This is a genomic window from Brevibacillus centrosporus (assembly GCF_003710815.1).
Taxonomy (GTDB): Bacteria; Bacillota; Bacilli; order Brevibacillales; family Brevibacillaceae; genus Brevibacillus; species Brevibacillus centrosporus.
Map to the genome: position 1 here is coordinate 230,687 of NZ_RHHP01000003.1, position 50,097 is coordinate 280,783.

The window sequence follows — 50,097 nt, forward strand, 5'->3', positions numbered from 1 at the left end:
TCCTGTATCAGCTTCCAGATTAGCTCGGTATGGTGGTACACCTCTGCTTCCAGACCGAACTCAGGGTACTCGTTTTTAAACGAATTGTAGGTGTGCGGGCAGATCGTCACGATCTTCTTCACATCGTGAGCCTGGAATGTCGCGATGTTCTCCTGACAGAGCTGCTGGAACAAAAATTCGTTGCCCATACGTCTTGCCGTATCTCCAGAGTTGCGCTCTTCGTTGCCCAGGATTGCAAATTTGACGCCTGCTACATTCATGATTTTAGCGAAGGCTTGCGCGATCTTCTGGCTTCGGTTGTCAAAGGAGCCCATCGAACCGACAAAGAAGAGATATTCGAACTCATCTGTTTCCTTCACAGTCGGGATATAGAGATCCTCCCGCCCTTCCCGCCATTTGATCCTTTCCTTGCGATTGATTCCCCACGGGTTGCTTTGACGCTCGATGTTTTGGAAATAGCGGGTCGCCTCGTGTGGCATACTTCCTTCGGTCAGTACGAGAAAACGGCGCATATCAATGATTTTCTCCACATGCTCATTCGCTACCGGACACTGATCCTCGCAGTTGCGGCAAGTGGTGCACGCCCACAGCTCTTCCTCTGTGATCACCTCGCCGATCAGCTGCTTCGCTGTATGCTCCGCTGTGACGGCAACCTCATCCATCCCCGGACCAGCAAGGACAGCTGCTGCGTTCGGCTGAAAAACAAATCGGGGCATCCATGCGGTGCGAGAGGTGATTGCCGCTCCCTTTTCAGTAAGGTGGTCGCGCATTTTGACGATCAAATCCATGGGAGACAGCGTCTTTCCTGTTCCTGATGCCGGACACATATTGGTGCAGCGCCCACACTCCACGCAGGCGTACAGATCGATCAGCTGATTTTGCCGGAAATCCTCGATCTTCCCCGCCCCGTACTGCTCCAGCGTTTCATCCTCAAAATCGATGGTGGTTAGTTGCCCGACCGGCTTGGTATCTCGCAGCATCACATTGACTGGAGCGAACAGCAAGTGCGCGTGCTTGGACTGCGGTACATACACCAAAAACGAGAGCAGAGTCAGCAGATGAATCCACCAGAAGAGGTAAAACAACCCTCCCACAGCTCCTTCACTCAATCCGGCAAACAAATACGCGATCACAGAGGAAAACGGAGCAAACCAGCTCGCTTCCTCCCCCACCCAGCGCTGCTCGGCAGCAAGACTCAGCAGAATCGAGGACATGAGCACTGTCAGAAAAATGATCACCAGCCCCGACTTCAGCCCTCGTTTCAGTCGGTTCAGCTTTTCCACATACCGGCGATAAAAAGCGTAGATGACGGCAAGCAAAACGAGAACCGTGGTAACCTCCTGCAGCAGGCTGAAATATTTGTGGGCACCGCCAATCGGATAGGCAAAGCCTTTGACGAACCCTTTGATGATTAACTCGAGTGCTCCCAGCTGCAAAATGATAAAGCCATAAAACATGATGACGTGCATGATTCCGCTTTTCTTGTCTTTTAACAGCTTCTTTTGCCCAAATACGTTCACGAGAACTTCCTGTAATCGCTGCCTCGTATCCTCTTTCAGATTCGACTTACGGCCCAGCCTGATGAAGACGACACGGCTGTAAACCACTTGAGCAAACATGTACAAGGCAAGTCCCGTTACCACGATAAAAGCGAGTGCGTTCAGCAGATCCAACATCGGCATTCTTCCTTTCCTTGGTTGCTAGCTTTTCCTACTCAAAATGGAATTGCAACACCCATGCCAATATTTGCACATGGTTTGCATATCCGCCAGCTTCAAAGCAGAAGCAATCGCGGCAATCGCTCCATCTGCATCCGATACCATGCCGATCCGGCTAGGACGTGCTCCGATTCCGCCCAATCTTCCGATGATCCCGAAGGTTGGTGCGCTGCCGCCCGTCGATTTTCCGTTTTTACCCGGGATGACGATCTTCACGAAATCGGTACTGCCTTCTTCTCCTGTAACGGTTTGGACGCTAACCGTCACCTCTTGATAAGGGGCAAAAATCTCCTTGATCGTCTCCCCGCTGACATGCGCACTATCCAGCGCCTCAAAGACGGTGATTGTTTGTTTCCAAGACATGCACGTTACCTCCTTGTTGTCGCTCTCGTTGTTCTTACGCAAAGATGTAGGAAAGAATCTGTTTGTTGACGGCACCTTCGACGGAAGCCATCAGCTCGCGGTTTCGCATGGTCGCACCTAAAATCAGATTTTCCTTTGGTACGTGGATGATCGCAAGCTTTTGACCCTTCTCCACCTCGGCGGAGACAATCGGTTTGGCCGTCTCGGCATCCAGCGTCATGATGAGATCCGGGAATGTACCCAGACGCTCTCCGTTCACTTCGAGCGTCATGTATTCGTTCCAGAATGTCATTTCATGTCCGTTGATCACCACTCGTCCCACATCAAAGCCGCCAGCGGTATTCAAGTCGAATTCATCTACCACCCCTGCTGTGACGACACGTCCGCCGAGCTTTTTGCAAACCGCATAGATGGCGGCTTCACCTTTTGCCCCGAGCAGCGCTTCCCCTACCTCAATCGCTTGCTGGATCGCTCCAGGCGCACCGTTGGCCCGAGCGTATGCGGCTGTCACCGGATTGCGGGCAACGACAACCAGTCCACCTGCTTCTACGGAAATCTTGCGAACCAGACCTGCTGCCTGCTGCAAGCGTCCACTCACGCATACCTCGTGATAGCGCTCATCCTTGCCACCTACAGCGGCTTGATGGGAAATGAAGCCTTCCAGCTCGTGCAGATTCATCGCACCCATAAGGCCAGTTGGATGAGCACGCCCATTGCACGGGGAGTCGATCACAGGAAGTCCGGTCACCGCTGCCTGGAACCAGCCGTTTACCGTCGTTCCTGCACCGTTTTCATTGGTGATGATCCCTTTGATCGGCTGACCGATTGTCTTTTCCAACAGCTGCAGGGCACGAACGTAATGCATTGGTTTTGTGTATTGATCTGTGGCGGCAGGTGCCCCCACCAATGCAACCGTCGCGAGCAGATCTTCATCGTTCATTTCCTCTGCTGTGAACAGCTGTGGTGCTCCTACTTCCAATGCGAGACGTCCTGATTCCAGTCCATCCTCCAGCCAGCCGCCTCCGCCTCCGCCCAGTACGCATCCGCCGTATACAGCTGCTTCCATCATGGAAGTCGTTAAGGTCACTTTCGCCATGTTGTTTCTCCTCCATCTCCTGATGCTTTTTATTTTTTGGCAAATTTCACAACAGAACTAAAGAAGCTGTAGATCGCATCCCCGGCGATAAATCCAGCCGCGAGAATGCTGAGCGTGCTTTCTGCTTCCTTGCCTTTCAGCTTCAAAACGATCATACGAATCAAAATACCGCCCAGTACCGCCCAGCCTGCGTTTGGATTGAGGATCAAAAGACCAGTTGCAAACATAACCCCAACTTGACGACTGGACCCGCCAACCAGCTGCAGGATCGCGCCAGGAATCGCCCACATCAAGAGCTGCTTCGCTACCTCTGGAGATGTACCCGCTTCAATCGTGCTGGCGTACACTTTATCTACCGGCGGGATGAGCCCTTGGGAGAAAAAGCTGTTGTACGAGAATGCTACAGTGATCAGCGCCACACCAAATGCGATCAGACCCGCGATGTACTGCTGCTTGCGGCCTTCCAGCTCAGCATGAGCATCTGCACCGTTTCCACGCAGGATGTAACCGGTTTTCAGGTCGTAGCCCATGTCTGCAAAAGCAGGACCTGTGGCAGCACTAAAGCCAACCAAAAGAGCCAACGCCACTGGCGGGAATCCGATCATCATCCCGATGATCAGCGTGATCAAAGCAATCGCAAACGCTGGGAACCAACCGGAGTGCATCGCGGCGATCAAAGCGACAACCAGGTAAGCGATAAACCCGAGTCCCAATGTCCGAGAGGTTTGCTTGTCCCCTACGGTATAGGCCGCTTCTTCAACACCAGCGGAAGTTGTAATCGGTTTCTTTTTCCGGAAAATTATAAACGCCACTTGGAACAAGGCAACGATACCAGCCCCGATCATGAAGCCATGTGGGACGTACATCGTGTTTACATCGACATTGAAAAGCGGTACAGAGCACTGACGGAGCAAAAGCCCTATCCCAAACATCGCGAGCGCCCAGATGTTTCCGATAAACGCTACCCCGAATGCAGACATCGAAATGCCGAAATAAGAACCAAGCAAAGAGCTTGTACAGCAAAGCAGTATCTACAAACATCGCAAGACCTGCCCCGATCAGCATCGCATGATCAGCTCGGGCTTGCCCATCGCAAACGGAATCCCGATTGGTATCAGCAAGCTGTTTGCCGCACCGAATGTCGCAGACGAGATCGACGTTTGCACCAGGTTTTGCCGGTGGATCGATCTGTATTTTGAAAAGATCTCCATCGGAATCCTAGCGATCAGCATCGCAGCCAGCGCACCAATGATCGAGGTACTCGGCGTTACCCCCAGCGATGTAATCAACTGCATCCCAATAATTGCCCCAAATACGGACAAACCAACGTTCAATAGCAGTGAAAACGGCTCAAAAACAGAGGGATGTTTTTCTCTAGGTGCTTTATCCTTGGCCATGTTCCTACCCCCTTGTAAAATTTTCTGTATGATTGCACATATCCCGATAAGCGCTCTTCCTTACTACTGTTTCTTCCTTTTGCATATGGGTTACGTTCACGCAAAAGGTCTTGAAAATCGGTGTTGCTGCGAGGGAACTGGTGAAACGATTAACTTGAGATTTTCTCTCCTTTCCAAAGGATTGTTGCTCATTTATTCTGTTTTTTTTTACTTTAACAAAAATAGGCCGCTTTCCCCTATGGGAAGCGACCCAAAAGATGACCCCCATTTTTGGGCATCACCACAAAACACTGATTGTACGAATGCTTTTACTTCCTCTGATTGGCATGAATATCCTTCGTCTTCCATACCCGCATGGCAACATCTAGGCGAAAGCGCACCTCCGGATCGTTCAGGTCATTCTGGATGATCTCGTTTACCCGATCCAGTCGATACAGGACGGAATTGCGATGGATGAACAGCTCCTCTGCTACCCGCTTTGTATTTCCGCCCAAACGCAGAAACGCATGCAGCGTAGCCAGAAGCTCCGTGCCATACTCTTTGTCATACGCCACAATCGGCTCGATCAGCATCGAAGTGAGAGCGGTCAGCACAGGATGTCCGGCAGCACCCAGAAGCAAATCCTCCACTAGCACCTCGTGAAAGTGAACGATCTTCTGCTTGGGCTGCGTGTGAAAGCTGATCTCCATGGCTTTATGCGCTTCCTGCCGGCTCATCGGAACATCGGACAACAGCTCACGAATCCCACCGATCCCGATAGTCAGCTGTGTACTTGGAGATATCTCCTCTGCCGGGGTCATCAGCTCACGCAGCAGCTGTTCGGCTTCCGCCCGCTGCTTCTCCGCCGAGTCGTGAACGGTCGCACACAAAATGATCAGGGAATCACTGATGACGACTGCTTTTCGCGTGTACACGCCAGGCTTGTTCACTCGCTGAACCAGCAGGTTGTTCAAACGGGTCAAGGGCTCATCTCTGCTCTGTTTGTCTACTGCTGAACGGTTTTGCAGCACCATACAATAGACAAATTTGCCGAGCGGAATACCAAGCTGCTGGGCACGATAACGCAGCAGATCCTCCTGATGAGAGGAGCCCGAAAACAGCTCCACCAAAAACGACTCCTGCTCCCGCTCTCGCTGCATCTGCTGCGACTGGCGAATCGTAAACTCGATGGCAAGTACGGTAACGGCGTGATCGAGGCACATCTCTTCGAAGTGCTCTTGTTCCCCAAGCTACGGGAAATGGCCAAATATCCCATGATCCTGCTGCCCACCTGCACCGGCCGCTTTTCTACATAATCTACTCCGCCGAACTGTGTCGTACTGCTCTCTACTTCCCCTGCCTCGTTTATGACTGCTGCCTCACATCCCAGCAAATGCCCGATCAGAACTACCAGCTCTGTTGTTCGGCGATTCAACACCAGGTTTGAATAGCCAGTCGTCAAAATCAGTTCATTTGGCCGTAGAAAGCCCGTCAACGTAGGTGTTTCCATACTGTCGATATAATAAATTTCCTTGGAAATGCCGCTCTCGCCAGCCATGATCTTCGCCTCTTTAAACAAAGGCAGCTGAAAGAGACGTTCTACGGTAAAGGGCTTGTTGTTTTCCATGCAATCACCTCGTCGCGCTCCATCATCTCCGTATGCTACCACATTTGTCCACCGAATAGAAAAAAGACCTGCACGCAGGCCTCTCTCTTTTCTTTCTTCCATATATAGACGTTTCGGGCACACTGAACTTAATAGGCGATTGCGTGACCGATCAGGACAAACACCGCACCCGTGATAACCCACATCAGCATCAGCGGCCACATGAATCGAAACCATTGCTGATAGGTGATTCCAGAAACTGCCAAGCTGCCCATTAAGGCTGAGGAAGTCGGCAAAATCATGTTGGTAAAGCCATCTCCCATCTGGAAGGCGAGCACGGAGGTTTGACGTGTCACACCGAGCAGGTCCGCGAGCGGCACCATGATTGGCATCGTCGTTGCAGCAAGTCCCGTACCCGATGTAATAAACACGTTCATCACGGTCTGGAAGAAATACATCCCCAGGACTTGAATCGAGCCATGCAAATGACCAACGGCATCAGACAAGCCAAACACAACCGTATCGATGACATTCCCTTGCTCCAGCACAATCAGAATCGAACGCGCAATCCCGATGATGAATGCCCCGTACGTAATCGCGCTTGCCCCTTTTACGAACTCACTGGCAATGCGGCTTGGGCCAAACTTCGCGCAAAAGCCTGAAACAATCCCCATCGTGAGGAACAGAGCCGAAAGCTCCTCCATCCACCAATCCTTTTTCGATACACCCCAAATCAACAAGGCAAAGCTGGCGATGATCGTGATCACGGTTAAGATGTGCTTCGCCTCCAGCGCCGGGAGGGAATGCAGATCGAGCTTTTGCTCTGTCGTCGATTCCTCGAGATTGCGAACGATGCTGGCCTGCGGTGTCTTTTTCACTTTACGTGCATAGCGAATGATGTACCAGCTCGTGATGGCCAAAAGTGTGATTAGCAAAATCGCCCTCAGCCACATCCCTGAAAACATCGGAACTTCTGCAATCACCTGTGCCAATCCTACGTTGAAAGGATTCAGCAGTCCCGCCGTAAAGCCAACGGATGCGCCTAGTGAAACCATCGCCGTTCCCGTCAAGGCGTCATAACCGAGGGAACGGGCAATCGCGATTCCCAATGGAACGAACACCATGACCTCGGAGGACATGCCCATCGTAAATCCGCCGACGGAGAACAACCCCAAAAATACCGGAATGATCAATATTCCACGCTTGGAAAACGTCTTGGCGACCCGGCTGGTCACCGCTTCGATGGTGCCCGTTGCCGTGATGACCTGAAAAGCTCCACCAATAATGAAGATAAAGAAGACAATATCACTGGAATCAATGAGTCCTTTTACAATCGCTTTGGGTACCTCGAGCAGACTGACTGGGTCCCCCTCCACTGCATGATAGGAGTTGGGCACAACCAGCGTTTTTCCCGAGGTCGGATCCTTGGCACGCTCGAACTCCCCGGACGGCACCATGTACGTGAGTGCCGCAGCGAGCAGAGTGAGGATGACCAGAAGAACGAAAGTATGGGGCATTTTGATATATTTTCGCCAGGATGACGTCGGCTGGCTGGAATTGGACATAGCTGGCTGTGGCGAATGTGCGCTCATCCTTATGCCTCCTCTGCTTGTTTATTCTTTTTCCAATTCTCGAACTCTTCACGAACGCTTCGCAATAGAGCTGGGTCCGTGCAAAGATCATACGTGGTCATAGCTAAGGCTTTGGCCGCTTGGTTCATTCCCACCAAACCTGCCTCCGATGCAGTCGCTACGGTAAACTCCGGTGTGTGCGTACCCGCCTCCGTAATTTTGATGTAAGGATGGATGGTCGCCGTCACTTGACCGACATTTCCGATATCCGACGAGCCGATCCCGCCTTTTTTCGGAGGATCACTTACTTCGATGCCCATTGCCTCCAAATTTTCCGCGAATAAACCCGCGAGCGCATGATTGTTGTTGCGTTCGGCGTAGACAAGACCTTCCTTGATTTCAGCTCTCGCCCCTACCGCTTCCGCTGAGTGATGAACCGTCTTGTACACCTTTTCGGTCAGCTCGCGAAGCTCCCGCACATTGGCCGCCCGGAGGATGAATTTCGCTTCGCAGTACTCCGGCACTACATTTGGAGCATCTCCGCCTTTTGTAATAATGCCATGAATTCGCACATCATCCTTGCAAAACTGCCTTAGGGAATTAATGGCAACGAAGGTATGAATCAGCGCGTCCAATGCACTGATGCCTTTTTCCGGGGCTGAAGATGCATGCGCCTGTTTGCCGTAAAAGCTGAAGGTCGCATCTACACAGGCCAAGGCTCCGCGCAGAACCATCGTCTTTTTATGCGGGTGGCACATCATGGCTGCATCGACTTCATCAAATAGTCCCTGCTCACACATGATGATTTTGCCTCCGCCGTCTTCCTCGGCAGGCGTCCCCATCACGATAATGCGGCCAGGCAGCTCGGGAAAAGCCTGCTTCAATGCCAATGCCGCTCCGACCGCCGACGTCCCGATCAGATTGTGGCCGCAGGCATGCCCGATTTCCGGAAGCGCATCATACTCTGCCAGCAGCGCAATCGTCGGTCCTCCTGGTTTTCCTTCCCATGTCGCGCGGAAAGCGGTTTCAAGTCCGGCTACGCCTCTTTCTACTTCAAAACCTGCTGCAACCAATGGCTCTGTCAGCCACTGAGATGCTTTATGCTCAAAAAAACTGAGCTCAGGGTTTGCGTGAATCGTCAAGGCGATCTCACGCAGCTGGGAATCCAGCTCATCGACGGCTTGTACAATCCATTGCTTGTCCTCCAAAATCTGTCCCATCCTGACCTTGCCCTCCAATCTCCCTCGTAGACATTTCGAAAAATTAAATCACCTTCAGTACGCCCTCATTGTACGACCCTGCTTTCTATAAGTAAAATCTAAAAAATTTAACCCCTAACTATAAAAATCTTTATAACTACTCGAAAAAAGGACAAAAAAAAGAGACCATCATCACTTGAAAAGGATAACGACCTCTTGTGCTTTTGCTGGTTCCATTTCTCTGCTTTCGTTTTGGTCTTGCGCTGTCTCATATCGGCCAAGGCGAAAATGCTCCGATTCAGCTCCGGGTTGCGCTTGCCTTCGCGCGCCAGCTTTTCCCTCGCTTTTTTGGCACTGCTTTTTGCCATATCATTCACTCCTTTGTATGATTATGATAATCCTGTTCCAGACAGGATGCAACGAAATTAGGGGAATCACCAGTATCACTTGTCCATTCCTTTTTTCCGCATGCGAATAAGCTGTAGAGAAACGGCAGGTGATTAAGGATGAAAAAAATAACGGTAACCAGAACCGAAAATCAAGTCTATTCCACTCGTGTTCTTCGCTCGGAATTTGATAACAAGTGGCGCGTCTTCATCACTGGCAGCGGCTATGTGATGTATATCGCGACGGCGAACCGCGCCAAGGTTGTCGTCTTGCTTGCCAACGGATCCAGCAAGCTTTTGACCTTTCCCAAAGGCGGGAGAGTGCTGGTCGGCGGCGGTGGTACGAGCCACTATAGTAAACCACATGTCGCAACAGATCTGTAGTTGATTCATGGTAAACCTGCTTTTGTTTTCCCCTCCCTCTGGAGCTCTCCAGGGGGATTTTTTATGAAAAGAAAAAGCACGGATGAAACCGGGCCTTGTCGTATACTCACCGCAGTTCATACTGCTTTAAAAATGCCACAAATCGATGGACGACAGTAAACTTCATGGTGGCCTCTCGATACAGCATCCACGTACGCCGTGTGATCGGCTGTCCGTCCAGCATCGTCAAATCTACGGTGTAAAGCTCTTCATTCGGCCGTATAAAAACACGCGGGATAATCGTATAGCCCAATCCGAATTTCGCCATTTCCTTGCAAGTCTCATAGCTATCCACCTGCATGGTAATGGACGGGGGCTCTGTATAACGCTCATGCCACCATTGATCGATCGCGTGCTTAAGCGAAAAGGACATTTGGTCCCCCAGCTTTACTGCCAGCTTTGGTGCCCGATAGTTAATCCGAGGCAGGGAAGGCAGCTCGTCCAGATTCAGCTCTTCCGTTGATACGAGGCAAATATTTTCTTCCTGAATCAAATGCTTCTGATCCAGCCATTGAAAATCCCCGCGGATGATGCCTACCTGAATCTCCTCTTGGAGCAGCATGTCATAGATTTCAGAGCTGAAGCCCGTGTCGACATGAATTTGGACCTTGGGATATAGCTCCAGAAACTTTTTGATGATCAAAGGAAGCTCGTACTGTCCAAAGTAGATGGACGCTCCAATCCGTAGCGTTCCCTGTACCTCCTGCTGCATATTCACGATATGATCTCGCGTATCCCGCAGCTCAGCCAGCATTTTCGCTGCGTACGCCGCCAAGTATTCGCCTTCTGGTGTGAAACGAATCCCTTTGCCGTGCTTCACGATCAACGAGACACCAAACCGTTTTTCCAGCTGCTGCAGTCGATAGGTCAGGGCAGGCTGCGTCATGTACATGCGCTCCGCTGCTCTGGTCAAGCTTTTCTCTCTGCTCAAGGCTTGCAGCAAGAGCCAGTCCTTTTCATCCATGCGATCCCCTGCCTCGCTATCTTCTCTTTATCCGCGCTTCATTTTTGCCAGTCGAATGAATTGCTCGTCTCTTTGCTTCCATTTTTCCTCGACGGACGTATCCGCATACGAGTAGATGCCTGAGCCTGTTTTCGTCCCCAGCTTCCCTTTTTCCACCAGCTCATCGATGAGCTCAGGAGCCTTCTGGGATGCATTCAGCTCAGGCGCCAAATTGTCAATTACGCGCTTCCATGTATCGAGTCCACCGAAATCAGCCGTCTCGATCGGACCAACAAACGCCCAGCGGAATCCGATCCCGTCCTTCATCACCGTATCGATCTCACGCGCGTCCGCGACTCCTTCTTTCAATAGAGAAAAGGCTTCGCGCATCAGAGCTGTCTGCAGGCGGTTGGCGATAAAGCCGGGAACATCCTTTTTCAGCAGCACCGGAGACTTCCCGATTTCCACCATGAGCTCCGTGGTCCGTGATACAACCGCATCCGACGTTTTTTCATGCCGGACGATTTCCACGAGGGGAACGAGCTGTGCCGGATTGAAAAAATGCGTGATGATGATCCGCTGCGGCGTTTTTGCCTTTTCGATCAGTCGCGCAATCGAGAAAGTGGAGGTGTTGGATGCAATGATAGCATCTTCTTTTGCAAATTGCTCCAATTTCTCGAACAAATCCCACTTCATTTCAATGACTTCCGGAATCGCTTCCGTGATGACGTCAGCTTTTGCGACGGCTGCCTGCAAATCCGTGGTAAGTACGATCCGCTCCAGTGCGTCCTGCTTGGCTTGCTCTGAAATGACCTGCTCTTTGACCAGCAAGCTCAGGCTGTTTTCCACACTCCGCTTGGCTTTGAGCAAAAATGATTCCTGTAAGTCGTATAGGAAGACGGTGTAACCAGCCAGCGCATATTCCTGTGCGATACCATGACCCATTACACCTGATCCAATGACTGCTACTTGTTTTGCCATATGAAATTCCTCCTGAGATGTAGATGGTAAACGCTTTCTTTTCGACGCATACGAAAGAACTGTCCCGTTCCCTTATGCTTTAGACACTGTCCTTTCACACTACCCCTTTATAGATACAAAAGCGTTACAAAAGCTCATCTCTTCCTGCTGGAATCTGCAGTCGCAACTGCCCTGTTTACACCCGTTCAACGGCGCCTTTTTGCCTTTTTTGGTCCTTTCCGAAACGCGCGGCGCTTATATGGACTTGCTCGTAAATTCTGCTTTTGAGAAGAGATTGGCAGCTCTCCCTGCTTTCCCTGTTGGGCATGCGCCTTCACACACGGCCTGACTTCTACCTGAAATGCCCACAGCATAGCTTTACACGAATATACCATAACTTGTTTTTTGACTTCGTACCGCTTGTTCTTCTACCTATTTTTGCTAGAAAAATCCGCAATACTCTCATGGTGGAAGAAAACATGAAGAAAAAAATGCTGCTGAAGCTTCTTGCTTCAAAAGAGGAGACAGAATAATAAGGGAGGGGCACAGGAATGAAAGGTGGAAATATCTCGATCACCAAATCACGCTCGAGCCCAATAGCTCTATCGTCGTCCAGATCGATGTGACTAACGCGCATGACTTGTATGACCTTGCGTTGAGCAGTAATTCGGGCGGCGGCGGAATGTCCATCAAACAGAGCAGCTCCATGCCATAGAGGCTGTCCTCCGGTAATTCACGGATGCTGATGGCAACTCGTGTGGCTGCCTAGGTAAAAAAAGACTTCTTCCCCCGATGCAAGGCTGGGGGAGGAAGTCTTTTTGCTTTTCCTTTTCGACTCACTGATCTTTACAAAAACCGGCGATGCACCTTTTTGCCATCGTACGTAAACAAGACCTGCCGATCCTCGATGACCGTCTCCAAATGCACATTTTTCCCCCAGAGGGTATAGACGTGCGGCAATGTCTTCTCGACGTACTTCACATCCAGCTCCAGACCCTCAAAGTGATGCTTCAAAAACAGCTCGCCTGCGCGCAAATAGTCGCCATCGTGCACCATCACGTAAGGGAACCCACCGTTGACCCGCGTGCCTGCCAGACCGTCTCGCACCTGCTCCCATTGTTTATCCGTTACGATCCAGTCATTCCCCTGCTTGCCGAACATGTACAAATCCAGATCGCTCACCAAATCCTTGGTCATGAAGTTGCTGATGAAGCTGATATCCGACTCCAGCTCGCGCACTTCAAAAATCTTGGAGCGTCCTTCACCTGGCTTGCGGCCAAACCGCTCCTGCTCTTCCTTCGTCGGCTTATCCCAGCGTCTTTCGATATCCTCGAAAATTTTGAGCCCCAGATGGTACGGATTAATGCTCGTTGTCGAAGGCTGAATAACCGAGGAGTGCAGCTTCGCAAAATCGATCGTTTCTGCCTCCGTCAGCTCCATCTCCCGCAAAATGCGCATGTGCCAGAAGGTAGCCCAGCCTTCGTTCATGATCTTCGTCTCCATCTGCGGCCAGAAGTACAGCATTTCATCGCGTACAATGGTCAAGACATCGCGCTGCCAATCCTCCAGAACACTGCTGTACTCCATGATGAACAGCAGCAAATCCTTTTCCGGAGACGGTGGGAATTTGCGGAGAGGCTTTACCGGTTCGGTCTCCGTCTTCTCTTGACGGTCCAGACCCCACAGGTCGTCGTATGAAGAACGGCGGTCTGTCTTTCCTTTCTTTGCAGATTTTGCAGGCTCCTCCGGCTCGCGTTTCCAGCGCAGCTTGGGTCGCATCAGGCTCGGATCGATATGCTCCTGAATCGCCAGGCTCGCATCGAGCAGATCCTCCACGGCTTCCTTGCCGTATTCGATTTCGTACTGACGGATGCGCTCCGAGCTGGCAGCCATGCTCTCCACCATGTCTCGGTTCGTGTTGGAGAAGCGCATGTTGTTCTTGAAAAAATCGCAGTGTGCCAAGACGTGCGCTACGATCAGCTTGTTCTGGATCAGCGAGTTGCCATCCAGCAAGAAGGCGTAGCACGGATTGGAGTTGATCACCAGTTCATAGATTTTGCTCAAATTGAGATCGTACGACAGCTTCATGCGATAAAAGGATTTTCCGAAGCTCCAGTGCGAGAACCGCGTCGGCATTCCGTAGGCTCCAAACGTATAAATAATATCCGCCGGGCAGATTTCGTAGCGCATCGGATAAAAGTCGAGACCAAACCCCTTGGCAATTTCAGTAATTTCATCAATCGACCGCTCTAGCTCTTTGCGTTCTTCGTTGGTCACAGTCTTTCCCCTCCCATTTGCCAAAGCCTATTTTATATATATGGAGAAGGATGACAAAAGAAGCCAGCATTCGGAGAAAAGAGAGGCTGACTTGCACATTTTTCTTAGAAAACTTGGTGGCGGAGCCTTAGTTGCACTTATACTGGCTAAGAATCCTATAAATTCTTACTGTATAAAGGAAAAAGGCATCTCCCTCAAAAAGGAGACGCCTCTTGATTTGCTTTACGCTGGGACGCCGCGCATTACTTCTGGAACCAATCGCGTACACCTGCATAAATAAGAGCACCCGAAAAGACCAGCATTGCGATCAGGCCAATCCCATCTACCAACGGATTCAGTCCGTTCAGGAAGGTACCATCGAGTGGAGTTTTCAACAAAGCGTAGCCACCAACAAGACCGCCAGCAAGAGAGAGCCATTTGTTCATCTTATCTATTCACCTCCCGAAACAGCGGCGGTTTACGTTGCCACTGCGTACTACACTTTATGTCGGGAGTTGACAAGCGGTCTGTACGGTAGTCCAAGACACTGTTCATCAAATTGCAATTGGGCAATGTGCGCCCCTATACTGTAAAATAGTCACGATGACGATGATAGGACGTGAGGAGTGAAACACGCATGAAACTGTTTCTGCTGCTAGGCAGTATCAGCGGATTTTTGTCTGTTGCCTTTGGTGCCTTTGGAGCCCATGCCCTTAAAGAAAAACTGGACGAGTACTCCCTCGGCATTTTCCATACCGGGGTCACCTACCAAACGACACACGCTCTGGCACTGGTGCTGGTCGCGTTATTGCTCAAATGGTATCCGGGTGCCGCAGGACTTTCTTGGGCAGGCTGGTGCTTCTTCGTAGGAACGATCGTCTTTTCCGGCAGTCTTTACGCCTTGGCGCTGTCGGGTGTCAAAGTCCTGGGAGCGATCACCCCGATTGGCGGCGTACTGTTTCTCATTGGCTGGGCATTGCTCGCCATCCACGCCTGGAAGGTCGTATCCTAAGCGAATCGAACCGACTTCTTTGCAAAAACGTCCGCGGCTGCGTCTAGCAGCAGTTCGGGCGTTTTTTGCTTCCCGCACCTCGCTTGGGCGTAAATCATATGCTGTAGGGTTACTACACCCAAAGGAGAGGAACCGATGGCAAAGTCCTCGTTCAACCAATCCCCTTATTACTACGGCGTCCCAGATGTCTACATGCAAATGGGCTACTATCCCTTTCCTACACCACCCATTTCGGATCAGACACCTAAGCAAATTCATGTTCCCTACCCCATGTCGATAGCCGCTCACTGTAAATATTTTCTTGGCCAAACGGAAAAAATAACCGCTGGTGGAGAAATTCAAGGATTTGGTGCCCTGTCCAATCCCTTCCGTTCTGGCGTGATTCTCTTTGTTCATAGCTGGCAGCTGACCAATTACTCCGAGCACCCCGCCGAAGTCCAAATCTGGTTCGGGAAAACCGAGTCCATCACGGGGGCCAAAACCTCCACGGCCGTTAGTGCGAGCTATGCCCAACTCAGCGCCTGTCCACCCCCTCAAGGAAAAATACTGTTCGCTACAGGAGACAACGTTTTGCCACGCGGGGGAGCAGCCGTCACGACCCGGATGGTACCGCCTATGAGCACCATCGAAGCCAAGCTAAACGGGCAGTGGATGCTTGGGCCCGGGATGACAATGATGGCCGTACTTCCTGCAGAAGAGAAAAGCTCCATCATTCTCTTTTCCACGAGCTGGTGGGAGCAGTCTGTTTATTGAAGGGGAGCGGCGAGCCGGTTCATCACAGCCCTTGCGGTGGAAAAAACTTCTATCGATGCCTTCTCAAGTAGGAGCGACCGCTATTTATCGGAAGACTATTCATGCTGAATCAGGTAGATGGCTCACGTCGTTTATACTTTCTGATTCAGCAAAAAAGCGGAGTGCCTGCGCACCCCGCTACCGTTTTCGTAAAAGTTATATACATGTTGAAACACCAAGTCCTCTATGCTACAATGGGAATTGGTCTTTTGATGTAGTTTTAATATATCGATTATTTTTACCCAATATTATCTTATCACATCACCGGGGTAGTTGTCAAACCCCTCAGACCAAAAATGGGCAAGAAAAGGAGCGGTATCATGAACGAAGCTGACCAAGACAGACAAAAGGAACAACAGCGGGTCGTGCAGGTCATTTCCGAGATCAATCGACAGATCGACAGCCTGCAGGAGCATGTCACCGAAGTCAGTGCTGACATCGTTGGAATCCGCAAGCATTTTTGGGACGATGTCACTGTCAACTTCGAGGATGCCAGTGAAGCAGCCGAAACCTATGCCAGCATCAAGCAGCAAGCAGAGGTGCTTTCTGAGAGAGAACGTGTCCATCGCCACGCGATACAGCAACTGCGGACTCTTCGGAGGCTGGTTCAATCTCCGTATTTCGGCCGAATTGACTTTCGGGAGGAAACCGATTCTGCGTCAGAGCCCGTTTATTTGGGAATTGCTTCCTTACTCGATAAGAACGAGGAGCAGTTTCTGGTCTATGACTGGCGCGCTCCGATCTCAAGTCTCTACTACGATTACGCTCCTGGACCTGCCACATACGAGACCCCGAGCGGCACGGTCACGGGTGAAATTACTTGCAAGCGTCAGTACGTCATCCGCGATGGAAAGCTGCTCCATCTGTTTGATACGGGTGTGACCATCGGGGATGAGCTGCTGCAGGAAGTGCTGGGCAAGCAGGCTGACTCGCAAATGAAGAGCATCGTGGCGACGATCCAGCGCGATCAAAACCGCATCATTCGCAACGACAAGAGCCGTCTCGTCATCGTTTCCGGAGCAGCCGGAAGCGGCAAAACGTCGGCCGCCCTGCAGCGCATCGCCTACTTGCTGTACCGTTACCGGAAAACCCTGCGTGCCGAGCAAATCGTATTGTTCTCCCCCAATTCGTTGTTCAACAGCTACGTCTCCACCGTGCTGCCTGAGCTGGGGGAAGAAAACATGCAGCAGACGACCTTTCAAGAATACGCGGAGCATCGTCTCGGCTCGATCTTTCAGCTGGAGCACCCACTCACCCAGATGGAATACGTGTTGACGGCCATGGAAGAGCCCGGCTACCCTGAAAGGATCGCTGGCATCCGGATGAAAACATCTCCGCGATTCATGCAGGTGATCGATGACTACGCGACCGCTCTCAAAGAAAGCGGAATTTTGTTCCGCCCGCTTAAATTTCGCGACCGGACCCTCATCAGCGCCAATCGTATCAGCGATCACTTTTATTCCCTGGATCCCTCGATTTCGATTCCCAATCGGATGACCCTGGTCGCCAGATGGCTGCTCGGCGAACTGAAGAAGCACGAGCGTGTAGAACGCAGCAAGCCGTGGGTGGAAGATGAGCTGGAGCTTTTGGACAAAGACGCTTTTGCCGCTGTCTATCAGGAGCTGCGCCGGAAAAACCAGTTCCGGGAAGATACGTTCAACGACTTCGATCGCGAGCAGGAGCTCTTAGCGGCGAAAATCGTAAAAAAACAGTTTCAACCGCTGCGCACGTGGGTGCGTGAGCTGCAGTTTATTGATTCGACAGCAACGTATCGTCAGCTCTTCACTGATTCTCCCCTGACCATGTCTATTTTTGGTGCAGACGAGCGGCCCTCCCAATGGTCCGAAATCTGTGCCCAAACCTTAGCGCGACTGGATCAAAACGAGCTGACCTATGAGGACACACCGCCGTTTTTGTATTTGCAGGAAAAGCTGGAGGGCTTTCAGACCAACAACATCGTCCGCCATGTGTTCATCGACGAAGCCCAGGATTACTCGCCATTCCAATTTGCTCTGCTGCAACGACTGTTCCCGCGCGCCAAAATGACGGTTCTGGGAGACTGGAATCAGGCGATCTACGCCCATGCCTACGAAAGCTCAAGCTTTGAGGCAGTCGCCTCGCTGTATGAGCCGGAGCAGACGGAAACGTTTGTCTTGACCAAAAGCTACCGTTCCACAGAGCCGATCGTCACCTTTACCCGCCAGCTAGTGAAGGACGGGGATCGCATCGAGCCATTCCAGCGCGCCGGGCGAAAGCCAAGCGTGACGGTCGTCCAGGATCGTGAAGCACTCGCAGAGCAAATCGTCGGCCGAATTGCGGAGCTCAAAGCTGAAGGACATCAAGCCATCGCGGTCATCACAAAGACAGCGCAAGAGGCTCAGGAGGCTTATGAAACTCTTCGCGACAAGCTGGATATCCGCATGATCGGTACTCGCGCGATTTCCTATGAGACCGAGGTCTTGATCATCCCGTCGTACTTGGCAAAAGGAGTGGAATTTGACGCGGTTCTCATCTATGATGCTTCAGCAGAGCGTTACAGCCGCGAGAGTGAACGAAAGCTGTTTTATACAGCCTGCACACGTGCTATGCATGAGCTGCATCTGTACAGCATCGGCAAAGTGAGTCCTTTTCTCGATTCTGTCTCTGCCGATAGCTACGACTTTCTCTCCTCATGATCCATGGAAAAAGAGACCAGGAAAAGCGCATCTCACATGCGTTCAACCCGGTCTCTTTTCTGTTTTTTCAGCCCTACACATACTGTGACTGCGAGCAGGATGAGATTGAATTCGTAGCCGTTCTGCCCGCCACTCCCCAGAAAACCATGCTTCCACTTCACCGTCGCGATTGCACCCGCCATGATGACCGCCAGCCCCCAGGCCGCAACTCGTATTCCTACTCCTAGGATCAGTGCCAGACCCCCGATGACCTCGATAGCCATCACCGGATACGCTAGCCAAGTCGGCAATCCGAGGTCGCCGAACGAAGACATGACCACAGCCATTCCTTTCTGCAGCTTGGAGACGCCATGCACCAGAAAAATGATGCCTGTCACGATTCGCAGCGCTACAAACGCCTTTTCTTCCGCCATCCTGTCCCCCTCCTCCCCACTACCATATGCCAGGAGAAGGACAAACATTTCAAATGGCTGCGCGTGCGAAACCGTTGCCTCTACACGCCAATGACGAAGTGAGACGCCCGATCACGCAGCGTTTTCAAGACGCTCATGGCGACAATATACCCGGTTTTCGGATTGCGCGCGGACGGTGTATTTTGAATTTGCAGCTTGATTTGCCCGAACTTTCCTCTGGCTTCAATCTCATGCGTGTTGTGTGTGATATGCGGGTCGACGAACACCTTTACTTTCGTTTGGTCAAATCCGATTCCAGCCAGACTCAGAGCAGCGGACACGTTTACACTCTCGGGAAACAGCCTTGCCGAATCTCTCGCCACTCCTTCAAAAGCGCAGTACGGCTCTGTCAAGTCAGCCAAGGAAACCTGCTGCTCAATCATCGTGCCATACCAGGCTTTCGGAGGCTTGCGTGTAACGAGTGTGACTTCCTCCATCGGCCCCAGGCTACCTGCAGCGATCCGATCCAACCCTCCGATGGCTGCAGACGGGACAATGATCTTGCGTCCGAGTTCCGCCGCTTTTTGCATGAGGCGTGTATGCAGCTCTTCGTCCGCAAAGGCACCTACGCTGACGATAATCAGATCGGCTCCATGCTCCAGAACCTTTTCACCATACAGCTTTACCGCTTGATGCCCCGCGCTCTCCACGACAAGAGCAAAATCGTTTTCAAAAAAGTCCGACTCGTTCTCCGTCATCAACGCCGCAATGTCCTCTGTCACCTGATACTTGGATCGATCGCGGACCAGAATGGACGTGACCTGTATCTCTCCCTCTTGGCCCTGCCTGATTGCTTGTACGACATCTTCCCCGATGGTTCCGTAGCCAATAACCCCAATCTTGATCATAAGTCCTCCTGTAAACATGTGATTTCCCTCTATCATAGCAAAAACATCGTATTTGGTATACCATAAACCAAATCTCTGTGATATACTTGTTTTATAACAACGAGGGAGGGAATCTTGTGCCATCTATTACTTTTCATACGTCAGGAAAGACCATCGAAGTGGATAAAGACGCAAATCTTCTCAGGACTTCTATTCGGTACGAAGGAGCCGTTCCATTCAAATGCGGTGGCGGACTATGCGGTACCTGTCGCGTACAGATCGTAGATGGACAGGAAAACCTCAGCAAGGTCATGAAAAAAGAAATCGACCGCCTCGGAAATGACAAGATCGGGCAAGGCTTCCGGCTGGCGTGCCAAACCTTCGTAACGGGAGATGTGACCGTTTCCTGGGGGGAAGAAGACGTAGAGCGTCTCAACAAAATCGCCCAAAGACGCATCAACGCCGCTCAATAACAAAAACAGGCAGAATACTCTGCCATTTACGAAAAAACATGCATTCGCAGGGAGCGTGAGAAACGTTTCCGGGATGCATTTTTTCGTTTCCTACCCGCCTCCCCGCCTCCGTACAAAGAAAAAAGGAACCGGCTCCTTCGCCCGCTCCTCGTCTTTCCACGATCCGCTTAATGGACCTTCACAATCTTGCTGTCGTCGTCCAAATCCAGCTCGTAAATCTCTTTTTCGATTTCTGTCGTTGTCTCAAACTTCGGGAACACCTTGATCGGAATGCTGTTGTCCGGAAACACTTCCGAAACACCTTGAATCACAATTCTTGTAATTGGGTTTTTAATTTTGCAGATGGAGAATGTCGTCTTTTTCTTGCCGAAGAAATAGTATTCGTATGCAGAGACTACTTCCAGATCCGGATTTTCAGTAACCGTCTTGTACCGTTCGGTTGTGGATACCATAATATATTCGCTCATCTTCAAACCCTCCATTTGTAAGAATGTGATAGTAGTAATTTCTAGAGCTCCTACGTTTCCTGACAGATCTCGATGTCTTCGTGAATGTAGAGCTGGCACGCCAATCGATAACCCTGGGTGATTTTTTCCCCGAGCATCTTGTTTTCCTTCCAGTTTGGCTCAGGAAGACTCTCCCCGCCTGCCAATACCTTGACCGTGCATTTCGTACATTTGCCCATACCACATCCATACTTCAGATGAGGGAATTTTTTAATTCCTGCCAAAACGACCAAGTTGCTGTTCGCACCGATTTCTTGTTCATATACTTGACCGTTTTGATGTAATTTTACGTTTGGCATTGAAACACCTCCATCTGCAGTAAGAATGTGGGACGTCCTGCTGCTATTGCTTGTCGAGCGCTTCCAAATACGCTCGTTTGGAATTCTCCAAATGAATTTTGGTTAAGCTCTCAACCAGCTCTGCTTGACCGTTGTATACCGCCATGGCAATCTCCCGATGCTCCTCCATGGCTTTGCGCTGCCTGCCCGGAAGCTCATAGCCCACATGCACAAACGCTCGGATATAATCGGACAAACCATCCAGCATTTGCGTCAGTCTTGGGCTTTGAGCCGCCCGGAAAATAACGTCGTTGATATCGAAGTGGAAATTTTTATATTCCTGGTTCACTTCCGGCTTGGAAAACTCAGCGTCGATCTCATCGATAATACGCTTGAGCTCCTCACGAGCCTCTGGCGTTGCTTTTTGGGCTGCCATTTTCATCGCCAAGCTTTCCAGGGAGCCAAGAATTGTGAAAATTTCTACGACTTCTTCCGGAGAAAGCTGGGAGACGACGACTCCTTTGCGCGGCAAGGTTTTCACGAAGCCTTGGGATTCCAGTCGGAACAGTGCTTCACGGATCGGGGTGCGGCTGACATTTAGCTGATCCGCCAGCTCTCTTTCAATAATTCGTTCCCCTGATTTATAGATGCCTTGAACGATAGCCTGCTTGATATAATCGTATACTTTGTCCCGAATCGGGCTTAAATCCTCATCTTTCCAAATTACTGGCGTGTCTGGCATCTGGTATACCTCCGAGAGTTGTTTTCCTTAGTTTAATCGATATGATTATCGATATACAACAACCCTTTCAAAGACACAGCCATTGCCCTATTGCAAAAATACGCCTCCGTAAACTAGCGCTCCCGCTACTACGATTCCTGGATGGATTTTCAGCTTTTCCAGTGTGAGGAGGCTGATTGCAGTCAGTGCTGCTGTCTGCCAGATTCCAGTGGCCTCATAAGCGCTCGCGAAGAACTGAAAGGCCAGGATTCCTAGCAAAACGGCTACAATCGGTCGCACGATTTGCGTCATCGCCGATACCTGAGGCGAGTTCTTGAAAAGATGCAAAAATTTATACAGAATGACCATCGCGATCGCAGTCGGGGCAATCGTTGCGATCAGCGCGACAATCGCTCCGGGGATTCCCGCCACCTGATAGCCGATATAGCCAGCCAGCTTGGTGGCAATCGGACTTGGAAGGGCATTGCCTAAAGCAAGCACATCCCCGAATTGTTCCAATGTCATCCAGCCGTAATGATCGACGACTTCTGCCTGCAGCAGCGGAATAATCGGCGGCCCACCGCCATAGCCCAATATGTTCGGGATGAAAAAGGCCCAAAATACATGTAGCAGGATCATGCTGATATACCCCTGTCTGGCGAATCAGCCTGTTTTTTCTTCTGTTTTCTGACCAGATAGGTCGATTCGGTAAAGGCGTATGCAAGTGCGATCCCGATGAGCAGGCCAGGATTTACATTCAACAGTGCCAGCGCTACGAGAGACACGATCGTCCAGGCTATCGTCTTGCTCTTCACCCAGCTTTTCCACGATTTCAGAAAAAACTCGTACGCCATGACCGCCATCATGACTCCGATCACAGGCTGCACACCATGCGTCATGCCTCCAACGATGCCTGAGTCCTTCAGCTTGTAAATGAGTCCCAGGAGCAGTATCATCGCGACGAGCACCGGTATTACCATCGCCACGATCGCTACCGCAGCGCCTGCCGCACCCTTTACCTTATAGCCGATATACCCTGCCATTTTCGTAGCAATCGGTCCCGGCAGAGCATTTCCCATCGCCAAAACGTCCGTGAATTCTTCGTCCGTCATCCAGCCGTATTTCTGGACGGCCTCGGCGTGAACGAGGGGGATCATCGTAGGACCTCCACCGTAGCCCAGGATGCCGATTCGGAAAAATCCGAGGAACAGATTCCAGAGCACCATCGCCCCTCTTCACCTACCTTTTCATGGATGGCATGATCGGGCTGCCTATATCCTACTTCTTGATGTCTGCTTGCGTCATCACTTCGTACTCAGCCCCCAAATACTCCTGCAGGGCTCTCAATGCTGCCGTGCCTACCGCCGTATCCTGCTCCCCATTTCCTCCGCTGACCCCGACTCCACCGATGACGGCTCCGTTCACAACGATCGGGAAGCCTCCTACGAAGATAGCAAACTTACCTGGCAGCATCACGTGGATGCCGAATGCTTCCCCCGTAGTCGTCGCGGGTCCGCCCGGTTGGTTGAACAGATGGGTGGAGCGTTTGTGACCGCTCGCGGTAAACGCTTTGGCTATGGCAATTTCCGGTCCTGTGATTCGTCCTCCGTTCATTCGCTCCAGCGCGATCACGTACCCGCCATCGTCCACGATGCAGATCGACTCGAGTGCGTTGACCTCTTCTGCCGCCTTTTTTGCCGCTTCGATCATCACTTTTGCTTCATCTAATTCCAGCTTCATAACCGATTTCATCGTTGGCATTGCCTCCTATTCTCTCATCTCTTACATGCCGTGATAGACACTCTTGATCTGCGTGTAGAATTCCAACGCTCCCCTGCCCGATTCGCGGTAGGTTGCCGTGCTGGACATTTTGACGCCGCCAAAAGGTACATGCGGTGCATTCCCGGTTGTCGGACGATTGACTTTGACGACACCGGACTGGATGTTGTTTACAAAATACTGAATCCTCGCTGAATCCTGCGTGCAAATCGCCGCCGACAAGCCGTATTCGACGTCATTGGCCACCTTCATTGCCTCTTCAAACGAGCCGACACGGATGACGGAAATGACAGGTCCGAATATTTCTTCCTGCGCGATTCGCATAGAAGGAGTCACATTCGTGAAAATCGCGGGTCGGACAAAATAGCCCTCCTCATATTCACCGCCTGTCAGCTGCTCTCCACCGTATGCGAGAGAAGCTCCTTCTCCTTTGCCGATTTCGATATAGGCAAGCACGTTTTTCAGCTGGCTGGCATTGGCTAGCGGCCCAATCTCCACGCCCGACTTGCTTCCATTTCCAATATTCAGCTTCTTCGTTTTTTCGATCAGCGCCTGGACGAAACGGTCATGCACGGATTCCATCACAATAGCACGACTGGTGCCTGTGCAAGCCTGGCCTGTCAGCTCGAAGCCGCCCTTGATCGCAAGCTCGGCTGCCTGCTCCGGATCCGCATCCTCCATGACCAGCAGAGGATTTTTCCCTCCGAGCTCGAGCTGTACGCGCGTGGACAAACGCACGGAGCGTTGAATAGCCACACCTGCACTGGTTGAGCCCGTAAAGGTAACCGCTTTGACTGCTGGATGCGTGACGAGTGCATTTCCTGTCTGAGAGGCTGAGCCAGTGATGAAATTGATCACACCTGCCGGAAGTCCAGCTTCATGCAGCGCCTGGACAAGTCGCAGGGCAATGAGCGGCGTATCCGAAGCCGGCTTGAAAACTACCGTGTTCCCAGTCACCAGCGCAGGGGCGATTTTCCGAACCGGAATGGAGATCGGGAAGTTCCACGGAGTGATGACAGTGACGACGCCAAGCGGCTCCTTTTTCGTGTAGATGGAGATCGTCGGGTCCTCGGAAGGGAGCGTTTCCCCGGCAATATTCAATCCTTCGAATGCGTAATAGCGCAGGGTTTGAGCGGATCGCTTCACTTCCATTTTGCTGCTCGCGAGTGTCTTCCCCTCTTCTCTGGTCAACTCCTCCGCGTACTGATCCAGCTTGGCTTCCAGCAAATCTGCTGCCTTGTAAAAGATCTCTGCACGTTTCGTAGGGGACACGCTGCGCCAGGTTTGAAAAGCCCGCTCGGCTGCTTCCATCGCCTGATTCACATCTGCTTCGACCGAAGCTTGGAACCGTCCGACGACATCGCTTTCCTTTGCCGGATTTTTGCTCTCAAAGGTGGCGTTGCTAAGTGAGTCTACCCATTCGCCGTTGATCAGGTTTTTAAAGGTTTGTACGGTCGTTTCAATCGCCATGTCGTTCCCCTTTCGTTCCTATCATTGGGGTCTTATTTAAAGAGATACCCGAGAAGATAGTCGTTCTCGGGTATGTTTGGATGCTATGGAAGACAGACTATTCTAAACAAAATTCACGAGAGATAGCCGCGATGTACATTCTGCGCATTTTGGTGGCTTCCTTCACGATTTCGATGCAGCGTTGTTGATCTTCCGGCGTTCTTGCATATTCCAGAACGATTTGATAGCCGCGCTCGCCGTGGATCTCATCGGAGACGATGTGCAGATCGAAGAATTCCACTTCTTCGTCCGTAAAGCCGTATTTCTCGCGGAGAACCGGAGTCTGTCTGCGGTAAATCGCAGGCACTTGAGATTCGAGACCAACGACCAGAGCAGCTGTCGCGAACAGGAAGTTTTCTTTGAACGCCATGCGGTAGCACCAGGATTGCAGGCCAATCGTTTCAGGAAGCAGATGCTCCATCGATTCTACACGCTCGCGAGTCGTTCCGCAGGCTTCCCCGAAGCGGATCAAGAGGTCGGTGTGGCGATCTCCCCCGAGCTCTTCCTCCCACATGTTTTGGAGCAGGAAGTCTCTTGCGTCCTCATGCGGGCAGTTCGCGTAGATGTAAGCGAGGTATTCAGCGAATGGGCCAACGTAAGCGTAGTGCTGTTCTACCCAAGCGGCAAAGTGCTCCTTCTTCAATTCTCCGTTTGCCCACATCGTCGTGAAAGGTGCTTTCGCAACCGCATTCCCTTCAATCGCTTGCTCCAGTGCATAACGGAACTCTTCTTTGTTCATCAAAGCTGGTTTTGTCATTGTTTCTGCCATCTAAAAGCACTCCTCTCAATTTGGAAAAAAGTAGGGTGAGCAGATTCAGTTGTATTTTGTATATTGTATACCAAACTTCTTATGAACCAATTATTGCGTACCTGGGCTCGTCTGTCAACACACTTTTTTCAGAATAATTAGTAAGAACATCGACATGACCAGGTAAGCCAATGTAAAAGGCGCATTCCAGTTGGAAATTCGGATGGAACTCTGCTTGGTCAGATTGGCCATCATCCCTGCCGTGGCATTGTACGGCCCCATCAGAAAGGCAGTGGCCGCTCCTGTCAGCATCGCAATCGCTGTCAGCTCCGGGGAGATGCCCAAAGCGTGAGGATTGAGCGACTCCGCCGTCAGCGCCAAACCTACAGCCGGATGCAGCCCGACAAAGGCAAGCCCGAGTGGAATCAGCGGAATCAGCAGCAGAAACAGATCCGCTCCCACCAGATTCTCTCCTGCCATGATCCAGCCATTGAGGACATGCCCTGCCCCAGAGGTCTGGATCGCGGAAATCATGAAGCCCGCGCTCAGGAACACAATGAACTGCTCCTTCATTTTCATCAGCTGCGCAGGGAGCAGCGTTTTGCTTCTCTGCAAAAACAACCCGCCTGTACCGATCATAACCGACCACAGAAGAGCAAACGGAATGACGGCTACCGATACCAGCAATAAAAAGCTGTAGGACGTATACCTCTCGAGCAAAGCAATCAGACCCGTAAAGATGAGAATTGCCAGCAGAATATGAACGGGATGGCTTGGCTTACGTGCCTGCTGCTTTTGCTCCTCCACCACTTGCCGTGCTGCCGCCATTTCACGGATCACTACGGAATCCAGCTGCTTCCTTCTTCGTTTGGCGATCCATTGTCCCATGAGCCCATCCAAGAGCAGACCGAATAGACTGAACGGAATCATGATGGGTAAAATCGCGCTCCAGCGCACGCCTGTCATCTCCACAATGATCCCTACGATCGGAGCGACCGGCGTCCAAACGATTGGCATGCTGTACCCATGGGTGATCGCCCGGCTGATGAAGCGTTCCTTTTGTTCGATAGGAAATAATTCCAGGGATGGCCGAATGGTTTGATAAACCATGGGCAAGGTCGCGATATTCATAAAGGAACTTAAAATATACGAGAGACTGGCGGTCATCGAATACAGCAAGCCAGACCGCTTGATCGTCCGCTGGATCATTTGCTGAATCCTGCTGGCGTAGTTCCCGAGCTCAATCGGCAGCGCAATAAAGGGAATCAGGGCAAAGAGACTCAAGATGTTCAGCATATTGCCAAAGCCCGTGACAAACTGTGTCCACGCAGCACCACTTGCCAGCAGCAGGCTCCCTCCAATCAGCAGGAACAAGGCACTGAGCCCCTGTACAAAGCGCGGCACAAAGGGAAACACCATCAAGATAATGAGAATGCTCAGTACGGAAATGACCCCATGCAGGAACGGTGAGGGATAGAAGGCGGACAGCAAATAAGCAGCAATGGCAGAAAGAAAAACGTACGGCCTTCCTTTAGATAAGCTCTTTGACAGCATGAGCCAGTCTCTCCAGAGCGGTCTCCACGATTTCCTGCCCGATTTCATAGCTCGCCTTTGTCGCGTCCCCGATGCATCCGTTGCGCGTCATTTCTTCATAATAGTAGAAGCCTTGCAGTGGATTTCCAGGGCGCAGCTTCTTCCATCTGCCTTCCTGATAGTCTGCCGCCTCGAGCCGATCCTGCCGGACGATATGCGGGGCCAGATACAAGGCTTCGGATACTTCGCGATCGCAGCTGTGGCCATACAGCTTGGACTCCAGACGCCGATCCATGACATCCTTGGCAGATGCTGTCGTCTTGGCATAGTAGATGCGAACATCAAGTTCCCGCGTCAGTGTCTCCGTGGCCACCCCTAGTGTCGCCTGGTTTCCACCATGGGCGTTCAAGATCAGAAACTGCTTTATGCCATGCTGTTTTAACGATTTGATCATATCGCGCAAAATTGCAATCACCGTTGTCGGCTCCAGAGAGATCGTCCCGGGAAAATGGAGGTGGTGGGGTGACACTCCCATGTTGATCGTAGGGGTCAGGAGGGCTTCCGGATACAGCTTCTCCACCAGTCGTTTTCCCATCTCTTCAGCCAAAACGGCATCGCAGCTTTCCGCCATATGTGGCCCGTGCTGTTCATGTGCGCCCAGAGGAATCACCGCTATTTTCACGGTACGCAGCGCTTCTTTCACTTCTGGCCATGTCATTTGTGTTAACAGAAATGCCTTAGTCATCCTCATTCACACATCCTCTCCATAATGGTATATTGTATACCATATCTATTTATAAAAATGACAAACACTTTTAACTTTTTCTGTATTTCTTGATTCCATCGCCATGGTTTACAATTAAGTAAGGAAGAAAGCAGGTGAATTGCATGCTGCATTATTGCCACTACCTAGATAAAAAATCAGTGGCTTCTTTATCTGACGCCTTAATTCAACATTACGTAAACAATCCCGGGTATACCGAGATTGTGATCGTCTGCATTGGTACCAATCGCTATTCCGGTGATTCCTTAGGACCGATGGTTGGCAGTCAGCTTCTCCAACAGCTGAAGGGACAGCGGCACGTTCATATTTACGGAACGCTGGACAATCCCGTGCACGCCCTCAATATGCAAAAGACGCTTTCCCACATCTCCCAGAAGCATATGCGTGCATACGTGATCGCCGTCGATGCCTGCCTCGGGCAATTTTACAAAATCGGTACGCTCCAGGTCGTGGAAGAGCCTTTGCAGCCAGGAGTCAGTCTCGATAAGCAGCTGCCTCCCATCGGCCATATTCATCTCAAAGGAATCATTAACAACTACGGACCGCTAAATCACAAAGTGCTGGAGCACACGAGCCTCACCTTTGTGCAGGAAATGTCCGGAGTCGTTACCCGGATCCTGACAAGAGCCGTCCAAGAAATCCTACCCAAGCTTGCTTCCGAGCCGCCTCTGGACGATAGCCCTGCGGCTACCAGAGAAAGAGAGCCGCGATTGTGGCAATCGATAATCCCAAGACGACAGGGATAAAGTTTTTCCGTGCCAGTTCAATGACGGATACTCCGGCAAAGCCGGCTACTGCAACCAGGGAAGACCATGCGATCAAGGTTCCGCCTCCGGACCAGACCGAGCCCATTTGCCCGATCGCGGCCAGCGTCGAAGGATCGATGCCCACAGTCGGGCCCAGCGCACCAGAGAGCGAGCCTGTCAACGGCAGTCCGGAGAATCCCGATCCTTCCAATCCCGCGATGATCCCGATAACCAGGATGCCAAATGAAGTCAGGAACCCGTTTGCCGGAATCGCGTATTGGACGGACATGACCAAATCATACAAAATCGCGGGGGCAGGAACCGACTCACCTAGCGAGAGAATGCTCTTCGAAAAATCTGCATTTCCCAGGAAGAAAAATCCTGCGATTGGAATCACTGGTCCCATGGCTTTAAAGGCAAAAACGAAGCCTTCCGTCAGATGGTCACTGATCTTATCCAATGCAGCAATCTTCGAAAACACCGTACAGGACAGAATCAACAGGATCACAGCTACCCCACCGATGAAAGCTGCCCCGTCTCCCCCTTCGAAGCCCCCCATGTTCGATCCAAATTTACTCGCTGCCATCACAATCATGACACCCAGCATGGACAGAGGAACCAGAACCGCGAAAATCTTCGACCATTTCAGAATATTCGGCGGGAGAGTTTCTACTGCCGCCGCTGCCTGCGCAAACTCTGGCGTTTCTTCCACTGATCGAAACTCTACGACTTGGTTTTGAACGAGGGGTGCGTCAGCCCTGCGGATAGCCTTGCGGTGCATGAGGTAAGCGACGGCAATGGACACGCCGCCTGTAATTAGCGACAGTACCATCGCTTTGTCTGCGACCATTCCTGTTTCTACTCCTGCTCCTTTTGCGCTTAGCATCGGAGCTACTTGCATGATGTAGTCGGAGGATAGCGCCATCCCTTGACCCGCCAGTGCGACTGCCATCGCTGCAGCCATCGGAGGGAGACCGACACGAATCGCTGCAGGAAAAAGCAATGCGCCGATAAGCGGCACAGCAGGAGTGGGCCAGAAAAACAAGGAGATCACATACGTAACGATAGCAAGCACAAAAAAAGCCACATGTCCGTTGACCATCAGCTTCTGGATCGGGCGAATCATTCTGCGGTCTGCTCCAATATCCCGCAGCGACGCCAATAACGCCACCATGAAGGTAATGATCAAAAAGATTGTAAACAGTTCTTTTGCTGCCGTAAGATTGGCGTTGTACACGGCTTGGAAGCCACTGATCACATCCCCTTTGAAAATCCAGCCTACCAAAAACGTACCGATTAAAGATGGAATGACAACACCGCGCCGGAACAACATGACAATAATGACAGCGACTGTAACAATTGCATACACAACATGTGACATAGTGATCATCTGCATCCCCCCTGCACCATTAGATTAGGTCTGTCCAAAAAAATTGTAGCACAATATGCGCGCGAAAAATAGATATTTGGCTTATTGTATACAATTATTTTCTGAAAATATGGTTTATTTGGGATTTCTCAGGTTTTCTCAAGGTTTTATGTAGAAAATCCTTCCAGGGGGCGGCTGGTTTTACCGTTCTAGGGCTGGTTTTGCAAGCGTTTCCAGCCCTTTTATCCTTGTTTTTCCATAGAATTGCCGTATATGGTATACAATTTTTTCCTTTCGTAAATGACACTGCCTAGCTTGTAAAACACCAGGCTGAACATTGCAATGCCAGCCATAACCAGAAACATCGCAGGTCCTCCGTAAGCAGACAGGATTATTCCCCCTACCCATGGACCGAGGAAGCTCCCCAGCTCACTGAAGCTCTGCGCGCCGTAGTAGGTTCCGCGCATATTGGCCGGACTGATCTGATCGATCTGGGCGTACTCCGCGGGCACGATTAAAATCTCCCCGATCGTAAACACGACCATCGCAGCCACCATGAAGGTCCACCCTGTCAAAAAGGCAAAACCTATTTCCCCGGCGACCATCAGCAGCGCTCCGCCTGCAATTCTCGCAAACAGCGTGTATCTCTCTACCAATCTCGTCAGTGGAATTTGCAGAAGCAATACCGTAAACCCGTTTGCACTCATCATCATACCAAAAAGAGCTACCCCTTCTACTACATGTTCCCGCAAATATTGGGACAGTGTAACCGACATTTGGCCGTGAACCGTGACGAGCAGAATGCCGCCAAAGACAAAAGCCAATAGAGCCGTATCCCGGCTGAGCACCTTCCACATTTGCCGAAGCCCCGGCTTCTCTTCCGCCGCTTCCCCCTGCCCATCTCCTACCGCGTACTGCTTGCAGGCGACACCTAATAGAATCGCAAACAGCACATAGGCGAGCGCGGTCAACAGAAAGGCTGTACCGCTGCCGGCTATTCCGAGAAACGCCCCGAGCATCGGTCCAATCGCGACACCCAGGTTATTCGCCAAATATCGGTTGGAAAAGACCCGAAACCTCTGGTCTGCTGGCGTCAAATCCCCCATCATCGCTTTGGACACCGTCCCGTAGAACGATCCCGCCAGCCCTTTTACGAGACTGACGAACAGCAGGGCAAGTGGATGGCTGACGACTACGAATGCGGCAAAAGCAGCTGCCATGACCATCATCGAGAGAATCATTAGCTTCCGTCTGCCGAACAAGTCAGACAAGATCCCCCCGAGAAAACCGCCGACGGTGCCTGCCAGTGGGCCAGCTCCCGCAATCATCCCAATGTACGCCGGTCCAAGCGTCGTCGTTTCACTCAAATAAATCGCTAGAAACGGCATGCTCATCGCTTGGGTGAGACCTACAAACACAGTCCCTGCCATCAGCAGATGAACGACTGGATGATACGCATGCCAATACTTCCGAAGTTGGTTCATTTAGGCTTCGTCCCCTTTTCCCAAAAAAGCATGCAGCAAGCTAGGAAGCTGATCGATAAACGATTCTCGCAGGCTGTAGTAGGAGATCGTCGTGCTTCCGGTGTAATGAGCGCGGATCAGGCCCGCTCTGCGCAAGGCTGTCACATGGTGGTGCACCGTGCTTTTCGCAAGCCCTATTTGCTGTGTCAGCTCCGTCAACGTACTTGGTCTTTCTGCCACGATACGCAAAAGTCCTAGCCGCTTTTCATCCGACAAGCACTGGGTGATCGGCAGTAATTTTTGCAGGACGGCTGTAGAATCGTCTACGGGATACAAGCACGTCGCCATCCCCCGGTAGAAATCCAGGACAGACAGCGGTGCGCAATGGAATTGAGGAATTAAGACAACCTGCTGCAAATCCGCCGTCGGCTCGAGCCAGATGCCGTTCGTTACCTGATCGATCAGCTCCATGGGGGACTTTTGCCCGAGCTGTTCCGTCAGCCGGCGTGTGCTTTCCTCCAGTCTCTCCAAAATGCGAGCCTCTACCTTGGAGAAATAATGCTCGTTCCAGCGCGTGAGCAAATACAAGCTATGGTCCCGGATCTCCCCTAGATTTAAGGGAATCGTATCGACCCACGGAGCCATGCGCTCATAGATTTCTCCTGGAGGCACCTGCGCTAGCCAATCGAGAAATTGCTCGACAGAACCTTTTTGCGGCGACTGTGCAACGAGAAGCACCAAGCGATGCAGCACTTCCCATCGTTCGTCCTCCAGCTCCTTTGCGAAATCAGGCGGCAGCAGCCTTGCCGTTTTTTCCTTCCACTCGCTGCCTAGCTGATAATGCTTTCTCTCCTTTTCCTGCAGATACACATACAGACTCACAATACATTCATAGGCAGTTGACCATTCGATTTTTATTGAATACATTTTATCCATTCGATCACCATCGAACATTTTTGTTTTATATTACCATGAGCTTTTCATTTCGTATAGAGACTTTTGCGCAGCGACATTAAAAAACTTGGCTCCGCCAAACTTTTTGGCAGAGCCTTAACTGGCTGAGAATCTTCAAAAATCTTGCTGTACAAAAAAGCCAGCCGAACATCTCTGTGTCCGACTGGCCTGTCTTCTTGATAGCCTTTCGCTAATGCAGCAGCTCGATAAAATCCTGCAAGGAATGAGACATCCACTTCTTCGGCCGCATCACGATTTGCAGGTCCAAGCGAATGTCAGGATGCTGAAAGGGAAGGGCCGCCAGCTCCCCGCGTTGAATCTCCTCGTTTGCTGCCATGAGCGGAAGCAGTGCAATACCGGCCCCTGTGACCAGACAGCGCTTGATCGCTTCCGGATTGCCCAGCTCAAGTCCCACTCGGTAAGGTACCTTCTGTTCCTGCAGCACCCGCTCCAGCATGATCCGATAGTTGCAGCTTGCTTCCGTCATGATCCACTCGATGTCGCTCAAATGCTCCAGAGTGATTGTTCCGATAGCAGCTAACGGATGATCGGGACTCGCCAATAGCACAAGCGGCTCCTCCCTGATCTTCACCCATTCGAGAGTCGGATCGGAGGGCTTGCTCTCGAGCAGAAGCCCGATGTCATAATCCCCTTCTCTCACCTTCTCGACGATGGCGGTTTCCCGGTCGGGCTGCAGCCTGATTGTCAAAGTCGGATACTTTTGCCGCAGATGCTGGATCAAGGCGGGGAGGTAGTAGGAAGCCAGTGAATCGATGGTTCCGATCGTCAGCGTTCCTCCCCCCTGCAAGGTCAGCGTTTCCTTTGACTGCTGATACAAATTCAGCATCTGAACCGCTATTTTCAGCAGCTCTTCCCCAGCAGAGGTTAGGCGCAGGCTTTTCCCGTACCGTTCAAACAGCTTGACGCCGTACGACTGCTCGAGCTTCTGGATTTGCATCGTCACACTGGACTGGGCATAGCCCAGCTCGCCAGCTGCTTTTGTAAAGCTCTGATGATAGGCAACCTCGCGAAATGTCTGAAAATAAGTGAGATCCATATCGTCACCACTTCAAAATTATTGATATTACATATCACTTATTATAGATAACACTGATAACGAATGCTATGGTAAAGTACTTACATCAAGCATAACGGGAGGAACACACATTGTTACAAGCACGCGATTTGCATGGCATTTATGCACCCGTCATCACGCCCTTTTTGCCAAATGAAGAGCTGGATCTGGACTCTTACCGCAAGCATGTTCAGGAGCTTTTACAACATAACATTCAAGGCATCATCGTCAACGGAACGACAGGCGAATCTCCAACTGTATCCTGGGAGGAAGTTGTCCAGCTTTTCCAAGCGACCAAAGAGGTCGTACAAGAGAGCGGCAAGCAGCTTCCCCTCATCATCGGCACAGGTACCAACAGTACAGTATCGACCGTCAAGCGGACTGAGCTTGCGGGCGAGCTGGGAGCGGATGCCGTCCTCATCGTCACACCGTACTACAACCGCCCACCTCATGCAGGTGTCATCGAACATTATCGTCGGGCGTCTCAAGTAGGCGTTCCAGTCATCGCCTACGAAGTCCCCCATCGTACAGGTCTACGCTTGAATGCAGATACGGTCAAAGCCGTCCTGGATCTAGATGGCGTGATCGGAATCAAAGACAGCACAGGCAATCTCGACCTCCTTCACGAGCTTACCAAAGGAGATACGAAACCAGTCCTGTGCGGGGATGATGTCCTGTTCCTGTCCATGATGCAGCACGGAGCAACAGGTGGCATTCTAGCTTCTTCCATGATTCAAACCGAAAAATTCGTGGAAGTGTATGAGCTTGCCAAGCAAGGTGATTTTGCTCAGGCGCAAACGAAGTTCGATTCCCTCGTACCGATGATTCAAAAGCTTTTCCAAGAGTCGAATCCAGCACCGATCAAGTGGATTTTGACCCAGCAAGGCATTTTGTCTTCGGATACCCTGCGCCTGCCGATGAGCCCAATCAGCCAAGGCTTGCAGCAGGAATTGATCGAGTTGTTCCCTGCATTAGCGCGATAAAGCTGAGTCAAAGCGTGGAATCCCTCAGACATAGGGGGGATCCCACGCTTTTTTGCGCCATCCCAGGCGATGATGCACCACGTTGAGATCGTGGTCCAGCCGGACATCCACCCCAAAGGGCAGCTTGCGGTTGTACCAGAAACGCACATCGCTCCACACGACCTCATAGCCGTCCTGGCACTCTTTCCATGTGACGTGAATGCGTTGGGCAAACCCGAGAAAAGCGCGAACCCCATCGACCCCGATCGTCGCCTGTATGATATCATTGCGCTGCTGCTTGGGATAAATCTCTTCCAGAAGCACATGTGCGTACTCAATCTTTCCTGTATAGAACCGATCGCCCGTCTCTACGACGAAGCGCCAATGAAAGGGATGGAAGCTGGGAATGACGTGGCAGACTCCATTTGTATCCAGAGCCGAGGCTACGCGCTTGACTAACCGAGCATGCTGCCAGGCTCGCACCCCAATGTAGACGAAAGTGATACCGTACGCCGCGGGAAAGAGCATCACGGCATCTCCCCCAAAGCCTAGCCACCAGACAGCTGCTGCCACATGCAGCGCAAACACAAACGGTTCAAAGATCGCCAGCACATCCATGTGAACCCAGCGGCGGTTCAACGGCAGGATGCATTGGACACCATACGCATTGAGCATATCGAGAAAGACATGGAAAACGACTGCGATCCACGTCCAGAAATAAAGGGTGGCGAGCTGCCCCATCACATCGAACCCCCAAGCGAGCGGGACGCTGATGATGAGCGGCCAGAGAAACAGGGCGGGGATGGAATGAGTGATACCCCGATGAAAACGGATGTAAGAAGAGATGCCTCGCAATCTGACTACCGTATCAAAATCCGGTGCATGCGATCCCACCACAGTGGCGATCATTAGCGCCTGACCCACTGCCGGATCCGTACCGACAAATCCGGTCGCGTGCGCCAGTCCAGCCAATGTAACGCCCAACAAGAGATGGCTTCCTGTATCCATTACGATACCTCCCCAGCATGATAGTCTTCGGTCGTCCATCTTTCGTCCACATAAAACCAGTACAGCCATTCCGCGGGCACCGCTCTCACGGCATCCTCCAAAAAGGAGTATAGCTGCTCCATCGCCTCTGCTGTTTGGTTTTTTTCGTAATGCTCATGCAAGTTGAGAGGAGCGAAAAAGGTGAGCTGGTGTGCAACTCCTTTTTTTCTGCGACAATAAAACGGTATGACAGGCGCGTTTCCCTCCAATGCCAGCATAGCTGCTCCACGTGGCAGCGGCGTCTTTTTTCCAAACATGTGTCCGAGTGGAAACTCCGGCCGCGAAAAGTCTCCCAAGAGAAAGACCACCCCATTTTGGGACAAATGCCTCCGCAGCGGCCGCAGCTCGGCGCTTTGAGCGGTCACCACCGCCAGGCACGGGTAACGCTGACTTAAATACCAGTAAGCGAAAAAGAAATTGCCGATATGCGGTGCATACACGATCGCTCCCTTACCTTTCTGCAGAGCGGATTGCAGATGCTCTTCGCCTTCCGGATAAAATCGTTTGAAGCCTTGCTTAGGCAAGCGGTGGCTGACAAACAGCAATTCATAGAGCGCAACGCATACCTGGTAAAAATATTGTCTGCGCAGTCTTTGCACAGGTGCTTGTGTACCTAATACCGCACTCATATTGTCTTTAACCCGTTGGCTTACAGCTTGCCGAGCAAGTGCAGCCGATCTGGTCGTGTCAACCATCCAATCCAACGGTACATGGCGACCACCCTCTCCCTTTTTTCTGTTTATTTATCCAGAAACCGACGACGGTATTTTTCCGTGATTTGCTTTTGATCGAGGATGACAAAGTAATCCGTACTTCTTAGAATGGGATCGTACGCAGGCTCCTCGGCAAGCTCGGCACCTAGCCAAAGGTAGCCTTTCATTAAGGGAGGAAGAAGGCGATACATCTGCTTTAGGCTCTCCTCTGCATCTATCGGCCGCAGCCCCGTTTGCCTCGAGGACGGATGCGGGTACACGCCATATCGCTCTGTAAGAAAGGAAAAGCGCTTCAGCAAGGCATGAATGCGGCTCAGCTGTTCATGATCTGCCTCGCGGAGGCTCGCGCAACCAACCAGATAGTCATACCCGTGCAGGTTCACATAGTCGGCGATCCTCTCCCATAGCAGTTGAATGACTCTGCCATTGCGGTAAGCAGGATCTACACAGCTTCTGCCAAGTTCCAGCATGCGTGTACGAGGGAGCGATGAGTGGCTTAGGTCAAATAACGTTTCCGAGTAAAACCCGCCGTTTGTCCCTGCTTTTTTCCCAGGCAGGAGGCGACACGTCCCAACGACTCGTTTTGTACCTACTTCCTTGACGATCAAATGGTCGCACCAGTCGTCAAAACGATCCTGATCCAGCCTTTTCCCCTCCATTTGATCTCCCCCTTTGCTTTTGCCGCAAGGTACTGATCCGTTCTCTTTCACTCTACTCGCCATTGACTTTTATTCGATGAATCGCAGGTAAAGATTTCCTGAAGATTGTGGTAAGCTTCTGAACAACAAAAAAGGCCGCCACCTGTCCAGATGGCGTACCTGTTCGTACATTTGGTTACTGTCTCTCGACTGTGATTTCGGGTTGAATAAATACTTCAAACAACCGCTCCCAAGGCAGGACAATTTCTACGTCATCGAGACTTGTAAGCTTTCCAGTGAACGTGTGGTTGCCGCGCTTGCCGATGTCGATGATTTGATCCGCGAAGTAGTTCTCATACCAATCCTCTACCTCGGGTGCGAGCTCCTCCACGACGAAATCGTTCACTTCCTCAAAATCGTCGCCAAGTCCCCATTCATTTCCGCCCAATTCCTTGACCAACTCCCGGGCATCTGCCATGACTTCGTTCCGGTAGTTGTGATCGTTGACAAACGAGGAGAGCAGCAGATTCACGTGTGCCTCAGCCGCATCCACCGTCAACGGCACGCCAAACTGATTTCCCTTTTCCAAAAAGGCGGTGCGCTGAAGAGCTTGACCCAAGGCGCTGCCCATATTGTTCCCCGCTGTGCCCCATCCGGTATAGGAGAGAAGGGCTGGCAGCTTCACATCGTCCTGCAGACGCTCGATGAGATCGGGGTCTGCCTTGTTCGTAATCGTCACATCCGTCACGGCAACTCGCTTCCCGTCCTCGAGGTGCTCGTTGATCACGTCGACAAAATCATCCAGCGCTTCCCTGCGGTCGGCTTTGCTCTCCCCTGGTTCCGATGGCGTATTCACCATCAGGACGAGATCCGCATCATCTGCATCACGTACCGCCTTGCCACCTGCCGCAACGATATGCATGTCCACGCTCTCGTCAAACGTCGTATCTTCAAACGGCGCCGTCCAGTCGCTGCCATCTATGCCCGAATACTCGACGGCTACTTTGGGGTGGATGCCGAGTTGATCGAGTGACAGACGGCTGACGAGCACTGTTCCTACTTCATCGGCTCCGGGAAACACCGCTGTGCGATCCTCGACACCGAGGTCCTCCGCTTTTTCCACCAACGCTTCCCGTTCTGCGCGGTGCAATCCGTGTGGAGCTGCGTCATCCTGAGCAAGCACGAGGTAATCGATGGTTCCGTCTTTGACCCAATCGATGAGCAAGGAATTGATTTTGTGATTGCGTTCACGGGCATCCAGATAATCCTGCAGAACGGCTTCGGGAATGAGCTCCTCCAGCTCTTCCAGACGATCCTCTTTTTCCGTCATCCCGAGGTTGTGCACTTCGTCATAGAGAATGGCCCACTCCCGGATCTGATCGTAATATTTCAGTGTTTCGGGATCGGTAGCCGTTACTGCCAGCCGCTGAATCGTATCGAATACGAAGATCGGCTTCTTCGGCTTCTTGGCTTTCAGTCGCTTGATCGCCTTGATATTGGAAAGCGCATCCTCGTACGATTGATCGGCGGTACGGGAAGCCACAAGCCCCCCGTATGCGAGCATGCTGACGGAAATGACCGAGCCATCGACTTTGTCTGCCTGATCAAGAAGCCAGTCGCCAATCTCCTCCCCATCTCCCGGGGTCGTGAAATGACCGAGCATGTCTTCATCCGGCATGATCGTCTCCACTCCTCCCGCCTTCGCAGTCATCTGCGGAAAATACGTATTGACTGGACGATCATCCAGTGGCACCAGCGCGATTTTGGCAATCGGCTTGGGCGACGTTTTTGCCTGTGCCCCATTCATTTGCCCAAACGGCAGCATGCCTGTCAGCAGCGTTGCCATCGCAACCGTAGAAATTACAAATCTCCACTTCTTCATCGTTTCGACTCCCTTCATCGCAAGCGAAAGTAACGGACGACTTACAGAACGGCATTTGCTTTTCGCAATTCTAGCTGCAGCTTGGATACGTCAATCTTTCGTGGAATCGTTCGATCCAGATGAGCGATGGCTGCCGCCGTACCTGCTGCCTGACCGGTAGCCATGCAGCTCGGAGTGAGCCTCGTCGTCGCCAGCGCCTCATGCGTGGTCGAAATGCACCTCCCTGCCGCGAGCAGGTTTTCGATCCTTTTCGGCAGCAGACAGCGATACGGGATGTCGTAAGCGCCGTCCCCCTCGATATCCGCGGCGATCACGCCTTTTCCGGATGGATCATGGATGTCGACAGGATAGCCGCTGCGTGCGACCACGTCAGCGAATTTGCGTCCCTGCACCACGTCCTCGATCGTCAGGCTGTACGCTCCTGCGATTCTGCGCGTTTCCCGAATGCCGATCTGCGTTCCGACTGCAGAGATGGAGGCACCAGAAAACCCTGCGATCTTACTTTTCAAAAATTCAGATATCATTAAAACCTGACGTCTCCCTATCTCCTCTGCCTCCGTCAAATCCTCCACATCCGTGCCATCCAGTCCTTGGACGCGCGTGCAGTTGATCAGTACCTCATCCTTTTCCGGACCGGTGAAAAAGAGAACCTGATCACGGTTGATCGGCACTCCTGATGCCTTCCACTGTGTGTAAAAGCCTTGGACACCTGTCAGCGGTATCTCTCTAAGCTTTGCAAACGGCGTCTTGTGGTAGAAATCCTCCGGGTGAGCCAGCATGTACGCTTTGACCTGCTCCAAATCCACCCCGCGCATCCGAAACTTCATCGTCATCGGCTGCGTGCGTCCGTCGCTTTCCCTGCCCTGGTACGTCGGCGCTCCAGACAAATACGCCACATCTGCATCTCCAGAGGCATCGACGAAGATATTTCCGCGAATCTCGTACCTGCCGGATTTGGTCGTGATCTGGATCGCTCTGATCCGGTCACCTTCTACGACAGCCTCGTCAACAAAGCTGTGAACGAGCAGCTTGACTCCTGCTTCCTTCAGCATTTCGACTGCCAGAAGCTTGTAGATTTCAGGATGGTACGGCGTGACTGTATGAACGAAGCCAACTGTATCCCGCAAATGCCCCGGAGAACCGCCGCGCTCCTGCAGCCGCTCCACGATTTCCTGGGCGATGCCCTTGATCACCTGGTCTCCTTTTTCCGTATGAAACGTCATCCAAGGGTACACCAAGGCAGCTGTAGACATGCCGCCGAGAAAGCCATAGCGTTCGATCAGAATCGTCTTGGCACCCATTCTTCCGCTCGCCAGTGCTGCATTGATTCCTGCGGGTCCCCCGCCTACTACCACGACATCCGCTTCAAGTATGCGGTCCATATCCTCCACCTCCGTTAATCCTTCATTCCCGTCATCGATACACCCTCAATGAACTGCTTTTGGGCAAAAAAGAACACAATCAGCAGGGGCAGGGTCGCCATCACCGAAGCACTCATCAGGTGATGCCAGGCCGTTCCCGCTTCGTCTGTAAACAAGGACAAGGCGAGCGGCAGCGTCATCAGCTCTCGGTCGTTCAAGAAAATGAGCGGATCGTAAAAGTCGTTCCAGCTGGTCAAAAAGGTAAAAATCGTCAAGGTCGCAATCGCCGGCTTGGCAAGCGGCAGCATGATGCTCCAGTAGATTCGCCAGCGCGAGCAGCCATCGATCATCGCGGCCTCCTCCAGCTCCTTCGGTATCCCGAGGAAAAACTGGCGCATGACGAAAACTCCGAAGATTCCTCCCGCACCAAATATCGGGAGCACGATCAGCGGCACATGCGTATTGATGAAGCCTAGTACACGCATGAACAAAAACATCGGAATCGAGGTCACTTCATTCGGAATCATCATCGTCGACAGCAGAAGCAGGAAGACGAGATTGCGCCCTTTAAAAGGAATTCTCGCAAACGCATAGCCGGCGATCGAAGCAAACAAGACCGTACCGATTGTCACAAGAATCGCGATGTACAGGCTGTTCCAATAGAACAGGTGGAATGGCGTGTTCGCCAGTACCTCCGTGTAATTTTCCAGCCGGATCGGCGATGGAATCAGCTCAGGGGGAAACACGAAGATTTTGGCTGGCTCCTTGAGCGATGTCGAGAGCATCCATAGGAACGGAACGAGCATGATGAGGGAGACGACAGACAGCGTCACATAGTTCAACCCGATCCCGAGGATTTTTCCGGGACTCTTATTCTTCATGGAAGACCCACCTCTTTCGATACTGCCACTGGAGTAACGTAAATACAAAAATGATAAAGAACAGTACAAAAGCGAGCGCTGACGCGTAGCCAAACTCGAAGTTTTTGAAGGCCTTCTCCCAGATGTAGTAGACCAGCACCTTCGTACTGTCGCCTGGTCCTCCTTGGGTCATCACGTAGATTTGGCCGAACACCTTGAGCGATCCAATAATGGTCAATAGCGTCGTCAAAAAGATCGTGGGCGAGATCATTGGGACGGTGATCTGGAAAAACTGACGTGCCCTTCCTGCTCCATCAATCCTCGCTGCCTCGTATAAGTGAACAGGCACCTGCTGCAGAGCGGCAATAAACAGCACCATGTTCAAGCCCACGTTTTTCAGGACGCTGGTCACGATGACGACAGGCATGGCCAACTGCGGATTGTACAGCCAGGCTGGACCCGTGATCCCGAACAGCTGCAGGATCTGGTTGATAAAGCCTGTATCGGTTGCAAACAGGTACTTCCAGACAATTGCCCAAACGATCAGCGAAGTCATGACCGGCACGAAGATGGCTGTACGGAAGATGCCAATCCCGGGCAGCTTGCGGACGAGCAGAAGTGCCAGACCCAGAGCGAGGGCAATATTCAGCGGAACGAGTCCTGCCGCAAACGTGAACGTATTGCCAACAACCGTCCAAAACTCCTCATCGGAAAAAATGGCCTTGTAGTTGTCCATCCCAACAAAGGTCGGCTCTCCCAAAAGCGGCCAATCCGTCAGACTCATGTAAAAGGCGAGCAATAGCGGCCCGAGCAGCAGCACGAGAAATCCGAGCACCATCGGACTGACAAACAGCCAGCCACTCACATTGGCTTCCCGATGAAACGGATTTCTTTTCGGCTTCGCTTTTTTCTGTTCAGGAGAGATGGGAATATTCATGTTGCTCTCCATACGCATTCCTCCTTCGTGGGCGAAGCTGCCTCTTCCTTTTTCTTACGAGGCCGCACCCGGTTCCCTTTGCGTGCTTATTTGTCGATTGCATTGCGTAGGGCTGCGACCGACCTTTTGATCTCGTCTGTCGTCGTCCCAAGTGCCATCGCCCCCGCCAGCAAGACACGCACGCCCGTATCTCGCAGGGCCGGAATATCTGCTGGCACGACTTTTCGCTGGGTAGGAACCATCACCGGAATCCCCGCCTTTTCCACCAACAACCGATATTTCAGCAGATCGGTAAATACCAATGGCGTCCCGTATTCCGCACCTGGGACGATAGAGGCTTCCAAGGCAGTCATGGGAAAATGCTTCATTGAATCTAGCAACGCCCAATCGAATTGATCGTCAATGGCAAAGGTGCTCGCTACCCCCTCGATCCTCATCTGTGCTGCTGGCAGGTGGTGTCCGTAAATCGAGATAAAGTCTATGCCAATTGCGGAAAGCTGCGCTAGCTCGGCTGGGTTCAAGTCTTGTGGAGAGCCAGCAGGAACGATGCCAAACGGTCCGTCAAACTGACTGCGGATGGATGTGAACAGCTCAAGATAATTGGCGAGGGGGCCAAAGCTGTTTCCACTCGCTCGATGATGCACGTTCATATGCACCTTGAGTCCATCTGCTCCTTCCGCAAACGCTGCATTCGCCAGCGCCTCCTCATTTCGCGGCAGACTGACGAACAGCTGAAACGGCTTTTCAGAAAGCGCACGCTCCAATCGATTCATCACGAAGCTCCCCTCCCTTCAAATGGTTGGCGGCCTGTTGTCCAGACCGCCACAGCTCAGCTATTTTTTCAAAATCGGGTTGATCTTCTCTTCCAACGACTTCATGATATCCTGCGGCTGTGCCGTTTGACCGAACAGCTGGTCAAAGCCGGCGAGAATCGTATTGTCGATTTTTTGCCATTCCACATGGCCTGGCTGGAAGTGCGCTTTTGGCATTTCATCGATCACGGCTTGCTTGATGTGGGCCGGGTCCGGATTGTCAGGCTGCTTCAAGAACAAATCCGAGTTGAGTACCGATGTGCGCGGTGGCACGAAGTAAGCAGATGTCGCCTGGACGCCTTCCTCGCTGGCGATGAATTTGAGGAACTCCTTTGTTTCCTGCAAATGCTTGGTTCCTTTGAAAATCGAGTAGCCTGCCTGGCCGAGCATCGGGGCCGAGCCTTGGGAACCGGATGGCATCGGCGCGATGTCCCATTTAAAATCTTTGATCGTGCGCGCTTTGGAGACGTAGCTGTACACATCGAAGAACATCCCGATTTTGCCTGACTCAAAGCTCACCTGCTCCCCGGCTTTCGGATGCGAGCCATCCGTAAACATCATGCGCTGCAGCATGCTGAGCGTCTCCGTTCCGTATTGGTCGTTCCAGGTGAACTGAGTCATCTCTTTGTTGAAAGGTCCGCTGCCATTTGACCACGAGTACGAGGATAGGAGGATCCACGTTTTCCAGTCCCGGAAGAAGTTGGCCCCGTAGATTTTGCTCGCGCCCGTCCCGCTGGTGATCGCTTTTGCTGTCTTTTCAAACTCTTCCCACGTCCACTTGCCTTCTTTTGCCAGATCGTTCGGTGATTTCAGACCGGCTTTCTCGATCAGGTCCTTGTTGTAGAACATCACGCTTGGCGGTGTAGAAAAGGGGATCCCGTAGAGCTTTTCATCTTTTTGGAACAGGGCGAGCGTGGACGGAATGAAGTCGTCCATTTTAAAGTTGGCGTCGGAATTGAGGTCCGTCACGTCCTCCAAAATGCCATTTGCCATAAACTGCGGCACCATGCGCTCCGATACCCAGCCGATGTCCGGCAGCTCCTGTCCTGCTGCCAGCACGGTCACCTTTTGCTGATAATCCGGGAAAGGCACAGATTCCAGCTTTACTTTGATATTCGGGTGAGTTTGTGTGAATTTATCGATCAGCTTCTGGTATAGATCGAGGTGAGCTTGATTGCCCCATGTCAAAAAGGAAAGCTCCACAGGCTCATCGCTTTTCGCCGCAGGATCGCTGGATGCTGCCGGCTTGCTGCTGCACCCCGCAAAAGTAAACGCTGTCAAAAGTATAGACAATGCCAAAAAGATTGCCTTTTTCATGATGTACCCCCTTTTTTCTGGAATCGTTTCCTAGCCCAAGTATAGATTTGATGGAATATTAAGATAAATCACCTGTTTTACAGATTTGGTATGGGATTTATAGGTCTTCTTCTCCTGACGCCCCATCCCGGTAACCGCCGGGGGTCATCCCGACTTCTTTCTTGAAAACGATCATGAAATGCTTGGGGCTCTGGTAGCCAACCAAGCGGGAAATGTCGTAGATCTTCAGGCTTGTCTCACGCAACAGCTGCTTGGCCCGTTTCATCCTCGTCCTCGTAACGTAGTCAGACACGTTTTCTCCCGTCTCAGTCTTGAACAGCTGGCTGAGGTAAATGGGATTGAGGTGGACGAAATCTGCCAGCGTTTGCAGACGTAGGTCGCCATCTGTATGATCCTGGATGTAGTTTTTGACTTTGCGGATGATGTGCCGCTCTTCCTTTTGACTTTCGGTCTGCTCAGCTGCGACCGACTGTTTCTTTCGCTCCAGTGACAGCCGGATTTTTTCCAGCGTTCCCACCAGCTCGATCCGGTCAATCGGCTTGAGCAGGTAGTCTGTTACTTTGTGCTTCAATGCTTTTTGGGCGTACTGAAAGTCACCGTATCCACTGATAATGACGATGGGCAGCTCTTCATACATCTCGCGAATCTTGCCGATCATCGCCAGCCCATCGATTTCTCTCATGCGAATGTCCGTGATGATCAGATCAGGCATGTCCGTGCGCAAATAGTGCAGCGCCTCTTTCCCATCCTGCGCCTCTGCTACGACACAAAAGCCTGTAGTCACCTTTTCGATCAAGGTCTTCAAGCCTTCCCGGATGATCCGCTCATCCTCCACTAGCAAGACTTTGTACATGTCTCATCGCCCTCTTTTCATTTTCTATGGGGATTCGCAAGGAAAAGATCGATCCTTGTCCTGCCTGACTGTCCATCATCAGGTGGTATCCTGCGCCGTACAGGAGGGTAATCCGCTGGTAAATATTGCGGAGAGCCGTCCCCGTACGCTGGCTGCTTGCTGCTTCATTCTGGTGAAAGGGGATTCTGACACTGGAGCGCAGCCTGATCAGCTCTGGCTGGGTCATCCCTTTGCCGTTATCGCGCACACTGATCTGCATAGCCTCAGCATCCCGTGCGACTGAAAGCCAAATGGTACCGCCTCTCTCCTGGCGCTCGATGCCATGGTATATCGCATTTTCCAGCAAGGGCTGCAAAAGAAGCTTCGGAATGGGCGCGTCTCGCAGCGACTCATCCACTTCCATCACCACCTGGATTCGATCCCCGAGACGTGTCTGCTGGATACGAACGTAAGAGGACAGTGATTCCAGCTCTTGCGCCAGTGTCACAAAGCCATCTCCCCGCTCTACGGTGTACCGCATCAGCTTGCCTAAAGAGGACACCATGTCCGATACATCGTAGTTGCCTGCACGGATCGCCATCATGTTGATCGCCTCGAGCGTATTGTAGATAAAATGCGGGTGGATCTGACTCTGCAGGGCCGCCAGCTCCGCCTCCCGTTCGCGCAAGCTGATGACGTATACTTCGTTGACGAGTCGGTTGATCTCTTCTACCATGTGGTTAAACTGCTCGCTCAGCTTGCCGATCTCATCTGCGGAGGAGACTGGCACACGCTCGTGAAAATGTCCTTGCTCGACCTGGAGCATTTTTTCCTTAAGCGAAACCAGCGGCTTGCTGAGTGAATAGGCAAAATAGCTTGCGAGTCCTCCCGCCACGACCAGAAAGATCGCCGCGATCAGAATAGTAAAGCTGCGCAGGTCATTGGAGTCTTTCAGCAAGCTGTCTATGGGGATCATGCTGATGACTGTAAGTCCCGTCCTCGCTGATACATTGTCGATCAATAAGTAGCGCTGTCCCTGCAGGCTGATCGTTCTACCTGACTGCCCCGGATGTACGAGCCCGGCAGTTTCCCGCAGCAGCGCCTGGTAGCCAGGTGTAGTCTCGTTCTCTCGCTTCTCGAAAAAAAGCTCCTTCTGCTGATTGACGATGATCAGGCTGCCTTCTTTCGTAAAGGGCATGTTGGTCAAAATCTGATCGATCATCTCCATCTTCATGTCGATCTTGATGATTCCGAGCGGCAGATTGGTGTTGGGCTCTCTTAAAAGACGTGCGACAGAAAAGTAGCGATCCATCGATGAATCAACATAGTAGGCGGGGCGGTGCGAAGGGATAATGACGGACGCACCGTTTCCTGCAAGCACGCGACTGTACCATTCCTCTTTTCGCAGATCGACCTGTGCCTTCATCGTCGACGGATCGAGATTGGAGAAAACCAGCCCATTTAGGGACACGATCTGGATGCCCTTCACTTCCGGTCGGCTGTAAGAAAGGCTTGATATGTACAGCGCCATTTTTTGCCGTTTTTCTGTGGAAAGGTAGAGAGGTGCTTGCGCGCTGCCACCAAGCTCCCGGAGAATCGACAGAATGCTGTTATCGTAGAGGGGCATCAGGGAGAGGCGCTTCATCTCTTCCATATTTCGGTCCAGGTTTTGGTTGATTTGGTGGACGATCTGCGCTGTGTATGCGGAGGTTCTCTCTTCGGTGGAGGTAGTGAATTTGCTGTAGGTGATCATACCTTGCAAGCTAAGCGGAATGGCGATCAGGCAGAGAAACAACGTGAGCATCTTCGTGCGTAGCGTTCCGCGAAACAGGTGCAAAGGATGCTTTTTCATCCGGTGGTTCATGGCAGGCTCTCCACTCCTTATCTACAAACTGAGAATTCGGACTATTTCTTCTGCCATTCTGTTAAATCCTTTTTCAGGTGCATCGGGCTGTAGCGGGGGGGAGGAAAAGAGAGAAAACGCTCCGTTAGTAGGGACACTGCTCGGGGGTCATTCCTGTTCGGCTCCGTTTCAAAACCGGAACCCGCGTCCAAAGTGGTCGGTTCATGGATGCTTGTTCAGAGGTGGACGCTAAGGGCAGGTTCCGCTTTTTCCACTCCGCCTGGGCTGTGTCCCTAATGCCCTCGCTTTTTTCTCTCTTTTCCTCGGCCAGCTGTCTTGCTTTCAAGGGCTTTTATTTGGTCGATTCATGGTCGTTCATTAAGAACTAAAGAACTAAAGAACTATTTCAAGTGGTCTGTCGGGCTTTGCGGAGGGGAGGAAAAGAGAGAAAACGCTCCGTTAGTAGGGACACTGCTCGGGGGTCATTCCTGTTCGGCTCCGTTCCAAAATCGGAACCCGCGTCCAAAGTGGTCGGTTCATGGATGCTTGTTCAGAGGTGGACGCTAAAGGCTGGTTCCGCTTTTTCCACTCCGCCTGGGCTATGTCCCTAATGCCCTCGCTTTTTTCTCTCTTTTCCTCGGCCAGCTATGGCTGTTTCACGGGCTTTCTTTGAAAGGATCTCTGGGAGCCTCTATGACCCATTTTGCAAAATAGGGTACTTAAAGGGAAACAAATACCGAATAGCGTTTGGCCCAAAACCTCTTTGTGCACGGCATCATACAATTTCGGATCATAAAGTTAAGCCCGTGTGTTCCCTGCGGAGAGAAGGCTCCCAAGTTGACTAACGAAGTGACTATCACAACTGTGCTGGTTTTAACGCATTTCAGCCGCAAACAGCAAAAAAGCCTGTCATCATCGTGACAGGCTTCCTGCTATTGCGTTGCTTATCCGTTTTTATGCTTCTTCGGTCAGTCGCAGGAACTCATCGATATCGGCTACAGCCAGGTCGACAGCGGCTTGCCAGAATTCTACCTGCGTCATGTCCTCACCGAGATGGGTTTGTGCGAGGTCTTCTACCATCAGGCGGCCCGTGTCTCGCAGGAGGGCATCGTATTTGTCCGCGAAGCTTTCTCCTTCTGCCAGCGCACGGGCGTAGACGCTCAGGCTGAACAAGTATCCGAATGTGTACGGGAAGTTGTAGAACGGATACGTTGTGATATAGAAATGGAGCTTGGAAGCCCAGAAATGCGGCTCGTATTCGGCGAGCGCACCGGCGTATGCTTCTTGCTGCGCTTCTGTCATCAGGCGGTCGAGGTCGGCAGCGCTAACTAAGCCGTTTTTACGAGCTTCGTAGAAGTTTTTCTCAAACAGGAACCGCGCCTGGATGTTCATGAAGAAAGCGACAACAGATTGCAGCTTGTCTTCGAGCAGGACCAGTTTTTCGTCGTCGTTCGCTGCGTTTTTCACCGCTGCATCTGCGAGGATCATCTCGGCAAAGGTCGAAGCTGTCTCTGCTACGTTCATCGCGTAGTTTTGCGCGAGGGGCGGCAGATCCCACATGACTTGCTGATGGTAGGCGTGCCCCAGCTCATGGGCAAGGGTAGAGACGTTGCTCGCGTTGCCAGCGTAAGTCATGAACACGCGGGATTGCTTGCTCACCGGGAAGCTGGTGCAGAAGCCGCCTGGACGTTTTCCTGGGCGATCCTCTGCTTCGATCCACGCATCGTCAAAGGCAAGCTGGGCGAACTCCGCCATTTTCGGGTTGAAGTGATCGAAGTTCTCCACGATCAATGCTGCCGCTTCGTCGTAGGAAACCTTTTTGTGTGTGCTTCCTACAGGTGCCGAAATGTCATACCAGCTCAGCTTCTCTACGCCGATCAGCTTCGCTTTGCGCTCCAGATAAGCAACCAGTCGATCCTTGCGGTTGTTGATTGCCTGCCACATCGCATCCAACGTCTTTTCCTGCATCCGCCCGATGTCAAGTGGCTCGCGCAGGACCGAATCCCAGCCGCGGTGACGATACAGCGCCAGACGGAAGCCGCCCAAGTGATTCAAGGCTTGCGCGCAAAGCTCTGTTTCGTTGCCCCACGCCTCCAGCCATTTTTCAAATGCTTGCTTGCGCACGGCACGGTCCGGATGGCTCATCAGGTTGGATGCCTGCCCTACTGACAGCTGCTTCTTCTCACCGTCCAGCTCCACCTCGATGGTCATGCGTCCTACCACTGCGTTGTACAGGTCCTGCCAAGCGTGATACCCGTCGACAGCCAGATCGTTAGCGAGCACTTCTTGCTCTGGAGACAGCTTTTCCTGTGCACGACGGCGGCGCTCGTTCAAGTTAAAGGCGATAGCAGACAGCTCTTCCTCTGCCAGCAAAGCTTCCCATTTCGCCTCGTCGATTTTGAGCAGATGCTCCTCCCAGCGAGTCAAAGCCGAGCCAAAGGCTGCAGAGATGCTTTTCACACGTCCACCGAGCATTTTCGCGGCTTCGTCCTTCATGTTTTGGGCAGTCAGGCAGGAGATAAACGCGCCGGCCTGTCTCGTCCGAACAGAGATCGCTTGTACGCTGTCGATGATCTCTACAAATGTTTTCTTTTCCTGCAGTGCCAAGTCCGCTTTCTCTACCTGGGCTTGCAGTGCGGCGATATCTTTTTCCAGCTCAGCGAGAAAGGAACGAAATGCTTCGGATTCGCTCCCTCCCGGAAACAGTACTTCCAAATCCCAGCGCTGTGGCAATGTTTTTTCCATCGAAATCCCTCCCGTATCTATGAAATACAGCTTTTTTCCCGTTCTTACTGTTTACCAGTAAGCACCATGCTAAAACTCTATCGATAAATTAATTTCTGCTGAAATTTCCGAACTCCTGCTCTTTTTTGACACAAATTGTTTTCTCGGTTTCCTTTTGCTGTTCCTGCTCTGAGGCTCATTGTAAGTGTAAATGCCAATCAAGTGGGTGGCTTAGCTTTCGTGGAGGGGAGGAAAAGAGAGAAAACGCTCCGTTAGTAGGGACACTTCTCTGGGGGCATCCCTGTTCGGCTCCATTCCAAAACCGGAACCCGCGTCCAAAGTGGTCGGCTCTCAGATGCCGGTTCAGAGGTGGACGCTAAAAGCAGGTTCCGTTTTTTCCATTCCGCCTGGGCTGTGTCCCTAATGCCCTCGCTTTTTTCTCTCTTTTCCTCAGCCAGCTGTATTGCTTTCATAGGCTTTTATTTGGTCGATTCATGGTCGTTCATTAAGTACTAAAGAACTAATTCAAGTGGTCTGTCGGGCTTTACGGAGGGGAGGAAAAAGTCTCAGATGCAC

Annotated in this window: 46 protein-coding genes and 2 pseudogenes (1 of these 48 running past the window's edge); 7 read left to right on the forward strand and 41 right to left on the reverse strand. The window is 51.8% G+C overall.

The features are described from left to right. The 9 genes and pseudogenes from EDM55_RS05600 to brfA all read right to left on the reverse strand — a co-directional run. Positions 1-1,676, reverse strand: partial view of a (Fe-S)-binding protein gene (locus EDM55_RS05600; RefSeq protein ID WP_122959812.1) — the 5' portion only. The gene continues 391 nt to the left of window position 1, outside the view; 1,676 of the gene's 2,067 nt are visible here — the first part of the coding sequence; the start codon lies at positions 1,674-1,676; its stop codon lies off the left edge, out of view. A gap of 81 nt (positions 1,677-1,757) precedes the next feature. Continuing rightward, positions 1,758-2,081 (reverse strand): annotated as a pseudogene (locus EDM55_RS05605) (DUF1177 family protein); the annotation flags it as partial. 34 nt (positions 2,082-2,115) lie between these two features. Continuing rightward, entirely contained in the window at positions 2,116-3,177 is a 1,062-nt protein-coding gene (locus EDM55_RS05610) for an S-methyl thiohydantoin desulfurase family protein (RefSeq protein WP_122959813.1), read from the reverse strand. Positions 3,178-3,206: 29 nt separating this feature from the next. Then, a pseudogene (locus EDM55_RS05615) lies at positions 3,207-4,574 on the reverse strand (OPT/YSL family transporter). Between the two features lie 308 nt (positions 4,575-4,882). Next, the gene (locus EDM55_RS30760) at positions 4,883-5,674 is read right to left on the reverse strand and encodes a PucR family transcriptional regulator (protein WP_246071086.1); all 792 of its coding nucleotides are present in this window, start codon (positions 5,672-5,674) and stop codon (positions 4,883-4,885) included. Further along, complete coding sequence (locus tag EDM55_RS05630; protein ID WP_246071083.1) at positions 5,560-6,180, reverse strand: PucR family transcriptional regulator ligand-binding domain-containing protein; 621 nt, start codon at positions 6,178-6,180, stop codon at positions 5,560-5,562. The genes EDM55_RS30760 and EDM55_RS05630 overlap by 115 nt, the downstream gene beginning before the upstream one ends. Before the next feature lie 128 nt (positions 6,181-6,308). Then, positions 6,309-7,751: a YfcC family protein gene (locus EDM55_RS05635; protein ID WP_246071084.1), complete on the reverse strand. Its 1,443-nt coding sequence runs from the start codon at positions 7,749-7,751 to the stop codon at positions 6,309-6,311. Between the two features lie 2 nt (positions 7,752-7,753). Next, positions 7,754-8,950, reverse strand: coding sequence for a M20 family metallopeptidase (locus tag EDM55_RS05640; RefSeq protein ID WP_092266317.1), 1,197 nt, complete (start codon positions 8,948-8,950; stop codon positions 7,754-7,756). Between the two features lie 107 nt (positions 8,951-9,057). Beyond that, positions 9,058-9,297, reverse strand: coding sequence for a ribosome rescue factor BrfA (gene brfA / locus EDM55_RS05645; RefSeq protein WP_122959816.1), 240 nt, complete (start codon positions 9,295-9,297; stop codon positions 9,058-9,060). A gap of 138 nt (positions 9,298-9,435) precedes the next feature. Between brfA and EDM55_RS05650 the strand changes: the two genes are divergently transcribed. Next, positions 9,436-9,699 carry a hypothetical protein gene (locus tag EDM55_RS05650; RefSeq protein ID WP_092266319.1) on the forward strand — a complete coding sequence of 88 codons (264 nt, stop codon included), beginning with the start codon at positions 9,436-9,438 and terminating at the stop codon, positions 9,697-9,699. A gap of 106 nt (positions 9,700-9,805) precedes the next feature. Here the strand turns inward: EDM55_RS05650 and EDM55_RS05655 are convergent, their stop codons facing one another. The 4 genes from EDM55_RS05655 to EDM55_RS05675 all read right to left on the reverse strand — a co-directional run bounded on the left by EDM55_RS05655 (position 9,806) and on the right by EDM55_RS05675 (position 14,343). Further along, positions 9,806-10,702: a LysR family transcriptional regulator gene (locus EDM55_RS05655; protein ID WP_092266320.1), complete on the reverse strand. Its 897-nt coding sequence runs from the start codon at positions 10,700-10,702 to the stop codon at positions 9,806-9,808. A 27-nt stretch (positions 10,703-10,729) separates the two neighbouring features. Beyond that, positions 10,730-11,662: a 3-hydroxyacyl-CoA dehydrogenase family protein gene (locus tag EDM55_RS05660; RefSeq protein ID WP_122959817.1), complete on the reverse strand. Its 933-nt coding sequence runs from the start codon at positions 11,660-11,662 to the stop codon at positions 10,730-10,732. An 825-nt stretch (positions 11,663-12,487) separates the two neighbouring features. Beyond that, the gene (locus EDM55_RS05670; RefSeq protein WP_122959818.1) at positions 12,488-13,918 is read right to left on the reverse strand and encodes a SpoVR family protein; all 1,431 of its coding nucleotides are present in this window, start codon (positions 13,916-13,918) and stop codon (positions 12,488-12,490) included. 242 nt (positions 13,919-14,160) lie between these two features. Then, positions 14,161-14,343, reverse strand: a complete 183-nt coding sequence (locus EDM55_RS05675; RefSeq protein ID WP_122924156.1) for a hypothetical protein — start codon at positions 14,341-14,343, stop codon at positions 14,161-14,163. 191 nt (positions 14,344-14,534) lie between these two features. Here EDM55_RS05675 and EDM55_RS05680 point away from each other — a divergent pair, with 191 nt between their 5' ends. The 3 genes from EDM55_RS05680 to helD all read left to right on the forward strand — a co-directional run bounded on the left by EDM55_RS05680 (position 14,535) and on the right by helD (position 18,376). Further along, complete coding sequence (locus EDM55_RS05680) at positions 14,535-14,909, forward strand: DUF423 domain-containing protein (RefSeq protein ID WP_092266371.1); 375 nt, start codon at positions 14,535-14,537, stop codon at positions 14,907-14,909. Between the two features lie 135 nt (positions 14,910-15,044). Further along, positions 15,045-15,662: a DUF6143 family protein gene (locus EDM55_RS05685; protein WP_122959819.1), complete on the forward strand. Its 618-nt coding sequence runs from the start codon at positions 15,045-15,047 to the stop codon at positions 15,660-15,662. Between the two features lie 359 nt (positions 15,663-16,021). Then, positions 16,022-18,376 (forward strand): RNA polymerase recycling motor HelD, encoded by a 2,355-nt coding sequence (gene helD, locus EDM55_RS05690; RefSeq protein WP_092266373.1) that lies wholly within the window; start codon positions 16,022-16,024, stop codon positions 18,374-18,376. 32 nt (positions 18,377-18,408) lie between these two features. On the opposite strand, the gene EDM55_RS05695 is transcribed toward helD, so the two are convergent. Together EDM55_RS05695 and nadX are read right to left on the reverse strand one after the other, a co-directional pair. Beyond that, the gene (locus EDM55_RS05695; RefSeq protein WP_092266374.1) at positions 18,409-18,789 is read right to left on the reverse strand and encodes a DoxX family protein; all 381 of its coding nucleotides are present in this window, start codon (positions 18,787-18,789) and stop codon (positions 18,409-18,411) included. Positions 18,790-18,869: 80 nt separating this feature from the next. Further along, positions 18,870-19,676 (reverse strand): aspartate dehydrogenase, encoded by an 807-nt coding sequence (nadX, locus tag EDM55_RS05700; protein WP_092266375.1) that lies wholly within the window; start codon positions 19,674-19,676, stop codon positions 18,870-18,872. A gap of 116 nt (positions 19,677-19,792) precedes the next feature. Between nadX and EDM55_RS05705 the strand changes: the two genes are divergently transcribed. Next, positions 19,793-20,128: a 2Fe-2S iron-sulfur cluster-binding protein gene (locus tag EDM55_RS05705; protein ID WP_092266376.1), complete on the forward strand. Its 336-nt coding sequence runs from the start codon at positions 19,793-19,795 to the stop codon at positions 20,126-20,128. A gap of 167 nt (positions 20,129-20,295) precedes the next feature. On the opposite strand, the gene EDM55_RS05710 is transcribed toward EDM55_RS05705, so the two are convergent. The 10 genes from EDM55_RS05710 to EDM55_RS05755 all read right to left on the reverse strand — a co-directional run bounded on the left by EDM55_RS05710 (position 20,296) and on the right by EDM55_RS05755 (position 27,947). Further along, positions 20,296-20,595, reverse strand: a complete 300-nt coding sequence (locus EDM55_RS05710) for a hypothetical protein (protein ID WP_092266377.1) — start codon at positions 20,593-20,595, stop codon at positions 20,296-20,298. Positions 20,596-20,645: 50 nt separating this feature from the next. After that, positions 20,646-20,933: a 2Fe-2S iron-sulfur cluster-binding protein gene (locus EDM55_RS05715; protein WP_122924150.1), complete on the reverse strand. Its 288-nt coding sequence runs from the start codon at positions 20,931-20,933 to the stop codon at positions 20,646-20,648. 43 nt (positions 20,934-20,976) lie between these two features. Next, positions 20,977-21,654, reverse strand: coding sequence for a GntR family transcriptional regulator (locus EDM55_RS05720; protein ID WP_092266379.1), 678 nt, complete (start codon positions 21,652-21,654; stop codon positions 20,977-20,979). Positions 21,655-21,741: 87 nt separating this feature from the next. Continuing rightward, a complete protein-coding gene (locus EDM55_RS05725; protein WP_092266380.1) occupies positions 21,742-22,272 on the reverse strand; it encodes a chromate transporter in 531 nt (176 codons plus the stop codon). After that, the gene (locus tag EDM55_RS05730) at positions 22,269-22,859 is read right to left on the reverse strand and encodes a chromate transporter (RefSeq protein ID WP_092266381.1); all 591 of its coding nucleotides are present in this window, start codon (positions 22,857-22,859) and stop codon (positions 22,269-22,271) included. Before EDM55_RS05730 ends, EDM55_RS05725 begins: the two co-directional genes overlap by 4 nt. 52 nt (positions 22,860-22,911) lie before the next feature. Beyond that, a complete protein-coding gene (locus EDM55_RS05735; RefSeq protein ID WP_122959820.1) occupies positions 22,912-23,385 on the reverse strand; it encodes a GlcG/HbpS family heme-binding protein in 474 nt (157 codons plus the stop codon). 30 nt (positions 23,386-23,415) lie between these two features. Beyond that, positions 23,416-24,882, reverse strand: a complete 1,467-nt coding sequence (locus tag EDM55_RS05740; protein ID WP_122959821.1) for an aldehyde dehydrogenase family protein — start codon at positions 24,880-24,882, stop codon at positions 23,416-23,418. 97 nt (positions 24,883-24,979) lie between these two features. Beyond that, a complete protein-coding gene (locus EDM55_RS05745) occupies positions 24,980-25,690 on the reverse strand; it encodes an iron-containing redox enzyme family protein (protein ID WP_092266384.1) in 711 nt (236 codons plus the stop codon). A 114-nt stretch (positions 25,691-25,804) separates the two neighbouring features. Next, the gene (locus EDM55_RS05750) at positions 25,805-27,223 is read right to left on the reverse strand and encodes a hypothetical protein (protein WP_092266385.1); all 1,419 of its coding nucleotides are present in this window, start codon (positions 27,221-27,223) and stop codon (positions 25,805-25,807) included. Next, positions 27,201-27,947 (reverse strand): creatininase family protein, encoded by a 747-nt coding sequence (locus EDM55_RS05755; RefSeq protein ID WP_092266537.1) that lies wholly within the window; start codon positions 27,945-27,947, stop codon positions 27,201-27,203. Before EDM55_RS05755 ends, EDM55_RS05750 begins: the two co-directional genes overlap by 23 nt. Before the next feature lie 143 nt (positions 27,948-28,090). Between EDM55_RS05755 and yyaC the strand changes: the two genes are divergently transcribed. Next, entirely contained in the window at positions 28,091-28,732 is a 642-nt protein-coding gene (gene yyaC, locus EDM55_RS05760; protein WP_122959822.1) for a spore protease YyaC, read from the forward strand. Here the strand turns inward: yyaC and EDM55_RS05765 are convergent. From EDM55_RS05765 to EDM55_RS05780, 4 genes are all read right to left on the reverse strand, one after another. Further along, positions 28,674-30,128 carry a hypothetical protein gene (locus tag EDM55_RS05765; protein WP_122959823.1) on the reverse strand — a complete coding sequence of 485 codons (1,455 nt, stop codon included), beginning with the start codon at positions 30,126-30,128 and terminating at the stop codon, positions 28,674-28,676. The genes yyaC and EDM55_RS05765 overlap by 59 nt on opposite strands. 215 nt (positions 30,129-30,343) lie before the next feature. Further along, complete coding sequence (locus EDM55_RS05770) at positions 30,344-31,585, reverse strand: MDR family MFS transporter (protein ID WP_092266388.1); 1,242 nt, start codon at positions 31,583-31,585, stop codon at positions 30,344-30,346. Further along, the gene (locus tag EDM55_RS05775; RefSeq protein ID WP_092266389.1) at positions 31,586-32,500 is read right to left on the reverse strand and encodes an ArsR/SmtB family transcription factor; all 915 of its coding nucleotides are present in this window, start codon (positions 32,498-32,500) and stop codon (positions 31,586-31,588) included. Between the two features lie 208 nt (positions 32,501-32,708). Next, positions 32,709-33,575, reverse strand: coding sequence for a LysR family transcriptional regulator (locus EDM55_RS05780; protein ID WP_092266390.1), 867 nt, complete (start codon positions 33,573-33,575; stop codon positions 32,709-32,711). A gap of 110 nt (positions 33,576-33,685) precedes the next feature. On the opposite strand from EDM55_RS05780, the gene dapA reads away from it, so the two are divergent. After that, on the forward strand, positions 33,686-34,576 hold the full coding sequence (dapA, locus tag EDM55_RS05785) for a 4-hydroxy-tetrahydrodipicolinate synthase (RefSeq protein ID WP_092266391.1): 891 nt from the start codon (positions 33,686-33,688) through the stop codon (positions 34,574-34,576). 24 nt (positions 34,577-34,600) lie between these two features. Here dapA and EDM55_RS05790 read toward each other — a convergent pair whose 3' ends face one another. The 12 genes from EDM55_RS05790 to EDM55_RS05845 all read right to left on the reverse strand — a co-directional run bounded on the left by EDM55_RS05790 (position 34,601) and on the right by EDM55_RS05845 (position 49,542). Then, positions 34,601-35,563: a metal-dependent hydrolase gene (locus tag EDM55_RS05790; RefSeq protein WP_122959824.1), complete on the reverse strand. Its 963-nt coding sequence runs from the start codon at positions 35,561-35,563 to the stop codon at positions 34,601-34,603. Then, entirely contained in the window at positions 35,563-36,297 is a 735-nt protein-coding gene (locus EDM55_RS05795; RefSeq protein ID WP_122959825.1) for a lysophospholipid acyltransferase family protein, read from the reverse strand. The genes EDM55_RS05790 and EDM55_RS05795 overlap by 1 nt, the downstream gene beginning before the upstream one ends. Positions 36,298-36,341: 44 nt before the next feature. Continuing rightward, the gene (locus EDM55_RS05800; RefSeq protein ID WP_170184479.1) at positions 36,342-36,974 is read right to left on the reverse strand and encodes a GNAT family N-acetyltransferase; all 633 of its coding nucleotides are present in this window, start codon (positions 36,972-36,974) and stop codon (positions 36,342-36,344) included. Positions 36,975-37,149: 175 nt separating this feature from the next. Then, positions 37,150-38,835, reverse strand: coding sequence for a DUF4127 family protein (locus tag EDM55_RS05805; RefSeq protein WP_122959827.1), 1,686 nt, complete (start codon positions 38,833-38,835; stop codon positions 37,150-37,152). A gap of 41 nt (positions 38,836-38,876) precedes the next feature. Further along, the gene (locus tag EDM55_RS05810; protein WP_122959828.1) at positions 38,877-40,217 is read right to left on the reverse strand and encodes an FAD-dependent oxidoreductase; all 1,341 of its coding nucleotides are present in this window, start codon (positions 40,215-40,217) and stop codon (positions 38,877-38,879) included. Between the two features lie 14 nt (positions 40,218-40,231). Then, a complete protein-coding gene (locus EDM55_RS05815; protein ID WP_092266397.1) occupies positions 40,232-41,077 on the reverse strand; it encodes a carbohydrate ABC transporter permease in 846 nt (281 codons plus the stop codon). Beyond that, positions 41,067-42,005: a carbohydrate ABC transporter permease gene (locus EDM55_RS05820; RefSeq protein ID WP_092266398.1), complete on the reverse strand. Its 939-nt coding sequence runs from the start codon at positions 42,003-42,005 to the stop codon at positions 41,067-41,069. The genes EDM55_RS05815 and EDM55_RS05820 overlap by 11 nt, the downstream gene beginning before the upstream one ends. A gap of 74 nt (positions 42,006-42,079) precedes the next feature. Then, positions 42,080-42,766: a hypothetical protein gene (locus EDM55_RS05825; protein ID WP_092266399.1), complete on the reverse strand. Its 687-nt coding sequence runs from the start codon at positions 42,764-42,766 to the stop codon at positions 42,080-42,082. Positions 42,767-42,826: 60 nt separating this feature from the next. Continuing rightward, positions 42,827-44,122: an ABC transporter substrate-binding protein gene (locus EDM55_RS05830; RefSeq protein ID WP_092266400.1), complete on the reverse strand. Its 1,296-nt coding sequence runs from the start codon at positions 44,120-44,122 to the stop codon at positions 42,827-42,829. A 97-nt stretch (positions 44,123-44,219) separates the two neighbouring features. Then, positions 44,220-44,975: a response regulator transcription factor gene (locus tag EDM55_RS05835; RefSeq protein WP_092266401.1), complete on the reverse strand. Its 756-nt coding sequence runs from the start codon at positions 44,973-44,975 to the stop codon at positions 44,220-44,222. Beyond that, complete coding sequence (locus EDM55_RS05840) at positions 44,947-46,818, reverse strand: cache domain-containing sensor histidine kinase (protein ID WP_246071085.1); 1,872 nt, start codon at positions 46,816-46,818, stop codon at positions 44,947-44,949. The genes EDM55_RS05835 and EDM55_RS05840 overlap by 29 nt, the downstream gene beginning before the upstream one ends. 933 nt (positions 46,819-47,751) lie before the next feature. After that, entirely contained in the window at positions 47,752-49,542 is a 1,791-nt protein-coding gene (locus EDM55_RS05845; RefSeq protein ID WP_122959829.1) for a M3 family oligoendopeptidase, read from the reverse strand. Positions 49,543-50,097 lie beyond the last annotated feature (555 nt).

What these genes read in the sequence shown, in the direction of transcription:
- EDM55_RS05730 (WP_092266381.1), bottom strand. Translation starts at nt 22,859, where the DNA reads ATGGTGCTCTGGAATCTGTTCCTCGGATTTTTCCGAATCGGCATCCTG.
- helD (WP_092266373.1), top strand. Translation starts at nt 16,022, where the DNA reads ATGAACGAAGCTGACCAAGACAGACAAAAGGAACAACAGCGGGTCGTG.
- EDM55_RS05830 (WP_092266400.1), bottom strand. Translation starts at nt 44,122, where the DNA reads ATGAAAAAGGCAATCTTTTTGGCATTGTCTATACTTTTGACAGCGTTT.
- brfA (WP_122959816.1), bottom strand. Translation starts at nt 9,297, where the DNA reads ATGGCAAAAAGCAGTGCCAAAAAAGCGAGGGAAAAGCTGGCGCGCGAA.
- EDM55_RS05795 (WP_122959825.1), bottom strand. Translation starts at nt 36,297, where the DNA reads ATGGTTGACACGACCAGATCGGCTGCACTTGCTCGGCAAGCTGTAAGC.
- EDM55_RS05755 (WP_092266537.1), bottom strand. Translation starts at nt 27,947, where the DNA reads ATGACTAAGGCATTTCTGTTAACACAAATGACATGGCCAGAAGTGAAA.
- EDM55_RS05825 (WP_092266399.1), bottom strand. Translation starts at nt 42,766, where the DNA reads ATGAATCGATTGGAGCGTGCGCTTTCTGAAAAGCCGTTTCAGCTGTTC.
- EDM55_RS05640 (WP_092266317.1), bottom strand. Translation starts at nt 8,950, where the DNA reads ATGGGACAGATTTTGGAGGACAAGCAATGGATTGTACAAGCCGTCGAT.
- EDM55_RS05835 (WP_092266401.1), bottom strand. Translation starts at nt 44,975, where the DNA reads ATGTACAAAGTCTTGCTAGTGGAGGATGAGCGGATCATCCGGGAAGGC.
- EDM55_RS05630 (WP_246071083.1), bottom strand. Translation starts at nt 6,180, where the DNA reads ATGGAAAACAACAAGCCCTTTACCGTAGAACGTCTCTTTCAGCTGCCT.
- EDM55_RS05770 (WP_092266388.1), bottom strand. Translation starts at nt 31,585, where the DNA reads ATGAACCAACTTCGGAAGTATTGGCATGCGTATCATCCAGTCGTTCAT.
- EDM55_RS05680 (WP_092266371.1), top strand. Translation starts at nt 14,535, where the DNA reads ATGAAACTGTTTCTGCTGCTAGGCAGTATCAGCGGATTTTTGTCTGTT.
- EDM55_RS05735 (WP_122959820.1), bottom strand. Translation starts at nt 23,385, where the DNA reads ATGAAATCGGTTATGAAGCTGGAATTAGATGAAGCAAAAGTGATGATC.
- EDM55_RS05765 (WP_122959823.1), bottom strand. Translation starts at nt 30,128, where the DNA reads ATGCAGATGATCACTATGTCACATGTTGTGTATGCAATTGTTACAGTC.
- EDM55_RS05650 (WP_092266319.1), top strand. Translation starts at nt 9,436, where the DNA reads ATGAAAAAAATAACGGTAACCAGAACCGAAAATCAAGTCTATTCCACT.
- EDM55_RS05740 (WP_122959821.1), bottom strand. Translation starts at nt 24,882, where the DNA reads ATGGCGATTGAAACGACCGTACAAACCTTTAAAAACCTGATCAACGGC.
- EDM55_RS05675 (WP_122924156.1), bottom strand. Translation starts at nt 14,343, where the DNA reads ATGAACAAATGGCTCTCTCTTGCTGGCGGTCTTGTTGGTGGCTACGCT.
- EDM55_RS05800 (WP_170184479.1), bottom strand. Translation starts at nt 36,974, where the DNA reads ATGGAGGGGAAAAGGCTGGATCAGGATCGTTTTGACGACTGGTGCGAC.
- yyaC (WP_122959822.1), top strand. Translation starts at nt 28,091, where the DNA reads ATGCTGCATTATTGCCACTACCTAGATAAAAAATCAGTGGCTTCTTTA.
- EDM55_RS05840 (WP_246071085.1), bottom strand. Translation starts at nt 46,818, where the DNA reads ATGAACCACCGGATGAAAAAGCATCCTTTGCACCTGTTTCGCGGAACG.
- EDM55_RS05745 (WP_092266384.1), bottom strand. Translation starts at nt 25,690, where the DNA reads ATGGCAGAAACAATGACAAAACCAGCTTTGATGAACAAAGAAGAGTTC.
- EDM55_RS05610 (WP_122959813.1), bottom strand. Translation starts at nt 3,177, where the DNA reads ATGGCGAAAGTGACCTTAACGACTTCCATGATGGAAGCAGCTGTATAC.
- EDM55_RS05810 (WP_122959828.1), bottom strand. Translation starts at nt 40,217, where the DNA reads ATGGACCGCATACTTGAAGCGGATGTCGTGGTAGTAGGCGGGGGACCC.
- EDM55_RS05715 (WP_122924150.1), bottom strand. Translation starts at nt 20,933, where the DNA reads ATGCCAAACGTAAAATTACATCAAAACGGTCAAGTATATGAACAAGAA.
- EDM55_RS05775 (WP_092266389.1), bottom strand. Translation starts at nt 32,500, where the DNA reads ATGGATAAAATGTATTCAATAAAAATCGAATGGTCAACTGCCTATGAA.
- EDM55_RS05720 (WP_092266379.1), bottom strand. Translation starts at nt 21,654, where the DNA reads ATGCCAGACACGCCAGTAATTTGGAAAGATGAGGATTTAAGCCCGATT.
- EDM55_RS05660 (WP_122959817.1), bottom strand. Translation starts at nt 11,662, where the DNA reads ATGGCAAAACAAGTAGCAGTCATTGGATCAGGTGTAATGGGTCATGGT.
- EDM55_RS05805 (WP_122959827.1), bottom strand. Translation starts at nt 38,835, where the DNA reads ATGAAGAAGTGGAGATTTGTAATTTCTACGGTTGCGATGGCAACGCTG.
- EDM55_RS05780 (WP_092266390.1), bottom strand. Translation starts at nt 33,575, where the DNA reads ATGGATCTCACTTATTTTCAGACATTTCGCGAGGTTGCCTATCATCAG.
- EDM55_RS05685 (WP_122959819.1), top strand. Translation starts at nt 15,045, where the DNA reads ATGGCAAAGTCCTCGTTCAACCAATCCCCTTATTACTACGGCGTCCCA.
- nadX (WP_092266375.1), bottom strand. Translation starts at nt 19,676, where the DNA reads ATGATCAAGATTGGGGTTATTGGCTACGGAACCATCGGGGAAGATGTC.
- EDM55_RS05820 (WP_092266398.1), bottom strand. Translation starts at nt 42,005, where the DNA reads ATGGAGAGCAACATGAATATTCCCATCTCTCCTGAACAGAAAAAAGCG.
- EDM55_RS05845 (WP_122959829.1), bottom strand. Translation starts at nt 49,542, where the DNA reads ATGGAAAAAACATTGCCACAGCGCTGGGATTTGGAAGTACTGTTTCCG.
- EDM55_RS05635 (WP_246071084.1), bottom strand. Translation starts at nt 7,751, where the DNA reads ATGAGCGCACATTCGCCACAGCCAGCTATGTCCAATTCCAGCCAGCCG.
- EDM55_RS05710 (WP_092266377.1), bottom strand. Translation starts at nt 20,595, where the DNA reads ATGAGCGAATATATTATGGTATCCACAACCGAACGGTACAAGACGGTT.
- EDM55_RS05695 (WP_092266374.1), bottom strand. Translation starts at nt 18,789, where the DNA reads ATGGCGGAAGAAAAGGCGTTTGTAGCGCTGCGAATCGTGACAGGCATC.
- EDM55_RS05725 (WP_092266380.1), bottom strand. Translation starts at nt 22,272, where the DNA reads ATGATCCTGCTACATGTATTTTGGGCCTTTTTCATCCCGAACATATTG.
- EDM55_RS05815 (WP_092266397.1), bottom strand. Translation starts at nt 41,077, where the DNA reads ATGAAGAATAAGAGTCCCGGAAAAATCCTCGGGATCGGGTTGAACTAT.
- EDM55_RS05790 (WP_122959824.1), bottom strand. Translation starts at nt 35,563, where the DNA reads ATGGATACAGGAAGCCATCTCTTGTTGGGCGTTACATTGGCTGGACTG.
- EDM55_RS05750 (WP_092266385.1), bottom strand. Translation starts at nt 27,223, where the DNA reads ATGCTGTCAAAGAGCTTATCTAAAGGAAGGCCGTACGTTTTTCTTTCT.
- EDM55_RS05655 (WP_092266320.1), bottom strand. Translation starts at nt 10,702, where the DNA reads ATGGATGAAAAGGACTGGCTCTTGCTGCAAGCCTTGAGCAGAGAGAAA.